The organism is Haliscomenobacter sp. (assembly GCF_041740695.1).
Taxonomy (GTDB): domain Bacteria; phylum Bacteroidota; class Bacteroidia; order Chitinophagales; family Saprospiraceae; genus Haliscomenobacter.
This window is the reverse complement of sequence record NZ_JBGSLK010000102.1, coordinates 1-51,529: the sequence shown is the minus strand read 5'-3', so window position 1 is coordinate 51,529 and position 51,529 is coordinate 1. Positions and strand designations below refer to the sequence as shown.

The 51,529-nt window shown below is 48.2% G+C and carries 41 protein-coding genes; 26 read left to right on the top strand and 15 right to left on the bottom strand.

Features of this window, described 5'->3' with window-relative positions; translation table 11 throughout:
* Positions 1 to 77 precede the first annotated feature (77 nt).
* The 13 genes from ACEW9O_RS20450 to ACEW9O_RS20390 all read right to left on the bottom strand — a co-directional run bounded on the left by ACEW9O_RS20450 (position 78) and on the right by ACEW9O_RS20390 (position 13,440).
* Entirely contained in the window at positions 78 to 665 is a 588-nt protein-coding gene (locus ACEW9O_RS20450) for a protocatechuate 3,4-dioxygenase subunit alpha (protein ID WP_373552058.1), read from the bottom strand.
* 2 nt (positions 666 to 667) lie between these two features.
* Positions 668 to 1,363 (bottom strand): protocatechuate 3,4-dioxygenase subunit beta, encoded by a 696-nt coding sequence (gene pcaH, locus ACEW9O_RS20445; RefSeq protein ID WP_373552057.1) that lies wholly within the window; start codon positions 1,361 to 1,363, stop codon positions 668 to 670.
* A 6-nt stretch (positions 1,364 to 1,369) separates the two neighbouring features.
* Positions 1,370 to 2,539, bottom strand: coding sequence for a 3-oxoadipate enol-lactonase (pcaD, locus tag ACEW9O_RS20440; protein ID WP_373552056.1), 1,170 nt, complete (start codon positions 2,537 to 2,539; stop codon positions 1,370 to 1,372).
* 165 nt (positions 2,540 to 2,704) lie between these two features.
* Positions 2,705 to 3,883, bottom strand: a complete 1,179-nt coding sequence (locus ACEW9O_RS20435; protein WP_373552055.1) for a 4-hydroxybenzoate 3-monooxygenase — start codon at positions 3,881 to 3,883, stop codon at positions 2,705 to 2,707.
* A gap of 229 nt (positions 3,884 to 4,112) precedes the next feature.
* Positions 4,113 to 4,676, bottom strand: a complete 564-nt coding sequence (locus ACEW9O_RS20430) for a hypothetical protein (RefSeq protein ID WP_373552054.1) — start codon at positions 4,674 to 4,676, stop codon at positions 4,113 to 4,115.
* 252 nt (positions 4,677 to 4,928) lie between these two features.
* On the bottom strand, positions 4,929 to 5,606 hold the full coding sequence (locus ACEW9O_RS20425) for a hypothetical protein (RefSeq protein WP_373552053.1): 678 nt from the start codon (positions 5,604 to 5,606) through the stop codon (positions 4,929 to 4,931).
* 489 nt (positions 5,607 to 6,095) lie between these two features.
* Positions 6,096 to 6,224, bottom strand: coding sequence for a hypothetical protein (locus ACEW9O_RS20420; protein WP_373552052.1), 129 nt, complete (start codon positions 6,222 to 6,224; stop codon positions 6,096 to 6,098).
* Between the two features lie 80 nt (positions 6,225 to 6,304).
* Positions 6,305 to 6,706, bottom strand: a complete 402-nt coding sequence (locus ACEW9O_RS20415) for a hypothetical protein (RefSeq protein WP_373552051.1) — start codon at positions 6,704 to 6,706, stop codon at positions 6,305 to 6,307.
* A complete protein-coding gene (locus ACEW9O_RS20410; protein ID WP_373552050.1) occupies positions 6,703 to 9,087 on the bottom strand; it encodes a SpvB/TcaC N-terminal domain-containing protein in 2,385 nt (794 codons plus the stop codon). The genes ACEW9O_RS20415 and ACEW9O_RS20410 overlap by 4 nt, the downstream gene beginning before the upstream one ends.
* Before the next feature lie 126 nt (positions 9,088 to 9,213).
* Positions 9,214 to 9,987: a DUF4279 domain-containing protein gene (locus tag ACEW9O_RS20405; RefSeq protein WP_373552049.1), complete on the bottom strand. Its 774-nt coding sequence runs from the start codon at positions 9,985 to 9,987 to the stop codon at positions 9,214 to 9,216.
* A 371-nt stretch (positions 9,988 to 10,358) separates the two neighbouring features.
* A complete protein-coding gene (locus ACEW9O_RS20400) occupies positions 10,359 to 11,312 on the bottom strand; it encodes a hypothetical protein (RefSeq protein ID WP_373552048.1) in 954 nt (317 codons plus the stop codon).
* A 158-nt stretch (positions 11,313 to 11,470) separates the two neighbouring features.
* Positions 11,471 to 12,232, bottom strand: coding sequence for a hypothetical protein (locus tag ACEW9O_RS20395; RefSeq protein WP_373552047.1), 762 nt, complete (start codon positions 12,230 to 12,232; stop codon positions 11,471 to 11,473).
* A gap of 149 nt (positions 12,233 to 12,381) precedes the next feature.
* Positions 12,382 to 13,440 (bottom strand): hypothetical protein, encoded by a 1,059-nt coding sequence (locus ACEW9O_RS20390; RefSeq protein WP_373552046.1) that lies wholly within the window; start codon positions 13,438 to 13,440, stop codon positions 12,382 to 12,384.
* Between the two features lie 157 nt (positions 13,441 to 13,597).
* On the opposite strand from ACEW9O_RS20390, the gene ACEW9O_RS20385 reads away from it, so the two are divergent.
* From ACEW9O_RS20385 to ACEW9O_RS20325, 13 genes are all read left to right on the top strand, one after another.
* Positions 13,598 to 14,638 (top strand): NAD(P)H-dependent glycerol-3-phosphate dehydrogenase, encoded by a 1,041-nt coding sequence (locus ACEW9O_RS20385; protein WP_373552045.1) that lies wholly within the window; start codon positions 13,598 to 13,600, stop codon positions 14,636 to 14,638.
* 34 nt (positions 14,639 to 14,672) lie between these two features.
* Positions 14,673 to 17,225, top strand: coding sequence for a YfhO family protein (locus tag ACEW9O_RS20380; protein WP_373552044.1), 2,553 nt, complete (start codon positions 14,673 to 14,675; stop codon positions 17,223 to 17,225).
* 148 nt (positions 17,226 to 17,373) lie between these two features.
* Positions 17,374 to 19,404 (top strand): BatA domain-containing protein, encoded by a 2,031-nt coding sequence (locus ACEW9O_RS20375; protein ID WP_373552043.1) that lies wholly within the window; start codon positions 17,374 to 17,376, stop codon positions 19,402 to 19,404.
* Between the two features lie 166 nt (positions 19,405 to 19,570).
* Positions 19,571 to 20,842, top strand: a complete 1,272-nt coding sequence (locus ACEW9O_RS20370) for a dihydroorotase family protein (protein ID WP_373552042.1) — start codon at positions 19,571 to 19,573, stop codon at positions 20,840 to 20,842.
* A gap of 76 nt (positions 20,843 to 20,918) precedes the next feature.
* The gene (locus tag ACEW9O_RS20365) at positions 20,919 to 21,485 is read left to right on the top strand and encodes a DUF4199 domain-containing protein (RefSeq protein ID WP_373552041.1); all 567 of its coding nucleotides are present in this window, start codon (positions 20,919 to 20,921) and stop codon (positions 21,483 to 21,485) included.
* Between the two features lie 186 nt (positions 21,486 to 21,671).
* Entirely contained in the window at positions 21,672 to 22,196 is a 525-nt protein-coding gene (locus ACEW9O_RS20360; RefSeq protein WP_373552040.1) for a DUF4199 domain-containing protein, read from the top strand.
* Positions 22,197 to 22,211: 15 nt separating this feature from the next.
* The gene (locus ACEW9O_RS20355) at positions 22,212 to 23,183 is read left to right on the top strand and encodes a glycosyltransferase family 2 protein (RefSeq protein WP_373552039.1); all 972 of its coding nucleotides are present in this window, start codon (positions 22,212 to 22,214) and stop codon (positions 23,181 to 23,183) included.
* On the top strand, positions 23,183 to 24,220 hold the full coding sequence (locus ACEW9O_RS20350; RefSeq protein WP_373552038.1) for an NAD-dependent epimerase/dehydratase family protein: 1,038 nt from the start codon (positions 23,183 to 23,185) through the stop codon (positions 24,218 to 24,220). The genes ACEW9O_RS20355 and ACEW9O_RS20350 overlap by 1 nt, the downstream gene beginning before the upstream one ends.
* Positions 24,221 to 24,245: 25 nt before the next feature.
* A complete protein-coding gene (locus tag ACEW9O_RS20345; protein ID WP_373552037.1) occupies positions 24,246 to 25,514 on the top strand; it encodes a glycosyltransferase in 1,269 nt (422 codons plus the stop codon).
* Positions 25,515 to 25,638: 124 nt separating this feature from the next.
* On the top strand, positions 25,639 to 26,232 hold the full coding sequence (locus ACEW9O_RS20340; RefSeq protein WP_373552036.1) for an SIS domain-containing protein: 594 nt from the start codon (positions 25,639 to 25,641) through the stop codon (positions 26,230 to 26,232).
* Between the two features lie 2 nt (positions 26,233 to 26,234).
* On the top strand, positions 26,235 to 27,596 hold the full coding sequence (locus ACEW9O_RS20335; RefSeq protein WP_373552035.1) for an RNA methyltransferase: 1,362 nt from the start codon (positions 26,235 to 26,237) through the stop codon (positions 27,594 to 27,596).
* 226 nt (positions 27,597 to 27,822) lie between these two features.
* Positions 27,823 to 28,932 carry a 5-methyltetrahydropteroyltriglutamate--homocysteine S-methyltransferase gene (locus tag ACEW9O_RS20330; protein ID WP_373552034.1) on the top strand — a complete coding sequence of 370 codons (1,110 nt, stop codon included), beginning with the start codon at positions 27,823 to 27,825 and terminating at the stop codon, positions 28,930 to 28,932.
* 21 nt (positions 28,933 to 28,953) lie between these two features.
* Positions 28,954 to 30,078 carry an alpha/beta hydrolase family protein gene (locus ACEW9O_RS20325; RefSeq protein ID WP_373552033.1) on the top strand — a complete coding sequence of 375 codons (1,125 nt, stop codon included), beginning with the start codon at positions 28,954 to 28,956 and terminating at the stop codon, positions 30,076 to 30,078.
* A gap of 290 nt (positions 30,079 to 30,368) precedes the next feature.
* Here the strand turns inward: ACEW9O_RS20325 and ACEW9O_RS20320 are convergent, their stop codons facing one another.
* The gene (locus ACEW9O_RS20320) at positions 30,369 to 30,818 is read right to left on the bottom strand and encodes a MarR family winged helix-turn-helix transcriptional regulator (RefSeq protein WP_373552032.1); all 450 of its coding nucleotides are present in this window, start codon (positions 30,816 to 30,818) and stop codon (positions 30,369 to 30,371) included.
* Between the two features lie 164 nt (positions 30,819 to 30,982).
* Here ACEW9O_RS20320 and ACEW9O_RS20315 point away from each other — a divergent pair, with 164 nt between their 5' ends.
* The 13 genes from ACEW9O_RS20315 (at position 30,983) to ACEW9O_RS20255 (ending at position 48,957) form a co-directional block, all read left to right on the top strand.
* The gene (locus tag ACEW9O_RS20315) at positions 30,983 to 32,800 is read left to right on the top strand and encodes an acyl-CoA dehydrogenase (RefSeq protein WP_373552031.1); all 1,818 of its coding nucleotides are present in this window, start codon (positions 30,983 to 30,985) and stop codon (positions 32,798 to 32,800) included.
* Between the two features lie 39 nt (positions 32,801 to 32,839).
* Positions 32,840 to 33,820 (top strand): sugar phosphate isomerase/epimerase family protein, encoded by a 981-nt coding sequence (locus ACEW9O_RS20310; protein ID WP_373552030.1) that lies wholly within the window; start codon positions 32,840 to 32,842, stop codon positions 33,818 to 33,820.
* 435 nt (positions 33,821 to 34,255) lie between these two features.
* Positions 34,256 to 35,572: a spinster family MFS transporter gene (locus ACEW9O_RS20305; RefSeq protein ID WP_373552029.1), complete on the top strand. Its 1,317-nt coding sequence runs from the start codon at positions 34,256 to 34,258 to the stop codon at positions 35,570 to 35,572.
* A 13-nt stretch (positions 35,573 to 35,585) separates the two neighbouring features.
* Positions 35,586 to 36,353 (top strand): 3-hydroxyacyl-CoA dehydrogenase, encoded by a 768-nt coding sequence (locus tag ACEW9O_RS20300; protein ID WP_373552028.1) that lies wholly within the window; start codon positions 35,586 to 35,588, stop codon positions 36,351 to 36,353.
* Positions 36,354 to 36,359: 6 nt separating this feature from the next.
* Complete coding sequence (locus ACEW9O_RS20295; RefSeq protein ID WP_373552027.1) at positions 36,360 to 37,130, top strand: crotonase/enoyl-CoA hydratase family protein; 771 nt, start codon at positions 36,360 to 36,362, stop codon at positions 37,128 to 37,130.
* Entirely contained in the window at positions 37,127 to 38,944 is a 1,818-nt protein-coding gene (locus ACEW9O_RS20290) for a feruloyl-CoA synthase (RefSeq protein WP_373552026.1), read from the top strand. The genes ACEW9O_RS20295 and ACEW9O_RS20290 overlap by 4 nt, the downstream gene beginning before the upstream one ends.
* 82 nt (positions 38,945 to 39,026) lie before the next feature.
* Complete coding sequence (locus ACEW9O_RS20285; protein ID WP_373552025.1) at positions 39,027 to 39,896, top strand: amidohydrolase family protein; 870 nt, start codon at positions 39,027 to 39,029, stop codon at positions 39,894 to 39,896.
* A gap of 438 nt (positions 39,897 to 40,334) precedes the next feature.
* Entirely contained in the window at positions 40,335 to 41,804 is a 1,470-nt protein-coding gene (locus ACEW9O_RS20280) for an acetyl/propionyl/methylcrotonyl-CoA carboxylase subunit alpha (RefSeq protein WP_373552024.1), read from the top strand.
* 159 nt (positions 41,805 to 41,963) lie between these two features.
* A complete protein-coding gene (gene guaA / locus ACEW9O_RS20275) occupies positions 41,964 to 43,502 on the top strand; it encodes a glutamine-hydrolyzing GMP synthase (RefSeq protein WP_373552023.1) in 1,539 nt (512 codons plus the stop codon).
* Positions 43,459 to 45,060: an ABC transporter substrate-binding protein gene (locus ACEW9O_RS20270; protein WP_373552022.1), complete on the top strand. Its 1,602-nt coding sequence runs from the start codon at positions 43,459 to 43,461 to the stop codon at positions 45,058 to 45,060. The genes guaA and ACEW9O_RS20270 overlap by 44 nt, the downstream gene beginning before the upstream one ends.
* Positions 45,061 to 45,227: 167 nt before the next feature.
* Complete coding sequence (locus tag ACEW9O_RS20265; RefSeq protein ID WP_373552021.1) at positions 45,228 to 45,857, top strand: TrmH family RNA methyltransferase; 630 nt, start codon at positions 45,228 to 45,230, stop codon at positions 45,855 to 45,857.
* A gap of 59 nt (positions 45,858 to 45,916) precedes the next feature.
* Positions 45,917 to 46,534, top strand: coding sequence for an L-threonylcarbamoyladenylate synthase (locus tag ACEW9O_RS20260; RefSeq protein WP_373552020.1), 618 nt, complete (start codon positions 45,917 to 45,919; stop codon positions 46,532 to 46,534).
* Between the two features lie 104 nt (positions 46,535 to 46,638).
* Complete coding sequence (locus ACEW9O_RS20255) at positions 46,639 to 48,957, top strand: carboxypeptidase regulatory-like domain-containing protein (protein WP_373552019.1); 2,319 nt, start codon at positions 46,639 to 46,641, stop codon at positions 48,955 to 48,957.
* A gap of 119 nt (positions 48,958 to 49,076) precedes the next feature.
* Here the strand turns inward: ACEW9O_RS20255 and ACEW9O_RS20250 are convergent, their stop codons facing one another.
* Positions 49,077 to 51,452 carry a T9SS type B sorting domain-containing protein gene (locus tag ACEW9O_RS20250; protein WP_373552018.1) on the bottom strand — a complete coding sequence of 792 codons (2,376 nt, stop codon included), beginning with the start codon at positions 51,450 to 51,452 and terminating at the stop codon, positions 49,077 to 49,079.
* Positions 51,453 to 51,529 lie beyond the last annotated feature (77 nt).

Sequence of the window (51,529 nt, the reverse complement as noted above, 5' to 3'; positions counted from 1 at the left end):
CTTAGACATTGACATCGTCAAAATCGCTGCGGCAGCCTCAACCTTCATCAACCTTCTCAACCTCCCTCAACCATTTTCTATACATCAAAAAATACGGTTTCCAATTCGCCTTGCATGTGTACATCAAAATGGTATTCAGTGCGCCCGTTGACGATTTGCTTTTGCGCAATGAGTGTATCTCGGCGTTCCGCAGGCACGCTATTCAACACAACATCCTCAGCATTTGCTGCCGCTTCGTCAGAGAAATAAATGCGGGTATAGGCATGCACCAATAAGCCACGCATGAGGACGATCACTGCCAAATGTGGTGCCTGGCCCTCCACACTCTGAGGTTTTACCGTTTCAAAGTGGAAGCGATTTTTGGGATCAGTTCCGGTTCCAATTCGGCCAAAGGCTTTGATATCGGGTTGCCATACTTCGATCATAGCATCAGGGATGACCTCATTTTTTCCATCAAATACTCGTCCTAGAAGGTGAATTCGGTCGCCTGGTACATCATCAGCGACCAGCACATCATTGGCAATCTGGTCAAAATCATATCCGTACTGCACTGCAGTCAGGCCATAAGCAAAAAAAGGCCCTACGGTTTGAGAAGGTGTTTGTAGGGGCACCCCTTTATGGTTGCCCTCTTTCCCGGTATTTTGAAGAGACGTTGGTAAAGCCATTTTTATTTGTTTTCAAAGGGTGTTTCATTGTGCCCGCGCAGCACGATGTCGAATTGGTAACCAAGGGCAAAATCGGGCTCGGTCAAATCCAGGGTAAACTTGGAAATCATCAGCTCCCGACTCTTCTCCGGCACCCCGAGGTAAATCGGATCGTATTGCAAAAGTGGATCACCAGGGAAATACATTTGGGTAACCAGGCGATTCGTGATGTTGCGCCCAAAAAGTGAAAAGTGGATGTGATTGGGTCGCCAGGCATTGGGGTGATTGCCCCAGGGGTAAGCGCCGGGTTTGATGGTGTAAAACTTGTAGTAGCCTTCGTCATCGGTCAAACAACGGCCGCCGCCCAGAAAATTGGGGTCAATGGGGGCCGCGTGTTGGTCTACCTTGTGGATGTAACGCCCGGCGGCATTGGCCTGCCAGACCTCAACGAGGGTGTTGCGCACGGGTTGCCCCCGTTCATCGATGACCCGTCCGGCTACCACGATGCGTTCGCCGAGTGGTTCAGCGTTTTTGATTCCGTTTTTGGTGAGGTCGTTGTCCAGGACCCCGATGCTGTCAATGCCAAATACAGGGCCACTCCGTTCTGAAAGGGTGTGTTTGATCGGAATCAAGGGTTTGATCGGTGCCCGCAGCACCGTCGATTTGTAACCCGGAGATAAATACGGCGGATGTACGCTCCAATCTCGTTTGTTTTCCATATAAGGTTATGATTTTTGGGTGATTTGGTCTCCAAAAACACCTTTGGCGATTCGGATGGCGGTATTGCTGACTGGCACGCCAGCATACACAGCGATATGCAACAACGTTTCTTTGATGTCTTCCAAAGTAGCTCCAGTATTAGCAGTTGCCCGAAAATGCATAGCCAGTTCTTCTTCTTGCCCCAGGGTTGCCAGCACGGCGATGGTGAGCATGCTGCGCTCCCGTTTGCTCAATCCCGGACGCGACCAGATGGCACCCCAGGCGTTGTTGGTGATGTATTCCTGAAAGTCGCGGTCAAAGGCCGTTTTATTGGCTTCGGCCCGATCCACGTGGGCATCTCCAAGGACAGCACGACGGGTCAGCATACCTTTTTCATACAAAGATTTGGCTTCGCTGTAGACCACAAAATCCAGGATTATGGTAGCCATGCGTTGCGGGGATTCTACACAGGGGATATGTCCAGCTTCAGGGATGAGTACAAATTCGGCTCCAGGAATGGCCTGAGCCATACTCTCTACCAAGGCTGGTGGGGTTGAACCATCTGCGCCGCCACCTATGCAGAGACAAGGAAGTTCAATATTGGGGATATCCTGAGTCAGGTCATTGTCGCGGATCGCTTTACAGGCCATCAGATATCCTTCCAGGGGGGAATGGGACAGCATGCTGCGGCAGCCGTACAATTCCGCTGGTCGTTCCTGGTGAAAGGCTTCCGAAAACCAGACTTTCATCACCATGTCAGCAATGCTGACAATGCCTTCTTGTTGCACTTTTTCGATGCGGGTATTCCAGGTTTCCTGGGTGCCTATTTTGGGCGCGGTATTGCTCAGGATCAGTTTTTCAAAACGTTCAGGGTGGTGGACGCCCAGGTACTGGCCGATGACACCGCCAATGGATAAGCCGATGTAGATGGCTCGTTGGATTTGTAAGGCATCCATTAGCGCCAGGGTAAGCTCGGCGTAATCTTTGATTTGGAAATCGCGATCCGGCAGGCCGGAAAGCCCGTGCCCCGGTTTGTCAAAACGCAGGATGTTGCCGTAAGTTTTGAGTTCTTCCACCACTCTGTCCCAAATGCGGAAATCAGTGCCCAGGGAGTTGACAAACACAAAGGTGCGAGCCTGCTGCTGATCCTGGTACGCGTAGTGAATGGGGATGTTATTCAGGGTGATCAACTGCATAAGTTAGATGTCTTTTAAGCGCATGTTTAATTTTTTTGTTTTAAGCGAAAATGAGTCCAATTTTGCCTGCATGAGGCACGAAAAGCGGAGTTTAGCAGCGCTAAATGAGCATTTTCGGAACGAAATGCAGGCAAAATTGGGCCATTTGAAGCAAAACAAAAAAAATTAAACATGCGCTATGCCTACATAATTTTCGGCAATCGTGGTGGCTTGCGCCTTCGAGATGCCGATGTAGTCAAATTTAGCCTTTTGTAGCAGGTTTTCAAAAGAACCATGTTCAACTTCTTTGTGGAACAGCCGTGTCATAAAGTTGGAAAAATCCTGGGCGCGCCAAATGCGGCGCAGACAATTGGTTGAATATTGTTCCAGCAGGTCGGTTTGTTGGGTTGTATAAAAGTGGACTAAAGCCTGCGCCAACCAACGAATATCCGCCACGGCTAGGTTCAAACCTTTCCCGCCAGTGGGAGGCACGATGTGCGCAGCGTCACCCGCCAGAAAGAGCCGACCGTGTTGCATATTGTCGATCATAAAGCTGCGCATGGGGGTGATGGATTTTTCAAAAATCGGGCCGCGTTCCAGCGTCCAACCCTCGGTACTTAAGCGAATCGACAGTTCTTCCCAAATGCGCTCATCCGACCATGCTTCAATTTTGTCATCATTGTCAACCTGAATGTACAAGCGGCTTACAGCATTGGATCGCAAGCTGTGTAGGGCAAAGCCTCGCTCGTGATAGGCATAAATCAACTCGTCCGATGAGGGGGCTACATTGGCCAGGATGCCCAACCAACTGAAAGGATATTCATGACGAAATTCGCGGTAGGAACCAGCGGGCATGGTTTTGCGGGAGAGGCCGTGGAAACCATCACAGCCCGCTACAAAATCGCAAGACAAGGTATATTCAGATCCGTTTTGGGCAAAATGAATCAGGGGTTGATCACTTTCAATACCTTCAATCAACGTCGCGTCGGCTTCAAAAAAAATTTCGATGCCTCGGTCAAGTGCCGTGGCGATCAAGTCTTTGAGCACTTCTTGCTGGCCATAAATGGTAATCCCCCGGCCTCCGGTCAATTCATCAAAAGGCACCCGGATGCGTTGACCGTTAAAAGACAGAATGACGCCGTGGTGTTCCAAACCTTCCACATCCAGTCGATTGGCAGCACCCAATTCACGCAGGAGGTCTACCGTATTTTGTTCCAACAAACCAGCTCGCACACGACTTTCCACATATTCACGACTCCGGTTTTCCAAAATGACAGAAGGGATGCCGCTGCGTTGCAGCAAGAGGGCAAGGGTAAGGCCAGCTGGCCCGGCGCCAATGATGCCGATTCGGGTGTGGTGATGCATGTGGAAGGTGTTAACAAACAAATTAGCTTGGGCGAAGATAGTGAAGATAACGGAGTACAGGATTTCGGAGATTGCGTATTCGCTGAATTATAAGGATCCGGTGTATTTTTAGTGGGTGTTTAAGGGAATAATGGGGAAATCGCCGAAGGAGTTTCGGAGGGGGGAAAGGTCAGGATAATTGCAAAATCATTTTCAATCACTTGCAATCTATCCTAACCTTTATTTGTGGTTATTTGAGTTCTATCTTTACTGAAAGTTTGCGAATACCGTGCGCACGAAGATAGATCACATTACTTTTTGGCAACAAATCCTGCTGGCGGGAGGTTTTTTTCAAATACTTCTTTGCAGGGCTCTGGCTTTTCAAAATGTAACTTTTGTTGTTGGTGCCTATGGCCAGTGCTTTTTGTAGCAAACGCACATTGCCGCTGCTCAGGAGCTCAGTGGATAGCCATTCAGCGAAGGATATATAGCTATTCGTGAATAAAAACTCCACCTCCCATGCTTCAACATGTTGACCAATTGCTTTCTCATGCATCATAAGAGGGTAATTCGCGATGATGAGCGTTGATTGGGGTGGTAGGCAAAAACCCAGGAAGGAATTATTAGGTGAATCTTGTCCATAAAAACTAAAATCCACTACCCGGAGCCTCGATTTTTCAAATGGGTATTTGCGAAGATCAACATTGCGTTCGCCATTTATGGTATAAAACATACCGGTGCTCGGCAGGCTGTCCCCTAGTATTAGTGGGAACAAATACCACCTGGGGCTATCAAAATCATTATTAAGGGTCAATTGGGTAAGGTTTGAGCCCATGCCAGCAATGGGTCGGCCTTTTGCCAGTAGCTTTATGGCTATTGGTGGACTACCGCGCTCCTTTTTTATGCGTTGGAAAGAGCGATTCAGGTACAGGTTATACCCCGCCCAGCCGCAAATTACCAGCAGGAGTACTGCTCCAATGGTTTGGTAGGTGAGTTTGCTAATTTTGAACACAAGAGGTGGCTGTTTTTCCACTGATTCAGGTTTATTGGTGTTGGTAGAAAGTGCTTATTTCGGTGGCATTTGGGTATATTCCCAGTATTTCCAGGCTGCGAAGGCGATCAATACCATTGCGCTGCACCCAAACATCACATTGAACTTGAAGGGGTCTTCCTGGTAATCCGGGGACTGCGCAGTCAAAAACCAAATCCCTATAGCCACCAGGGTCACCACACCCGTGCTGACAATTTCCAACCATTTGAAGTGTTTGTCCCCCAGTTCTAGCAATGCCTCATCGCGGTGTACGCCACGGGTAAAGGTTCCCTTGATGATGGCCCAATTGTGGTAATGGGGTAAATAAAGGACGATGACTTGGCCGTCTTTTAAACCGAGATAAAGGTATTCAAATTGATTGTTCTTGTCGTCGTAAGAAAGGGTGGTGGTATAAGCCCGGATCTGGTCGATGGAAAAGATATAACTCCGGGAAAATCCACGTATGGACACATTCCCATTGCGGATGCGGATGCGGTGATAGCCGCGCCAAATGACCAGGAAAAAGAGGATAGATACCGCTACAAATACCAGTCCGATCAGTTTTATCCCTGGTGCCTCATCTTTGGGAATGTCAATGAACTGCACTGCCAATCCAGCGGCCGGGAATAGGCTCAAAAAACAAGCAAAAAGAATGAGTTCCGGCCTTGCTTCGGAACGGAGATTGTAAGATGAGTTGGCGGAATGGTGCTGCATTGGGTTGTTTGTTTTTTGATCGAAAAAAGGGTTGAAAGGTGTGTTTGGTGTAGGTTTCTGCTTGAGTTTTCGAATTTCCTCAATGGGCGATTGGCTGAATTTTTACGCGTGCTGCAAGCCCCCTTGGGGGCGCAATATGGGTAGCAAATGGTGATTCCCGAAGGTTCCCGAGTCCCGTAGGGACGTGATGTGGGTATCTGGAGGGGTTCAATACCCACATCACGTCCCTACGGGACTCGGGAAAATATCGGGGTGCTTATTTGCTCACGCCCCTAGCGGGGCTCCCGTTGCGCGAAAAAACCGAACCCATCGACCCAGCCTCACCGGGGTCATGGGTTTTTAATTTTATCAAAAAATACTGCATTGCACTGAAATTTAGTTTTTTATAAAAATAACCACCAAACGCTGTGCTATCAATTACCCGACTCGAACTCATTTTCAATACTTCTTTTGTGCATGCTTTTTTAAGGTTTTCGCGTTGCTCGTGCGTCAGAGACGCGGAAATAATGTGGTCAAGTCAGAGACTTGAACCAGCGGGGTCAAAAGCCAGGTGAGGCGGCGGTTGATGAGGTCATGCTCGAAGGCGAGGTCTGATTTGTGCTTTTCGTATTCGGTCATGATGATGATTTTTATGATTTAGAAATTCTATTCGAATACAATGATTGTCGTTGTAGCAGTCATAAGTCTGCAACAACAAGTTAATCGAATATATCGTACAGTAGCAACCCACCTGAAACTGCCCATCCAATCGGGGTGCTTTTCGTTGCCACATGAAATGCTCCTCTAGTTATCAGCCATTTGGCTGCAGATTTAGCCACAGGTTTGGCTACTACTGCTGCCGCTACTACTACCGTTTCCACTCCAAATTTTTCTCCACTTTCTGCGGATGTTCGAGGTGGAATGACATGATATTGTCGAGGAACAGGTGCTACTCTCGGCACAGGCGCAGGAACTGGTACCGGTACCGGAACAGGGACCGGAACAGGAACAGGGAAACTTCGCCGTTGTATTCCCCATTTATATACAATGACCCCTTTCATTGGACTTCGATAATCAAGAGTTAAATTATATGTTATACTCCATGGAATTACAATTTTCATTGCTGGCAATTGCCTTCCAAGTCTAACGCTGCTATGCGTTTGTCCTGCAGGTAATAAAAGGTGGAGCTTTGGTATTCCACTTCGGTTTTTTTGCCCAGCCCGTTTTCGTGGCAGCACATTATGTGCGGCTTTTTGCCCCCCATCAAATCGATGTAGCGCATGGGTGCAGCGCTGTACGCGGGCATGGCCGAAGACCAAACGATGCAGGCAGTGCCATTGCCGAGCAAGTCGGTTATGCTGACTTGGTTGGGTTGTTCGCTGGGGAAAAATGGGTTGATTTCCGTAGCCGGACTCCAGGCGTTGCCGCTACAATTGAGGTAGGCTTTGAATTTGTTTTTGCCCAAATAAATGAGGTCGGTCGCTCCGGTACCACTGACATCGGCCAGTTGGATGTAGCCAGGATTGTACAATTCGGGCTGGTCAAAAACGGGAGCATTGCTCATGGTTACTTTTGCGCCAAAACGGCCATAGCCCAGATTGGGCCAATAACAAACCTCGCCATTGCGGATGCGCACGATATCGGTCAGGCCATCGCCCGACATGTCGGCCAGAAAGATGCGTTGTTCCAGGTCGGAAAAAACCATGGTTGGGCCTCGTTCTTCATCGTAGGCTTTGGTAACCAATTCGGGTGCATCGTAACCAATTTTCCCCGCATTCTCCCAGTACCAAAAGGCGCCGTGGTCGGATAAAACGATCTCTGGTTTGCCATCCCCGTTTACGTCAAACATACGCACATTGGGATCATTGAAATCCAGGTTAAGGGTTTTTAAAAAGGATTTGAAGGGCTGCCATTCCCCCTCGTCCGACAACTCGAAATACCCTTGTAGCCCGGGGGCGTTGACCACCACTTGCCTTTCGCCATTGGCCTCCAAGTCCTGCAATTGTAAGAGCCCAGTGGATAAACCAAGGAAAGAGGGTTTGGGAAAAACAGCCCGAGCTGGGGAGAAATGGAGTTCACCATTTTCGTCGCTTCCCAAATTGGATTTGTAAAACCAAGCATTGGCCTGTTCCGTTAAAATGCCATTGATGCCTTCGTTGTACAAGTCGGTCCTCTGGTAATTGCCGGAAAGCCCGACGGGGGCGTGCACCAAATTTTCGCGAGATACTTCCCTGACCTGGGTATTCCACTGCAAACATTGGTAGTCGAAACTCAGGCGGGGCAAGGCTTTGGAGCTATAGCCGTTGTTTTGGCGTACATAACCTTTTTGCAGCAAACCCGTCAGGTAAGTTACCTCGCAGGGGCGCTCGTTTTGTTCAATTTGTGCATTGGAAAGCTGGTAATCAAAATCCAGGGAACGCACCAAAGTGGGCATACCGCCATTCAAATTGGGAAAAGTGTGGAACATCAACACCCGCTGACAAAGGCGATAGCTGCGCATTTCAAAACCCGCCCGGTACTGGGAGAAGGGGTCTTTGCGGGAGCGCCAGGTACCGGTGTCATTGGGTTTTGGATCCTGCGCATGGTGTTCGCCGTAGTCAAAAACCAATTCAAAAAAACAGGCCGGATTTACTGGCGTTTGTACTTGATAAGGCCTGGTTTCATCAATGTAATAAGCGGCTTGATTGCCGTAGCGGATACGTTTGAGGTGTTTGTTGCTGAAGGAGGCGTTGCCATTGAAGCGGTTTTTTTCATGCACTTCGTTGCTGACGCCGGCTAAATCCTCGGCTTTGTAGTCATACTGTACCCAGGAACCTTTGTCGTCAAAGGAAAACTCGGGCAACCACTGAAATATTTTTGTTTTGTCTTTAGTGTCGGCAATGCGGCAGGCTTCACTGAAGCCGTAAAAAGTGGTGACGTTCCCATTGGACGTAACCCGCCAATAATAACCGTGTTCGGGGTGGTGGATGCGTTCGATGCGCGAAAATCCACCTTCGATGCGGGGGCGGTATTGGCGAATGGTAAAGGCAGCGGATTGGATTTGGCGGGTTTCCCAGTGGTCTTGTTTCCAATCCAGATAGGGCACCAGTTCTTCCACACCCGAAAACATAAAGCTGTCTTCTTTGGCAATGCCTTCTATCGCGTTGGAGTCGCGGTAGCGGGGCAGTTTCTTATCGGTCTGGCGTTGGATAGCGGGGATACCTACATCCCAGCCAATGCCGAAAAGACTGTTCCCAACGCCGGATTTGTAAGATAGGCCCAACTGCGGGGTGAACCCATTGCGATTGGGTGACAAGGGCAAGGGTATCGAAAAAGAGCAGGTTCCGTTGGCGGCATTGACTTCAAATTTTTCATCGATGCCTTTGATGGCACCACCACCTTTGGGCAATTCGATTTGAGGAATTTGGATGCTGTTGGATTGGGTGGCACGTTCCTGAGAGAGGGCTGCACTGCCTGTAGTTTCTTTGTTTGAAGAGGACTTGGGGTTTAGGGTTTGATTCATTTTATTTTTTTATTGGGTGTTTTAGCCAAAATAAAAAATAATTGTACGGTGTTTACCGATGAATGTAGCATACAATTCGCAAAATTCAAAATTTAACGCGTGTTAATTTTAGGTTTAGACAAAATCTTAAATAGTGAACATTATACTGCGAAAATGTACCCCGATTTCACCAAGGAACAATAGTGTTTCATTGTCCAAATGGACTTGCAAATCCAGGGGATTGCTCCAAAGTATCGCGTCCAGCTCACAGAACAAATCGGGATCGGCTTGTTTTATGGCAATCAAGCGGTCTTTAATGGGGATTAGGCGGTTCACGATGCTTCGAACCTGGTTGGCTGAAACGGAATTTTGAGTCATCGGGGTGCGGATTCTCCAAATGGTAGTTTTTGTGCCGTCGAATTTGTCGGTATTATCGGTACCGCCGAATTCGTCGGGTTCCAGTCCAAGCCAATGCATAAAATCCGCTTCCCTTAGGATGCTTGAACAGAGTTTGAAACGAGCATAACCGGTACTCCTGATTGGTTCTTGTTTGCTGGTCAGCAAGAATTTTTGCTCATAATAGCTGAGTATCCGGTCAACGATGGCGTCAAAATCCGCAGTATCGTAATGTTTGATCGAAAGTTCAATCATCTCGGTTATAGCCGCTCCGGCTTCGTTTCGCCAGGACCAATAAGTGGAAAAATGTATGATATTGATGATCCTTCCATTCACAAAGGTGAATGGGTCACCAAAGTAGTCCTTAAATTCCTGGATGCATTTAACAATATCTTGGCCATTGTCGGTCGGCCAGTCTATCAGGGCACTTCCAAAAAGAAGCGCAATGTCTTTGAGTGGATGATCACTTTCGTCTTGATTGACGAGGAGCATTAATGAGTTGTAAGAGTTGATTTTACGGGTCATGGCTAGCTGATTTTTTGAGTTTGTTTCAAGTTTATTATATCTTGATGAAGTGATTATCGTTGGTTTGACTCCGGAAACGGTACCCAATCCAACATGTACAGGGTGTCAGAAATTTTTTTTGCAAATCTAGGATCAGTGGTCTCAAAGTGATAAAAAGGCTGTCAATGGCGGTTTTTAGTGCTGGTGTCATTTTTACTTTGATGCATTTGTGGTGCATATAGACTTCCTCCAACTGAATTGTTACCTGTTTGGTTCCATTGTCTCATTTTTTGGGTTTGCTTCAAGTTTTGTAAGTACCCTAAGATACCTTTGTAGATAATGCGCATTGTTAACCAGAAGCGACAACCGATACCACCATCCCTCTCGTCCAACTAAATATTTGCATTGTTCTTATTCGCAAAAAGCAATAAAAAAGCCTTACCGATCAACCAATACCCTAACACCAACACAGGATAAATCAACCACACTAAAAACGTATACCCATGAAAACGACTAGCTTCCTGGCCAATTAGTTGATCAATTAATTCAAACGAATATAGGTAGCTTAGGATTCCAAGGAAAGGCACCATAATACTTCCCAGCAGTAGAGGCTTATTCATACTCTTTTCTGGGTTCGCTTTTTTATAGCGGATCAACCAAAAGAAGTGCAGAATCATTAACAACAAACCCAAAAACAGACCCAAACATTCTGGACCAAACTGAATCAATGTTTTGGCCAAAGCACTGATTTCTGGAGTATATGAAACCTGCAAAAAATCTAGGGGTATTTCGTCAAATGACCAATACGCGATGGCATCCATCTTTCCACGCTGGGGCTTGCCAAGATTGCTCTGCAATGATTTTGAAAAATCAGAAGCATCTAGCGTTATGGTTAATGTCCCAAATGAATTCCAATATTTCGCAGGCATAAGCGCATAAGGCAAGCTATATACTTTTACCCAATCGGAGCGGTCGACCCAGGTGCTGGCAATGTATTCAACCTGAATTTGGTGAACACCTTCCTCAAGCGATGTTTCAAAATATTTTAAATCGCGGAGTTGATAGAGTGATCTATCCTGTTTACTCCAATGAATAGTGGTTGTTGCGGCTTCACCTTGGGAAATGCGGTCAGGAAAAGACCTACTAAACTGAAAAAATGGCGATCCTTCACTAAAATCATATTGCGCAGGCACATCCTGCACATTTACCTCATGCCCATCTACTCGTACTTTAAAAGCCCCACTGTATTGCTGCGCCAAAAAAAGGAGCGGAATTTGCCGCCCATCTGCTTTGCATTGAATCCGGTAGTCAACTTTAAAACTGGCTGTTTTGAAATCAGGGTTCACCTTAATGTGGATGTTTTCAGACAAAATATCAATGTCCCGGCTCGAAAAAGCACTGCCGCTACTGGTGCCTTTAGTAATCGGCGAGGCCATGTTGGCAAAGCATACCTGAGCGCTTAAGAATAATAAGGTCAAGATTATTTGACGTACCATACTAGTTTCTATTTCTTCTCCACCTCCTCAAAATACTTACCATTAAACCGATACGCTGTAAATACTTCCGTCACTGCCCCATTCTCTGCAATCACCGGCACGGAAATTGTCTTCTTTTTTTCATCGTATTTAATCAACTTCAGTGGCCGTTCAGGGCGACCCACTACGCTGAAAAAATCAAATTCAAAGGAAATGCTTGTGCTCATTTTTCCTTTGGTTTTAAACAACTCCACCGATCGAAGCTCATCTTGCTCAATGGTGTATGCTTGGAGGGATTGCCCGGAATCAGCCGTGGAAAAAATGCCATGGCTAACGGCAAGGTAGTATGTCTTTTGTCGTGTTTTGACTGTAAATACTTCCGAAAAAAAGCCCATGCCGCCAATTTTACCCAAAAAGGTACTTCCTCCAGACTGAAATTGAGCAATGCTACTGAAATCGTGCGCGGTTCCGCCCAACCAGGTATCCCAACTGTACACGCGGAGCAAACCATCTGCGGACGTAGTGATGAAGCATTCCTTTTTAAGCTGAGTAAAAGGATGTTTGAAGGTGGTCGGATACTTTTTAAGATAAGCCGCTATTTTTTGATCGAATTGCTCTGAATAGTAGGGCAAAGAATCGGAATCTACTCGGTAAAAGGAAGAAATACGGGCATAAGTTTCGACCAGGTCTTTTTCAATGGCGGCTAAATTCTGGGAGAAAGCGGGAATGGTGAGTGAAACAAAGGCCAGAGTCTTGGCAACTGACCAAAAAAGGAGGAATAGATTTTTCATTATATTTCCATTAGATTTTAGGTGCAAAGCTTCTGAAGTGTTTCTTTAGTGTCTAAGGTTTCCAAGGTGGTTCAAATAAAAACGCTTGCGCGCAAGCGCGAAAAAGATATTTTCACCACCTTAGAAACCTGAGGCACTTAAGGGCCACCCTAGGGCAACCACACCTCCAACTCCTTAATCTTCTTCCCATCCGCCCAGGCACCCAAGGATTTTTGCTGAACCGTATTCCCGAACACAAATTCACAATTCTCCCCCGCCCGTACACAATCGATCAAGGCATCGCCCCATTTCCAATAGCCGTAATAATCCACTGCATTGGTTTGCCCAACGAGGTAGCTGCGGTAAATGGTAGGATTGCGGATTCCATTGTCGAACGATACATCCAGGCTATAGCAGGCATTGTGGTGCGCCTTCACTCCTGGAGTCCCGTATTCATCAGCGTATAGTTTTAAAAAGTTGCGGTTAGGCGTGTTGACAGCCGTATTAAAAATGGTGCGTTGAAAACTTTCCTTCACCACCTGATCATCATTGCTGTTGACAATGAGCAGTTTGGTATCTGCTGGCATGTTGCGGTAATCGTCTAATTTGGCACCATTCATTGGGCCGGTACCGGGCGCACAAAGCAAGAGCCCTTTGGGTTGGGGAATACCGTATTGTTTGTATTTCACGGCCAGATAGGCGGCAGTAGCGGCGCCATACGAGTGCCCTATCATAATCAGGGGCCCATCGATGGGACGGACGTGATCGCCAGTTTTGAGCGCTTTCAGCGCATCGCGGATTCCTTTGGCAGCATTGGCCGGGAATTGTTCTGTAGGAGTTAACCACATGTCACGCTGGAAACGAGGATAAATGACGATGTTGCCCTTGCGCACCAGGTGTTTGATCCAGCCACCGTAAGCCATTGGGTTCAGAGCACCGTAGCCGTGCATGAACACGATGACATGGGCGGAATCGGGCTTGGGACTAGCTGGCTCAAACAACCAATAACCATCCGTTTCGCTGGCCGAATCGCGCATGGTGACCTCGGCGTGCAGGTAGTTGGCACCGCCAGGGCCATCCGCAGGTTGACTGGGAGCAGCGGGTCCATTGGTTTTGCGGGTAGATATGCCAAATAGGCCTACTACCAGCACACTACTCAACATCAAGCGTTGTGTCCAGGGGCCCATTTTGGGCATTTCAAATTTATTTATGCTTAATCTCCAATTCATTTACCCTTGTTTTCTCTTAGTCTGCAACGTTTGGGATTGAATTTTGTTTTTTTTACGCTATCATAAACTTTTTTCCCCCTCTCCCCAAACTCCCCCACTCTTTTTTGCATCAATACCACCAATACACTTACTTTTACGCCAAATTGAAAAAGAGCGAATGCCAGATTTTCAGCAGACAGTTGGGGTAATTGGAGCGGGTACCTTTGGAACGGCCATTGCCAACCTATTATCGCGTCGAGTAGATGTATTGTTGTTCAGTCGAAATCCTGAAACAGTCGAACGCATCAACCATGAGCGTTCGAATTTTGGCCTCAAGCTATCGCCACGCATCAGCGCCATCAATAATGTGCAAGAGCTGGCCGAAAAATGTACCCTGATTTTCCCTGTCGTACCTTCTGATGGGTTTCGCAGCACCATGCAACGCCTCGGGCCACATTTGCGCCCCTACCATATCCTCATCCACGGAACCAAAGGTTTTGATATGCAAGGCATTACCTCGGAGCAAATGGACGAAGGGCTCCTGGAACCGCAGCACGTGAGCACCATGAGTCAGGTGATTACTCAGGAAACGGTGGTGCGCCGAGTAGGTTGTCTTTCAGGGCCCAACCTCGCCACCGAAATTCTGGAGGGTCAGCCCACCGCAACTGTAATCGGAAGTGTGTATGAAGAGGTCATTGAGCTGGGTAAAAAAGTGCTTTCTTCCGATGCTTTCCACGTTTTTGGCAACAATGACATCCTTGGTGCGGAACTGGCAGGAGCTTTGAAAAACGTGATCGCCATTGGCTCAGGTATCTTGCGCGGGCGAGGTTTGGGCAAAAACATACAAGCCATGCTCATCACCCGGGGCCTGATGGAAATGGTGCGTTTTGGCCAGGCCATGGGCACGACCAACTCCGCGTTTTTCGGTACGGCGGGTATTGGCGATCTTGTGGCTACGGCCACCAGCAAAAGCAGTCGGAACTATACCTTTGGTTTTCGCCTGGGTCAGGGTGAAAAAATACAGGATATTCAGGCCACCATGCCCGAATTGGCCGAAGGGGTTCGTACCCTCAAAATTACCTGGCATTTGGCAAATTATTATAAATTGCGCCTGCCTATTACCCACATGTTGTACAACATCGTTTTTGAAGGGTACAACATCGACAAAGCAATCAAGTATTTGATCACCTATCCATACGACGTTGATGTGGATTTTTAGGCCAAGTTATTAGCGGTTTTAAATTAACACTTTCATGAACCACCTGATTAAACAACTCATTCCTCACCTGATCGCCGTCGCCATTTTAGTAGGTGTATCGGCCTTTTATTTCGCGCCGCAGCTCTCCGGCAAAGTCATGAGTCAAAGTGACATCGTGCAGGTTACGGCCATGATGAAGGAAATGAACGACTACAATGCCAAAGAAGGTCGGATGCCGCTGTGGACCAACAACATGTTTGGCGGGATGCCCACTTACCAAATCGCCAGTGTGCGTGCCGGCAACCAAACCGGGCTTTTCGACAACCTCATGCAACTGTACATTCCCCGACCAATTGGTCGTTTCATCTCGGCCATGTTGGCCTTTTACATCTTGATGGTGGTTTTGGGGGTCAACCGTTGGGTGGGAGTCATTGGGGCCATTTCCTTTGGTTTGGCGACCAACAATCTGGTGCTTTTTGAAGCCGGACACACCTCCAAATTGGGTGCCATTGCCTACATGCCGCTGCTGGCCGCAGGTTTGTTGCTGGCTTTTAGGGATAAAAAATACCTGGCCGGAGCTTTGCTCTTTGGCATCGGCTCGGCCTTACAGCTCTGGGTCAACCACGTGCAGATGACCTATTACCTGATTCTGACCATGCTGGCCTTTGGGATAGCACAATTGGTAGATTCCATTCGTAAGGGTGAAATCGTCCACTTTGCCAAGGCCGCTATCTTCATCATTGTATCGGGTTTGATCGGTGTAGGTACAGGGGCTTCCAACCTCCTGACTACCCTGGAATACAAGGAGTCCACCATGCGGGGCAAAAAAATTCAGATTCCGGCCCCAGGTACGGCTGAAGCCAAAAATCCAGCACCAAAAGAAGGGCTGGGATTTGAATACGCTACTCAATGGAGCAATACTGGTATTGACTTGCTATCCACCCTCATCCCCAGGGCTGCGGGGGGCAGTAATGCCGAGCCCATTGGAGCTGATTCCAAAACGATGACTTCCTTAGTGGCCCGGGGTTACCAAGGTCCAACCGATATAGAATTGCCGATGTACTGGGGCGGTTTACCCTTTACCAGTGGCCCTGGTTATTTGGGCGCAGTTGCTTTGTTCCTGTTTGTTTTTGGTTTGTTCACCGTCAAAGGGCCGGTAAAATGGTGGCTGGGCTTTGGGGTCATTTTTACCATGATTCTTTCCTTGGGTAAAAATGACGGCGGGCTCAATAAATTTTTATTTGACAACTTGCCCTTGTTCAATTCATTTCGGGCGCCGAGTTCCGTTTTGAGTGTGACCGCCTTTTTGGTGCCTATGCTGGGCTTTTTAGCCTTAGGACAGGTTTTCAAAACCGATGAAGATCCGAAAAAATTGCTAACCAAATTGTGGATTTCCGCAGGTTTAACGGGAGGTTTGTCCTTGTTTTTTGCCCTGCTGGGGGGTAGTTTTTTTAGTTTTAGTGGTGCCAATGATGCCCAGTTGGCCAGCAGTGGTTTGGTAGCAGCAGACATAGTAGCCGACCGCAAAGCCTTATTCAGTGGCGATGCCTGGCGCAGTTTCTTCCTGATCGCACTTTGTGCTGGACTGATTTGGGCTTTGGTGACCAAAAAAATCAGCAGTACCATTGCCATCGCGGGGATCGGTTTATTGACCATTTTTGACGTTTGGGGGGTTGGCCGTCGTTATGTGAGTCCAAAAAGTTTTGTGACCAAAACGGATTACCAAAACAACTTCCAGGCTCGCCCAGTCGACTTGGAAATCATCAACAAGGAGAAAGACCTGTACTACCGCGTACATGAAGTCAAACCCGATGCATTCCAATGGGCGATGACCTCTTATTTCCACAAAACCATCGGTGGCTACAACCCCGCCAAGATGCAACGCTACAACGATGTGATCGAACGCTTCCTGGCACAGGGGGATAAGAAGGTATTGGACATGCTCAATACCAAATATTACATCTTCACTCCAGAGGGGCAGCAACAACCCATGTCGCAGATCAACCCCGGAGCATTGGGTAATGCCTGGTTTGTGGACACGCTTCTGATTGCCGAATCCGACAACATTGAGTTGGCCGCATTGAGTGCCTTTTCACCGGATTCTCAAGCGATTGTACACCAGGAATTCAATGCCTACATCAAGAATTTTGATCCCAAGGCAGAAGGTAGCATTAAGTTGACGAGTTACCATCCTGAAAAACTCAAATACCAGAGTGATAGTCCTAGCGAGCAGTTCGCAGTGTTTTCCGAGATCTGGTACGGCCCCAACAAGGGCTGGAATGCCTACATCGATGGCAAACCCGCTGAACACATCCGGGTCAATTACTTGCTGCGGGGTATGCGCATCCCGGCGGGTAAACACGAAGTGGAGTTCCGTTTTGAACCGGCTTCATTTGCCAAGGGTAAGGCCATTTCTACCGCTTCCTCGCTTACGCTCATCGTAGGAGTTTTGGGGATTGTGGGAACTGGTTTGTGGAAATTCCTGAAAAACCCACCCGCTGAAGAACCCAAGCCGCAACCCAAACCGCAGCAACCGAAGCCAAGTGCACCAGCTGCGCCCCGAACAACGGCGAGTGATAGAAGAGACCCGAAGAAACGGAAGCGGTAGAGACGCACGGATGTGCGTCTCCATTACGTGAGACACCAAGAGTAGAGACGCACATCCCCAAAAGTAGAGACGCACGGCCGTGCGTCTCTACAGTCCCCACACAACCTTCCATCCAACACCAACGTTAATTGGTAAATCGATCCTGACCATGCAGTTTTTATACCCGACATTTTTATGGGCACTTGCCACCCTCGCCATCCCGGTCATTCTGCACCTGTTTTATTTTCGGCGTTTCAAAAAAGTGTACTTCACCAATGTGCGCTTTTTGAAAGAAGTAAAGGATGAAACCAGCATGCGGTCCAAACTGCGCAACTTTCTGGTCTTGGCGGCTCGTTTGTTGGCCTTGTTGTTTTTGGTGTTTGCTTTTGCCCAACCCTTTATTCCTCAAAAAACGGCGGTAAAAAAAGGCATCAAAGCGGTCAGTGTCTACATCGATAATTCTTTTAGTATGAGTGCCTCCAGCCAGGATGTGCCCTTGTTGGAAAAAGCAAAACAACGCGCCAGAGAGATCGTCACTGCGCATGGACCAGAGGATCGTTTTCAAATCTTGAGCAATGAGTTCAGTGGTCGGCAACAGCGCCTTGTAAACAAGGAAGATGCCCTGGCGATGATTGATGAAATTGCCCTAGGCCCGGAGGTACAGGTGATGTCCAGGGTATTGGCCAGACAAAAACAAGCCTTGTCAATGGCTCAAAGTGACAATGAGGTTTCTTACCTCATTTCTGATTTTCAGCGCAGTGTGATGGATTTAACCACCTATCAGGACACCCTTTTACCGCTTACTTTGATTCCATTACAATCGGTTCAGGAAAAAAACCTGAGCATCGACAGTGTCTGGTTTGAAGCTCCGGTGCGCATGGCCAATCAAACCACCCCATTGTTTGTCAAAATCCACAACCACAGCACCACCCCGGTAGAAAATGCCCGGGTCTCGCTCAAATATGCCAATGAGATCAAACCCCTGGGTTCGCTCAGCATCGGCCCAGGTGGCGATCGGGTAGACACCGTTAACATTACCATTTCCGGTACGGGTTGGCAACGGGCAGAGGTGACCCTCACCGATTATCCAATTCAGTTTGATGACCAGTATTTTTTCAGCTTTTTTGTAGCGAGTGAAATCAAGGTATTGGCCATCAACGAGGCGACACCCAATCGATACCTGCAAGCAGCCATCAATGGATTGCCCTACTTCAAACTCAGCGACATGAACAATCAAAACCTGGATTATTCCAAGTTTGTCGATTATCAACTGATCGTGTTGAATGACCTGAGCAACATTTCTTCCGGGATGGGTGCCGAGTTGAAAACGTACATCGAAAATGGGGGCAATGTGCTGGTTTTTCCCGGGCGCAATGCCAATCTAGGTACTTACTCCGCCTTTTTGCAAAGTTTCCCTGCCAATACCCCCCAAAGTTTTGAACAAGTCAACAAAAGTGTAGGGGAAGTCAACCAAGGGGAATTCATTTTTAAAGACGTATTCCTCAACCGCAGCGCGAACCTACGCCTACCGGCAACCCAGGGCAATTTTACCTTTGGTCGTTTCAATTCCCGTGCCGAAGAGCAGCTCCTCTCCTACCGGGATGGCAGCCCTTATTTGTCGAAATACAAACAAGGCAAAGGAAACTTGTACCTATGTGCAGCCCCTCTGGCTCAGGAGTTCAACAACCTGGTCAACAGCGGCGAGGTGTTTATCCCGATGTTGTACAAAATGGCCATTTCCGCCGGTACCGACCCGCGGATTGCCTACATCATTGGCCGCGACGAACTGCTCGAAGCCGACCACCAGGCCAATAGTGCCGAAATAGTCTACAAAATGAAAGGGGAAGGTGGCGAGTTTATCCCCCAACAACGGGCGGTAGGTGCCAAGGTCTTTTTGACGATGAACCATCAAATCAAAAAGTCCGGCTTTTATGACCTTTTTCTCAATCCTGGCCAGGTCAACCACAGTTACGCATTCAATTACAACCGCCGCGAGTCGGCCTTGCAATATTTTAGCCCCGAAGAACTCAGCTCCAAAGTTGGCGAAAATGTCAATGTGATTTCCGCACTCGATACCGCAGTATTGACCGCCCAAATCGAGGAAAACAACCAGGGCACCGTTTTATGGCGCTGGTGCATCATTTTGACTTTGCTTTTTTTGGCGATTGAGATACTTTTGCTGAGATTTTGGAAAGTATAAAACGAGGAAGGAAGGGAAATAAAATAAAGTAAACGCTTGACGGGCTCTTTATTGATTTCGCTGCGTTACTCCTCAGTTGCGTAGTTTACTATGCGCCTTCCTCGTGCCTTGCCAAATCAAAAAATAGCCAAGTCAACCCATTTACTTTATTTCATTTCCCTTCCTAATGAATTTTTTAATCCGCAAAGCCACCGTCATCGACAGCAACTCCCCTTATCACGGTAAGGTAGTTGATCTATTTATTGAGGGAGATAAAATCACTTCCATTGGCAGCGACCTCAAACGCAATGCCGATCAGGTCATTCAAATGGAAGGAGCTCAGGTGTCACCCGGATGGGTGGACATCGGGGTACAAGTTGGCGACCCAGGTTACGAACACAGGGAAGACCTGCGTTCAGTGAGCGCCGCCGCTGCTGCTGGAGGGTTCACCACCATTGGTGCGCAACCCAATACTTCTCCAGCCGTAGATGGGAAAACCGAAGTTACCTACCTCAAACAGTTCAGTCGGGGCAAACTTGTGGATATTCTTCCCATCGGTGCCATTACCAGCAAATGCCAGGGCAAAGACATCACCGAGATGATCGATATGCACTACGCAGGGGCTATTGCCTTTTCGGATGGCAATCACGCCATTGCCGACAACGGCATGATTTTGCGGGCGCTGGAATACGTCAAAGCCTTTAACGGCATCGTCATCAACCAGCCGCTGGATCGTACCCTGGCTTTTGAAGGGCAAATGCACGAAGGGGTAGTGAGCACTTCGCTGGGCATGAAAGGCATCCCTAATCTGGCCGAAGACCTGATGGTACAGCGCGACATCTACCTGGCGCAATACGCCGATTCCCGGCTGCACCTCGCCAATCTGTCCTCCCAATTTGCAGTAGACCTAGTCCGTCAAGCCAAGGCCAAGGGCCTAAAGGTCAGTTGCTCCGTAGCCGCCCTAAATCTGGCCTTCGATGACCGTTCCTTGGTTGAATTTGACAGCGCATTTAAAGTGCTTCCGCCGCTGCGCAGCAGCGAAGATATTGAAGCCCTCAAGCAAGGGCTCAAAGATGGAACCATCGATCTGATCGGTTCCAACCACGTTCCCCTCGAAGAAGAAGCCAAAAAACTGGAGTTTCCCTATGCCGATTTTGGGGCCATTGGCCTCGAAACCACTTATGCCTTAATCAATACACATTTGGAAGGTGTCCTTTCACAAACTGAGTTGGTCGAAAAACTAGCTACCAATCCCCGCAGAATCTTCAATTTAGAGGAAGTTATCGTGCGTGAGGGTGCCAAAGCCAACTTAACCGTGTTTCATCCCCATGAAAAATGGACCGTTCAGGCGAAAGATATTCGCTCCAAGTCTATGAATTGTCCACTCATCGGCCACACTTTAAAAGGTCGGGTAATTGGGGTCGTCAACAATGGGCAGTGTTTTTTGAGTTGGTTGTGATCAGAATGAAAGCGCGATAGTACCATCATCGTATTTCGCACATTTTTTATTTCATAACCAAAAATTTCAATCTATTATGAGCACCATTGATAATCCTTTTAACGAGACACCAAATGTATCCAATACTCAGGTTGCCCTGCGTTTTGGGGTGATTACCACTGTCATTTTGATCGTTTATGGTTTGATTGGTTACGTCTCTGGAATGACCGACCCAGGTAAAATGAGCACTGCGGTTTCCTGGATCAATTCCTTGATTACTTACGCGGTCATGATTGGGGGGATAGTAATGGCCGTACGCCATCACCGTGATGAGAACCAAAAAGGGTTCATCTCTTTTGGCAAAGCATTTGGAACTGGGTTCAAAACCACCTTGGTTATTTGTATCACCCAGGCCATTTGGTTGTATGTATTCATGGCCCTCATCGCGCCAGACATGATGGACCAAATTTTACAAGCTTCAATTGACAAGGCGGCTGAGCAAGGCCAAGATCCAGAACAAGTTGAAGCAGGTATGAAAATGGTGAGTTGGATGTTTACCCCTCCCATGATGGCCGTGATGGCCTTCATTACTTTAACATTCATGGGTACCATTTTTTCATTGATCGTAGCAGCGGTGATGAAAAAAGACGCTGAGAAGTTTTAAGGAAAAATTTTCAGGGGTGATAAAAAAAATAAGTGTTCATTTTGCCAGAGGGTTAGATAAGTAAACGTTTCATTTCAAGTGTCTTATCTAATCCTCTGGCTCAAAAAAATGAACACTTATTTTTGCCCCACTACTCAAAGCAGATTCTAGGTCTTATGTTTGAGGGTCAAAATCAAAGCTGATCCAATGCAAAATTCTAGAATCATAAAAATGGGTAGTTTAGCAGGAGTCGCCATTGTGCTGTGGCTCCTGCTATTTTATTTTGTGGATAAAAAATTGTATTTCCATCCCGGAGTTCAGTGGGGGGTTTTGCCCTTTTATGCCCTAGCTATGTATCTGGCTTGTCGCGGCGAAGCACGCCAAAACACAGAATTGTATGCCTGGCAACCCGCCTTGCGCACTGCTTTTGGCACTTTTGTCGTTACCCACCTAATTGCCCACGTATTTTACTTCGTACTTTTGAAGTTTATTGATCCTGGAATGATAAATTTGCAGGCTGAAGTCTTCAGTGAAGGACTCGAACGCAGCAAAAACCTGCTGGGTGAAGAAAATGCCTGGAAAATGAAAGACCAGTACCAAGCCGAAGATTTTATCCCCACTTTCCAAAAGTCCGCTTTTGCCTTTACTTTTGGTTTGATCGGTGGATTTGTAATGTCCCTGGCTGTAGCCTGGTCAACTTACGGTAAATCGGGATTCAGTCAAGGCAAATAACACTTAAGCATCGTCATGAACATTTCTCTAGTTATCCCTTTGCTCAACGAAGAAGAATCATTGCCGGAACTGGAAGCCTGGATTCGTCGGGTGATGGATACCAATGGCTACAGTTACGAAGTCATCCTGGTCGACGATGGCAGCACCGATGCGTCTTGGAAAGTCATTGAGCAACTGCGTATCCAAAACCCCAACATCAAAGGCATCAAATTTCGGCGCAATTACGGCAAATCTGCGGGGTTGCACTCCGGTTTCCAGGCAGCCAATGGCGACGTAGTCATCACCATGGATGCCGATTTGCAAGATAGCCCCGATGAAATTCCCGAGTTGTACCACCTAATCACCAATGAGGGTTATGACCTGATTTCCGGTTGGAAAAAAAAGCGCCACGACCCCATTTCCAAAACCATCCCCTCCAAGTTTTACAACTGGGTCGTACGCAAGGTGAGCAAAATCAACCTGCATGACTTCAACTGCGGGCTCAAGGCTTATAAAAACGAAGTGGTCAAAAATGTGGAAGTATACGGGGACATGCACCGCTTTATTCCACTATTGGCCAAGTGGGCAGGGTTCAAAAAAATTGGAGAAAAGGTAGTGGAGCACCGCGCCCGCAAGTACGGGTATTCCAAATTTGGCTGGACGCGTTTGTTTACCGGTTTTCTCGATTTACTTTCTGTGGTCTTTGTGGGCCGTTATGGCAAAAAGCCGATGCAGTTCTTTGGTACGTCTGGCTTGGTCGTTTTTATGGCGGGCTTTGTATCGGTTGCTTTCATCGGTTTTTCCAAATTGTATGACGTCATCAACAACGTCAAACGTTCGCCGCTCATCGCAGAAAACCCCTGGTTTTTCTTCGCTCTCACTTGTATGATCATTGGCACCCAGCTTTTTTTGGCAGGTTTCGTGGCCGAACTGGTGAGTCGCAGTGCCCCCCATCGCAATAACTACATCGTTGAAAAAGTGCTCGGAGAGCTCGAAATCGAAGAATAATGCAAAAAGTACATTTGGTAAGTGGCGGCTGTGGATTTGTAGGCCGCAACATGGTCAAAAGACTCTTCAACAAAACCCAGGATAAAGTCATTTTTATCGACGACTTGTCGGTAGGTACCCACCCCTCCACCTGGTTGGCTGCTCCACAAGGACGTAGCATAGGCAACGCTACTTTTTTCGGAGCAGATGAGCGTTTGCTGTTCATCCAGGATGATTTTCGCAATGTCCTGCGTGGGTTGCACGATGCACCCAGTTATTTTGCGCCCTTCGGCTGGCAAGTAGAAAAACTCAGCGATGTCTTCCATTTTGCCGCCATTGTAGGTGGTCGCGCCAAAATAGACGGGGATCCGATGATGGTGGCCCTGGATTTGTCCATCGATGCCGAGTTCTTCTACTGGATTTGTCGCCACAAACCCGAGCGGGTCTTGTACCCCAGCTCCAGTGCCGCTTACCCGGTTGACTTGCAAACTGAAAGTGACGCCATTGCCTTAAGCGAAAAAGACATCAACTTCGACCGCATGGGCAAACCGGATATGACCTACGGCTGGAGCAAGTTGACGGGTGAATACCTGGCTCAAATCACGGCCCAATATTATGGAGTGAAAGTGACCTGCATCCGTCCTTTCAGCGGTTACGGTGAAGACCAAGACCTCACTTACCCCATTCCAGCCATTGCTGCTCGTGCGGCGCGTAAGGAAGACCCTTTCGAAGTGTGGGGCAGTGGCAATCAAGGCCGCGATTTTGTACACATCGACGATGTGTTGGATTGTGTAGAGGTGGCCATGGGTAAAATTCACGACGGCACAGCGATCAACATTGGCATGGGCCGTTTGAGTAGTTTCCGGGAAATCATTGAGATTTTTTGCAGTTTCGCGGGGTATCAGCCGACCATCAAACCACTATTGGATAAACCAGTCGGGGTTCATTCCCGTTATTGCAATATGGACTTTGTGAAAGAAACCCTAGGCTGGGAAGCCAAAATCAGCTTGGAAGCAGGTTTGCGGCGAGTGTATGATGAGGCAATCAAAAAATTGTAGGCAGCTTTGCAATAAGTTTACAAGCATGAAAATAGTCTGTTTCGGCCCTGGTCCAAAATTCAAAGGGGGTATCTCCAATTACAACACCTCCCTGGCCCGTGCCCTGGATAAAATCCCAGGCACAGAAGTCCACATCGTGTCCTGGACCCAGCAATACCCCGCCATCATCCCCCGCGAATTTGTAGACAAGTCCAGTCAAATGGATTTGCTGGAAGGCAGCAAAATCAAAGTCAAATACATCACCAACTACAACAACCCACTGAGCTGGTACGATACCTATCGCTACATCCTAAGTTTAAAACCCGACAAAGTCGTATTTCAGTGGGCCATTGCCATACAAGGGTTGCCCATTGGGCGCATTGTGAGTTGGTTGCGGCAGCATACCGAGATAGAAGTGATCCTCGATCTGCACTTTGTCATCCAAAAGGAGAACAGCAGCGTCGACAAATATTTTACCAAAATGGGGATTGGCAAAGCCAAAACCTACATTGTCCATGCGCTCAAAACCTTTAACGAACTCAAAACCCTCTACCCCAATCGGCAATTTGAGTTGAGTTACGAGGGCCAACGCAGTACTGATAAAACGGTACAAACCGTCCTCAAACTCTACCATCCCATCTACGACCTGTTTCAACCCAAAGCAGATTTTGATGTGGAAGCGTTCAAAAAAGAACATGGTTTGCGCAAGCACGTATTCCTCTTTTTTGGCTTTATTCGCAAATACAAGGGTTTGCACCATGCGATTCCGGCTTTTCAAAAAGTGGCCGCCCAGCGCGATGATGTATCCCTGCTCATTTGTGGAGAATCCTTTTGGCAAACCTTGGATAACAGCAAGTGGAGCACCAAAATCAAAAATGCCTTGTTTGGTTTGGCTAAAAAAATAGTCCTCCGCCAAAGCGACGATGAACGGCAGTATAACCCACTGGCCTTAATCGACGAGTTGAACCTGCGCGACCGTGTAGCGGTGTTCAATACCTTTATCCCCAACGAAGACGTCCACAAATACTTCCAGGTAGCCGATTGTGCAGTGTTGTTTTACGAATACGCGACTCCTTCCGGGATCGAATCTTTGAGTTATAACTTTGCCTTGCCACTGGTTGCCACCAAGGTTGGCCATTTTCCGGAAACCATCCAGGAAGGCTTCAGTGGTTATTTGGCCGAAGCGGGTGATGTAGATTCGATGGCCGCTCAAATGCTGCGCTTCCTGGATGAACCGATACCAAGGGAAAACATCCGGGAGAAGACCAAAGAGTTGAGTTGGGAAAATTACGCCAAAGTAGTGGGGCAAAAATAAGTGTTCATTTTTCCTGAGTCAAAGGATTAGATAAGACACTTAAAATGAACCGTTTACTTATCTAATCCTTTGACAAAATGAACCACTTATTTTTTATCGCCCTAAAGTAATAATGCACGCATAAATGAACATTCATCCTCTGATCCAGACCCGCATTGCTTCCCACCTGTACACCGTCACCATGCTGCACGAGCAAGAAGACCTTCTGGAGCGTGCCCATCATATGGCAAACACTTTTTTGGAAGCCTTTAAAACCGGTCATAAAGTGCTGTTTTGTGGCAATGGCGGCAGTGCTGCGGATGCTCAGCACCTCGCCGCGGAGCTTTCTGGGCGGTATTATTTCGACCGCCCCCCCTTGTTCGCCGAAGCCTTGCACGTCAATACTTCTTATTTGACTGCTGTAGCCAATGACTACGGGTACGATGAGGTTTACGCTCGGATGTTGCGGGCCATGGGCAGTAAAGGAGATATTTTGGTGGCCATGTCCACCTCTGGGAACTCTCCCAACGTACTTAAAGCCATTGAAGCTGCCCGTGAACAGTCCATGACAGTCATCGGGATGACCGGAATGGAGGGCGGAAAAATGGCCAATTTGTGCGACATCCTCATCAATATTCCATCCAAAGACACGCCCCGCATCCAGGAATGCCACATGCTGATCGGGCATATTGTGTGTGAGATCGTGGAGAAAGAATTATTTGCCAATCCAAATCGCTAGTCATGCCAAGCCCGGTCCTACCCACCGCTTTTTCTAATCAAATGTTACAGCAATTGGGTGAGACCGATTACCAGGCATTCCTACAAGCACTCGCCGCTCCCACCCCGGTCAGCATTCGGCGTAATTCTTTGAAATTAAAAAATTGGTCGGAAAATTTTGACGGAGTAAAATGGAACAACGAAGGAGTTTACCTTCCTGAGCGACCGGTTTTCACTCTCGACCCACGTTTGCATGGTGGAGCTTACTATGTGCAGGAAGCTTCCTCAATGTTGTTGTCTGCGGTTTTGCCCCAAGTGATCGATTTAAATCAGCCTTTAAAAGTCTTGGATCTGGCGGCTGCACCAGGGGGAAAAAGCACCTTATTGGCCGCTGCCTTATCTGAAGACAGTTTACTGATCAGCAATGAAGTCATCAAATCCCGTTATCAAATCCTACGGGAAAACCTCTGCAAATGGGGCTATCCCAATGTGTTGTGCTCCAACCAGGACAGCCGGGAATTCGCGCCCCTGCAAGGCCAATTTGACCTCGTTTTGCTGGACGCACCCTGCTCCGGTGAAGGTTTGTTCCGCAAAGACCCCAATGCCGTCAACGAATGGTCGCCCGAACACGTACAACATTGCTCGGCCCGTCAAAGGCGCATTTTGGCCGAAACCAGTCCGCTGCTTAAGCCCGGTGGCATCCTCATTTATTGTACCTGCACGTACAACGAGTTTGAAAATGCCCTGAATATAGCCTGGTCTCAAAACAACCTGGAACTGACCCCCATTCCCCTGTCTTTCCCTGCCGAATGGGGTGTACAAGCCCGCGACTTTGGCTACCAATGTTATCCCCATCAGGTGCGTGGCGAAGGCTTTTTCATCGCGGCCATGCGTCAGGAGCAACATCATCCTGTACTTAGATCGGCGCCAACGAAAGGTTTTTGGAGAAATGCGCCCCGCAAAAACGCGACTTTTTTGCATAAATGGGTCAAACCTGGCGTTGAGCTCCAACTATTGGAAAGTCCACATGGAGAATTGGCCGCCATTCCACAAGTTTGTTTTGAATTTTTTCAAGAACTCAGTCCCTACCTCAGGCGTTGGGATCCAGTCCTTGAATTGGGCGCTTTAAAACACACGGATTTTATACCTGCTCCAGCTTTGGCTTTGAGCACCATCGTTCATCCAGATTTACCCAACACGCCACTCGACCTTCTCACTGCCTTGAAATACTTGCGCAGAGAACCACTCGAACTCCCTACCGCCCCAGAAGGTTGGGGCCTGGTCAATTTCGAAGGTATCAACCTGGGCTGGATCAAAAACATCAAAGGCCGCATCAATAATTATTTCCCGAAGGAGTGGCGCATAAGAATGGGTGGGAGTGTGTAGTGTGATAGTGTGGGTGTGTCGGCCTTCCATTCCCGCGTGATACTCCGCCAACCCACGGATAAATCCGTGGGAGGCTACCCACTGCCCCACCCCACGAATTTATTCGTGGGAACTTTCCTCAAATAAATTGGACATTAAAAAATTTCCCCGTAAATTAGCAGGCAACCTGATATTAAAACACCCATCAGGTCACCCAAAATCGCATCACCTACAAAAATCGCTCATCATGTCAACGCCTCCATTCCGTGCGGATCACGTGGGAAGTTTATTGAGAACCAGTGCCGTAAAAGAAAATCGCCTGCGCTGGAAAAAAGGAGAAATCTCCGCCGCTGAATTGCGCGCCATCGAAGACGCCGCCATTGCGGAAACAGTTAAAAGGTTAGAAGCGACCGGCATCCAATCCATCACCGACGGCGAATTTCGACGCGATTATTTTCACCTCGACTTCCTCAAAGAGCTGGATGGTGTAACTGTCACCGGGGGCATTGAAAGCAATCCCAACGCCAAAGCGGCTGAAGATGGTTTCAAACCACCCGTGGTGAGCGTAAGCGGCAAACTCCGGCACCAGCACGACATCCAGGTAGCGGATTTTAAATACCTGCAATCCGTCGTTACGCGCACGCCCAAGGTGACCATTCCTTCCCCTACTATGGTGCATTTCCGGGGTGGTCGCCAGTCTATTGACATCAATTCTTACCCCGACATGGAGTTGTTTTTCCATGACCTGGCCGCCGCTTATCGGGAGGAAATTGACCATCTCTACTCAGCAGGTTTGCGTTATCTCCAACTCGACGATACCAACCTGGCCTACCTCTGCGATCCTAAAATGCGCGCCGCGGCCGCTGAGCGGGGTGAAGACCCCAATGAACTGCCGAAAACTTACGCGGCCTTGATCAATGCCGTGATTGACAATCGACCTACTGACCTGCGGGTGGGTATCCATCTTTGTCGAGGCAATTACCGCAGCACCTGGTTTGCCGAAGGTGGTTATGAGCCGGTGGCCGAAGTTTTGTTCAACGAAATCAATGTGGATGGCTACTTCCTGGAGTACGACGATGAGCGCTCCGGCGATTTTGCGCCGCTGCGTTTTGTCCCCAAAAATAAAATGGTGGTCTTGGGCATTGTATCCTCTAAAGTTGCCCAGTTGGAAAATATGGATGACCTCTGCAAGCGCATTGATGAAGCAGCTCAATACGCTCCACTGGAAAACTTGTGCGTCAGTCCCCAATGTGGTTTTTCTTCTACCCACCACGGCAATCAAATGACCCACGACGACCAGTGGCGCAAGTTGGAATTGGTGGTGAACACAGCCATCAAAGTTTGGGGAAACCCATAAACCACCTAAATATCCTCAATCATGAAAAATCTACTCTGCTTCTTCTTGCTGTTCGGTTCCATTGGTCTTTTTGCCCAAAACGGCGTCGCCAAAATCGACACGGGGAGCATCAAAGGGGCCAAATACCGCATCCTTTTTCCTGAAAATTGGAAAGGGAAACTGGTCATGTACGCGCATGGCTACGAGTTTATGGGTGCAGCACCCCGCCAAAGCCAAAATCCGGGTTTTATCTCCAACATGAAACCTTTTCTCGAACGTGGCTTTGCCGTAGCCGCTTCGGATTATTCCAAACAAGGTTATGCCATTCCTGAGGGCATCGAAGACACGGAAGCATTGCGCAGCTACTTCGTCAAAACTTATGGAAAACCCGACTCAACCTTCATGGTCGGGCATTCCATGGGCGGTGGCATTACCCTGGGCATCCTGGAAAATTTTAGCCAAAGTTATTTGGGTGGATTGCCCCTTTGCCCACTTTCCAGCCGTCCTTATTTGCAGGTGCGCAAAGAGTTTGACTTGTACGCTACCTTCAATGGCCTGTTTCCTGGAATCATTTCAAAACTTTCCGACATTTTTGATTTGAACAAACCCGTGGCAGCAATGTCCTTTCGCGAAATGATGCCCAAAGTCAACGCGATTCGCAAAGCCATTGTGGCCAAAGATTCGCTATTGGGTCTGGCCGTGGCCAAACGTTTTGACCTCAAGTTTGACGACTTGCCCTTCACCTTGATGTTTAGTGAAAACGTTTTGCGGGATGTGGCTCAAAAAGCCAAAGGCAATCCTTTTGACAATACCAATACGGTGTACAGCGGCTTTCCAAATGACAAAGAAGTGAACCTGAAAGCCGAACGACTCGCCGCTACACCCGGTGCAGACCAATTGTTTGTGGCCTATGACCGCACCGGGAACGTGGACAAACCGATCGTTTTGATGCATACCTTGTACGACCAGTTGATCCCACCCAATTATGCGGTGACCAACTACGAAAACATGCTTCAGGGACGTGGAAAAAGCCAGTTTTTGACCGTGTTGTACACCAATGGGCAAGCGCATTGCCAGTTTACGCCACAACAGACCGGCGTGGCGTTTGATGCGTTGCGGACTTGGGTGAAGACGGGGAAGAAGGCGCAGGCGCGGTTTTTGGAGTGAGATCTACACTAAAAAATTTCGTCCCAAATTTCTTAAACACAATCTACTTATATTATTTAAGCACAAAGGTAAAAATGAGGACGCAAAGAACACAAAGTTAGACGTTGACAAGGGTTTAAAATATCAACAAAAGCTCCGTCAACGTCTAACTTTGTGTCCACTGTGCCCCTTTGTGCTTTCTTTGTGATAAAAGTGTCGCTTTGGTAGTTTTTAGAAATACTGCACTACTTTCCTGGGTGTATTTGCCCAAATCACCTTCCATGTATAGCAGCTATCGGGTCCTCGTTTGATCATTTTGTAGCCTTTGGCTTTTCTTCTCCCTCCTCTTTAAGGTTCTCCAAAATTTTCCCTATCGACCCACGAAAAACCTCCCGTTCCTTGGCTTTGAGTTTTTTCAGCAATTTGTCTTCAAACACATCCATCGCGACATTGCAAATTTCCAGCACCTCTTTTCCTTTATCAGTGAGGGTGATGCGCAGGATACGTTTATGATTAGGATCGGTATTCCGTTCCAGCAAATCCTTGCGCTGTAAGGTAGTTACCACCTCATTCATCGACTGAGGAGTCATCAAAAAGCGCCGCGACAATTGAGCTGAGGACAAATCAGTTTCGTTGTCCCCTACAAAGTTGAGGATGATGAACTGGGATGGAGTAATTTCGTACGCGCCTAAAATTTTGATCATGTTGGCCGTAACTTCCGTTTCCAGGCGTTTGATTAAATAGATTGTTCTAGCAGGCATACCAATGGGTTATGGGCTTTTTTTTTGCTACAAGCTACAAAAATAGAAAAATAGCCCACAGCGTAAACAAAGTACGGAAAGCATTTTTAATTTTGTTAATTTTGTAAGGCTACCTTAAACTTACCCTTACAATTTTCTACATCACCATCAATCGCCGAAAAAGCATGGCCGAAAAAACCTTCTCGCGCCGCAATCTGGACTTCATCCTGTTTGAAACCTTACAGGTAGAAAAGCTCCAACAATTCGATTATTTCAAGGCTCACGACCGGGAAACATACGGATTCACACTGGACATTGCCAGTGACCTCGCCAAACAAATCATGCAGCCCGCCTACCAGGAATCCGATCGGCAGCAACCCGAATTGGTCGATGGGCAGGTCAAAGTCCATTCCAGTGTGCACAGCTTCATCAAAGCCTTCAGCGAAGCGGGCCTGATGGCCGCGCCCTTCTCCGAAACCTGGGGGGGCATGCAACTCCCCAAGATCATTGCCGCCGCCGCCGAGTTCATCATGGGCAGCGCCCACAATAGTTTGGTGATGTACACCGACCTGAGCAAAGGAGCAGCCAATCTCATTTACACCTTTGGGAATGAAGCGCTTAAAAGTTTTTTTTTACCCAAAATGTTATCCGGTGAATGGATGGGCACCATGTGCCTTACTGAGCCACAAGCAGGTAGTTCCTTGTCTGACGTGGCTAGTTCGGCCAGTCCACAACCCGATGGTACTTATTTGATCAAAGGGCAAAAAATCTTTATTTCAGCCGGAGATCAGGATGTGACCGACAATATTGTGCACCTCGTGCTGGCCCGTGTTGATGGTGCGCCCAAGGGTACCAAAGGAATTTCACTGTTCGTTGTACCTAAAAAGCGCCTCAATTCCGCAGGAGTGTTGGAAGACAACGATGTCGTTTCCATTGGGGTCTACCACAAAATGGGGCAAAAGGCCACCCCGGCCATGCACCTGGAATTTGGAGCACAAAACGATTGTGTAGGATATCTGATAGGTGAAATGAATCGGGGTTTACCGCACATGTTTTTGATGATGAACGGCGCGCGACTCGGCGTCGGCATGGGTGGTATCCACATCGCTTCCGCTGCCTATTACGCTTCCTTGCAATACGCCCAGGAGCGCCCCCAAGGGCGGCGTTTGAATAAAAAAGAGGCAGTGGTTGAACCCGCAGTATCGATCATCCAACACCCGGATGTGCGGCGGATGTTGTTTTTGCAAAAAGCGATTGTAGAAGGTGGACTCAGTCTGGTACTGCAATGTTACCTATATCTGGATTTGGAAAAAGTGCACGCCGAAGACCCCGAGCTCAAAAAGCACTATAATCAACTGCTGGAATTGCTCACGCCCGTGGCCAAAACCTATGGGGCTGAGATGGGCTTTGTAGCCGTCAATCAAGGCTTACAAGTGCTGGGAGGATATGGTTACACCGAGGATTTCCCCTTGGAGCAATTGGCCCGCGATGTGCGCATCATGAGTTTGTACGAAGGGACTACTGGCATCCAGTCACAAGCCTTACTGGGGCGGCAAGTAGTTGGCAATCAAGGCAAAACCCTGGTGATCTGGTACAACGAAGTAGGCAAAACCATCCACCCCGCTGAGCATGACCCCACCTTGAGTCCTTACTGGGAGGCACTAATGGCCTCTCTGCGCCAGTTCCAAAAAGTCACCGCTCATCAATTCAAATTGGCCACCGAAGGCGACATGGAAGTACTGCTGGCTGATGCCAATTTGTACATGGAAGCCTTTGGCATTTTGAATGTGGCCTGGCAATGGCTGCTCCAGGGCATCGTGGCGGTTGAAACGCTTAAAAAGGGCGGGATTCAAGGTGAAGAGCTTACTTTTTATCAATCCAAAATCGAAACCCTGCGCTTTTATTTCCACTATGAACTACCTCGTTTGCAAGGATTGTTCAGCAGGCTACAGGAGGACATTCACCTGACTCTTTTTGACGAAGACAGCGAGTTTTTAATTTGATCCTTAACACACAACAACATGAAACAAATGAACTACATCATGAGACGCAATTTTTTAAGCATTGCCCTCATTGTTGGTGCGGGTTTAATGGCCAGCAATTATTGGGATGCGCTGGCACCGAAGCCCAATTCCAAGTTTGCAGGCATACAAGTTGGAACGATTACTTATTCCTTTCGGAGTATGCCCCACGACGTGGATCAACTGATCCAGTTTTTGACAGAAGCCAACGTTAGTGCCATCGAATTAATGGGGGATCCTGCCGAAACTTATGCGGGCAAACCCGCTTCGCCCGTACGTATGGGCCCTCCCCCTGCAGGCGGCCAACGCCCCCAAATGACTGATGAGCAAAGAGCCCAAATCGCAGACTACAATAAAAAAGTAGCAGAATGGCGGACTACGGTTTCGATGGATAAATTCACGGAAATCCGCAAAAAATTCAAAAAAGCCGGGATCACCATTTATGCCTTCAAACCCAATACTTTTGGGCCAAACAACAGCGACGCGGAAGTAGAATACGGCATGCGGGCCGCCAAGGCACTTGGAGCAAAATCTGTAACGTTGGAATTGCCTACAGACCCCAAGCAATCCCAACGTTTGGGCGATCTGGGTGCCAAGCACAAAATCTATGTCGGCTACCACAACCACACCCAGGCTACCGATGTACTTTGGAATGAAGCATTAAATCAATCTCCTTACAACAGCATCAACCTGGACGTAGGTCACTACATCGCGGCGGGTGGTAAAAATACGGTTCCATCCCTGCTTGCCTTCATCGAAGCCAAACACGACCGCATCACCAGCATGCACGTCAAAGACCGCCAAACACCTACCAATGGTGCTGGCAACCTGGAATGGGGTAAGGGTGACACGCCGCTGAAGGAAATATTGACGATGATGCGCGATAAAAAATACAAATTCCCGGCTTCCGTGGAGTTGGAATACACCGTTCCTGAAGGTTCGAATGCCGTGAAGGAAGTGGCCAAGTGTGTGGCGTATGCGAAAAAGTTGTTGATGGGATAAAAAAAGGAGCCGGTACTCTACCGGCTCCTCATTAAACACTAATAATGTATAAACCAATCTTAAATTCCAAATGGAGAATGCACAATAGTAAAATGTACATTTATTTTATAATTGTCAAACTTACAATTATCTGCCGAAACAATCCAGCCTTCACTTATTTTTTTTTCAGGTTTAACTTTGGTTTAACACTTAGGGGCGATAAAAAAATAAGTGCTCATTTTGCCAAAGGATTAGATGAGTAAACGCTTTATTTAAGTGTCTTATCTAATCCTTTGGCTCAAAAAAAAATGAGCACTTGTTTTTGCCCCACTACTAGGTGCTGAATCCTTTGCGAAGATTTTTCTCAACTGTGGATAAAAAAGCGATCTAAAGCTAGGCATCAGAATCAGGTTTCCTTATATTTGTCAATGTCCTACATCACCAATCGCCTACACCATGTCTGACCCTCAACCTGCAAAGCTGCGCTATGCCTGGTACGTTGTAATCGTGCTCATGCTGGCCAATGTTTCCTCGTTTATCGACCGGCAGATTTTAGCCCTACTGGTTGGTCCGATCAAGCGGGATTTACATTTATCCGACACCGAAATGAGTTTGCTCATGGGTTTTAGCTTTGCCTTGTTTTATACCCTTTTTGGCATCTTTATCGGGCATTTTGCGGATAAGTTCAACCGACGAAACATCATCATTGCCGGGGTGACTATGTGGAGTTTGATGACGGCATTATGTGGTGGAATCAAAAATTACACCCAATTCTTCTTTGCACGCATGGGCGTGGGTGTAGGCGAGGCTACTTTATCTCCTTCCGCCTATTCACTTATTTCGGATTACTTTCCGCCCAGTAAATTGTCTCGTGCCTTGAGCACTTATTCAATGGGGGTGTTTTTGGGGATGGGATTAGCTATAGTGGTTGGCGCAGGATTGATCAGTGCCTTGCCTACCGAAGGGATGGTACAAATCCCCATTTTCGGATCCATTTACCCCTGGCAGTTGATGTTTTTTTACATTGGTTTGCCGGGATTGTTGATCGCTTTCTTAGTGATGAGCATCAAAGAGCCGGACCGCAAAGAAACCCTGGAACAGCAAAAAATAGCCAAGCCAAGCCTAAGCGAAGCACTAAAAATTATCTGGCAAAACCGCAGTGCCTACTCCGCCATTGTATTGGGCACTTCTTTTACGGCCTTTGCCAACTACGGTACTTCCGCCTGGGTCCCGACTTATTTCAACCGCACTTTTGATTGGGCCATGCCCGTCATCGGCTTGAAATTTGGTTTGATTGTGACCATTTTTTCTGGATTGGGGGTATTAGTGGGCGGATGGTTAGCCGATCGCTATGTCCGCAATGGGGCCAAAGCAGGGCGCGTGTATGTGGGGATTATTTCTGGGGTGGGCATTCTGGTTTCAGCGGGCAATTTTTTGCTGGGAAACCCCGACTTGATTTTGCTGAGCCTGGCAATCCCAGCCTTTTTTATGGCTTTTCCGCTAGGTGCAGCAGCAGCAGCGGTGCAAGAATTGATGCCCAACCGGGTCAGGGCACTTGCATCCTCCATCTTTTTGTTTTTCATCAATATGGTGGGCATGGGTGGTGGTCCGTATGTAGTAGCTTTTTTTACCGACTCCGTTTTTCACGATGAAGGCATGATTCGTTATTCCTTGGTAGCGTTATACTTGATTGGGGGAGTCGCTACCATACTTTGTTTTTGGCTGGGTTTAAAACCTTATCAGCGAATTTTAGCTGCAAGGGCCGTAGTTTAATAAATTTTAAAACATGACCATATCAAACCATACTTTTTTCATTACTGGTGCTGCATCGGGCCTCGGCCTGGCTACTGCTCAAATGGTCATCGAGGAGGGCGGGCAAGTCTTATTGGCGGACATCAATGCGGATACAGGTGCCATGGCCGAGAAACTGCTAGGCCCTAAAGCAAAATTTGTAGCCACCGACGTCAGTGAGGAAGCCAGTGTAAAAAATGCCCTGGCGGAAGGATTGAAACACTTTGGACGCTTCGACACTCTCGTGAATTGTGCCGGAATTGGCCCTGCCGAACGGGTTTTAGGTCGCAATGGAGTACATTCCCTGGCCTCTTTTTCCAAAGTCATCCAGGTCAATTTGTTGGGGGCCTTCAACGTGATTCGGCTGCTGGCCGAACACATGCAAAACAACCCCGAAGGTGACAGTGGCGAACGTGGGGTCATCATCAATACTGCCTCCGTGGCCGCCTTCGAGGGGCAAATTGGACAAACCGCCTACGCCGCTTCCAAGGGCGGAATCGTGGCCATGACCTTACCCTTGGCCCGGGAATTTGCCCGAGTGGGCATTCGGGTCATGACCATTGCGCCGGGGATATTTGAAACCCCACTTTTAGCCAATTTGCCCGAAGAAGCCCGGGTTTCCCTGGGCCAACAAGTGCCCTTTCCCTCCCGGCTGGGACAAGCTTCCGAATTCGCCGCACTCGTCCAACACATTATTGAAAACCAAATGCTGAATGGCACCGTTATCCGCCTGGATGGTGCCATTCGTATGGCTGCAAAATAACTTCGAATGTACAGCGACACTTTAAAAATTGAGCTCCAGGATCAAATCCTGCTGATTGGCCTCAATCGGCCCGAAAAACGCAATGCGCTGAACGACGAAGCCATTTTAGCGCTTGAGCAAGTTTTTGACCAAATGCCTCCCGGCATCAAATGTGCAATCATTTATGGCGAAGGCAAACATTTTAGTTCAGGATTAGACTTGTCCTCCATCAAAGAGCGCAACGCAGCTCAAGGCGTTTACCATTCTCGGATGTGGCACCGAGTGATGGACAAGGTGCAGTTTGGGCCAGTGCCAGTGATTGCCGCGATCCACGGAGCTTGTGTAGGTGGTGGATTGGAATTGGCCAGTGCCTGTCACATCCGGGTAGCCGATGCCTCTACTTTTTATGCCTTACCTGAAGGGCAAAGGGGTATTTTTGTAGGTGGAGGCGCTGCGGTTCGGGTCCCCAAGTTGATTGGAATGGCCCGGATGACCGATATGATGCTGACCGGGCGGGTTTATCCCGCGGAGGAGGGCTATCAAATTGGATTGTCGCAATACCTCGTTGATGAAGGAATGGGCTTAGACAAATCCATGGAATTGGCGCAGAAAATATGCAGCAATGTGGGCATGACGAATTTTGCCCTGGTGCAAGTCTTGCCTCGCATCGTTGAGGCTGGTCACGACAATGGTTTGATGATGGAGGCGCTGATGGCTTCCATCGCCCAGGATGCCCCGGAAGCCAAGCAACGCCTGGTCGATTTTTTGGAAGGCCGGGCTAAAAAAGTGGGCGAATGAACCTGAAAGCAACACCCTTTTTGGAGATTCCATTGGTTGAGGTAGATATCCAACGTGAAGATGCTATAGATGGTTCTATTCGGCTTCGTTCGCGAGTTGAACTGGAACCAGGCCCTTTTCGCCTCACTGAGCGACTGCGGTATTGGGCTGAACAAACGCCTGAACGCACTTTTATTGCCCAAAGGAATCAACAAGGGGAATGGGAGGAACTGAATTATCGCGATACCTACATCCAAGTTTGCCGGCTGGCTTCATTTTTACAAAATACGGCCGTCTCAGTAGAGCAACCACTGGCTATTTTATCCGAAAACAGCATTGAACATGGCTTAATGGCCCTGGCTGCCTTACACATTGGTTTGCCTTATTCGGTGGTTACTGCGGCATATGCTTTGCGCTCTACGGATTATGCCAAATTCCGGCACGTTATCGAGACCTTGACTCCTGGCCTGGTTTTTGTACAAAACGGGCGGGCGTTTGCACAAGCAATTGCGGCGGTTTGCCCCACTGTACAAGTCGTTGCCGTGAATGAGCCAGAGTCGGGGCACCTCCTATTTTCGGAGGTTTTACAAACGCCCATCAACCCCGCAATTGAGGAAGCTTACGCCCAAATCAAACCAGAAACCATCGCCAAAATTCTCTTTACCTCAGGATCCACCTCTGCACCCAAAGGGGTCATCAATACCCACGGCAACATCAGCAGCAATTGGCGGCAGATCACTCAAACTTTTCCTTTTTTCAAAAATGGTGGCCTGACCCTGATCGACTGGCTACCCTGGAACCATACTTTTGGGGGCAATCACAATTTTGGGTTGACCCTATACAACGGAGGTACCTTATACATCGATGCGGGTAATCCTACTCCTGCCGGGCTACAACTCACCCTCCAAAACCTGCGAGAAATAGCGCCCACCGTGTATTTTAACGTACCCAAAGGCTTTGAAGAACTGGTGCATTACTTGCAGGCTGATTCAGAACTTTGTCGTTTCTTTTTCAGTCGTTTACGATTGCTGTTTTACGCCGGAGCAGGAATGGCTCAACATGTGTGGGATGCCCTGGAGCAGTTGGCTTACCAAACCACAGGAAAACGTTTGTTGATCTCTACTGGCTTGGGCATGACCGAAGCTAGTCCTTCTTGTATGTTCAACATCCATTACGGCAGTTTTTCAGGGATGCTGGGCACTCCGGTGCCAGGTTTGGAGATGAAACTAATTCCCAATGCCGGAAAAACCGAAGTGCGTTTCAGTGGCCCAAATCTTACGCCCGGCTATTGGCGCAATCCAGAGGCAACGGCCAAAGCTTTTGATGAAGCAGGGTTTTATTGTACGGGCGACGCTTTGAAGTTTGTGGATGAAAATGATCCGAATGCCGGGTTCATCTTTGATGGACGAATTTCGGAAGATTTCAAACTGGATACGGGTACCTGGGTGAGTGTGGGTGTACTTCGCGCCAAATTCATCACCGAGGCGCAAGGCTTGATTCAGGATGTGGTCATCACCGGGCATGACCGGCCTTTTGTGGGGGCGATTGTTTTTCCAGAACTGAATTTTTGTCGGCGTTTGGCAGGTTTGAAAATGGGGACAAGATTAGAGCACATCGTCAACAATCCGGTGGTGCTAGCGGCATTGGAGGATTTGTTGGAACGTTTTGGAAAACAGAGTACTGGGAGTTCTACCTTGATCAAACGGGCCGTTTTTGCTGATTTCCAATTGTCGATGGATAAGGGAGAAATTACGGATAAGGGTTCGATCAATCAGCGGCAGGTATTGGCAAATCACCCGGATTTGGTTGAGAAGATTTATACAAATTCACATTGAAACTGCCGAGTGCAGTAAGCTCATAATTCTGAGGTGACGCCTTAGGTGTCTTAAGTTTCTTAGGTGGTAAAAAAACAACCATATGTCTATCAATCTTTCCGAGATCATCGCCATCGACGTCCATACCCACGCCGAAGTATCCTGTCGCCAGCCCCACGACGACTACCGCCCGGAGTTTGACGAGGCATTTGCCAAGTATTTCAAATCCAGTCATCGACCGACCATCCAGGAAACGGCAAACTACTACCGCTCCATCAAGATGGCCTTTGTGATGTTCACCATTGATGCTGAATACGAACTTGGGCGTCGCCGCATCCCCAACGAAGAAATCGCCGAAGCTGCCCAGGAAAACGCCGATGTCCTGATTCCTTTTGCCAGCATCGACCCACATAAGGGACGGATGGGTGCGCGTGAGGCCCGGCGTTTGATTGAAGAATTTGGGGTGAAGGGTTTCAAATTTCACCCCACCGTGCAGGGCTTTCACCCCAACGACCGCATGGCTTATCACTTGTACGAAGAAATTGCGGGGGCGGGCTTGCCGATGTTGTTCCACAGCGGGCACTCGGGCTTTGGCACAGGAGTGCGAGCTGGTGGAAAACTGCGCCTGGAATACTCCAATCCCATCCACCTCGACGACGTAGCCATCGACTTCCCGGATGCCCCCATCATCATTGCCCATCCTTCCTGGCCCTGGCAAGATGAAGCCTTGTCGGTGTGTTTGCATAAGCCCAATGTGTACATCGACTTATCAGGCTGGTCACCGAAATACTTTCCCCCACAACTGATCCAATACGCGAATACACAGCTAAAAAACAAGATGTTGTTTGGTACCGATTTTCCACTGATTACGCCAGAGCGGTGGTTGAAAGATTTTGAGGTGGCGGGATTTAAAGAGGAGGTAAAGCCGCTAATTTTGAAGGAAAATGCAATAAGGATGCTAAAGTTGGTATAAGGTTAGACAAATTATGAAAGTATGAAAGCAGGAATACAAGTAGGAATTATCCAGAATTTGTAGCCAGTTGATAATTGATTGAGAAGTATGAGCGAGTTAAGGCTTGAGTTTAAGAAATGACCTTAAAAAGAAAAAGCTGCCCTCAAACGGACAGCTCCCAATAGAACACTGTAAAATACTGTAGCACAAAAATAGGATAAGGATTTTAAAATGTCAATAGGAAAAATGCAAGTTTGTGTATTTTTTACACTTTGAGCGCATTCCTATTACTGAAAATAGAATTAAACCACCTGACAATCAATTTTTTATCAAATTTATCTTATTTAATTTTTTTTAAAAATTCTTAAAAACTTCTCTCATTGCCCGTAATGACAAGTGTCATTTGGCCAGAAAAAAGAATTTACTTAGTTTACACCCGATCAAACGAAGCACCAACACATGAAAAAAATACTCATCGCCAACCGTGGCGAAATCGCGTTACGGGTGATGCGTAGTGCCAAAAAGATGGGCATCAAAACCGTAGCGGTTTATTCTGAAGTCGATCGCAATGCCCCTCATGTCCGCTTTGCCGATGAGGCGGTACTACTGGGTCCAGCCCCCTCCAATCAATCCTACCTCAAAGGAGATAAAATCATTGAGGTCGCCAAAAAACTGGGCGTAGATGGCATCCACCCTGGTTATGGTTTTTTGAGTGAAAATGCCACCTTTGCCCAAGCCGTGACCGATGCTGGAATGACTTTCATCGGGCCCACCCCCCACGCCATTGAGGTAATGGGCAGTAAATTGGCGGCTAAAGAAACCGTAAAAGCGTACAATATCCCCATGGTACCTGGAGTGGATCACTCCATCAGCGACGTGGCGGAGGCCAAAGCCATTGCCCAAACGGTGGGTTACCCCATCCTGATCAAAGCTTCGGCAGGGGGCGGTGGGAAGGGAATGCGGGTGGTAGAAAACGAAGCCGAACTAGCCGAACAAATGACCCGCGCCATCAGCGAAGCCACTTCTGCCTTTGGCGACGGCTCGGTATTTATCGAAAAATACGTCCTCGAACCCCGGCACATCGAAATCCAGGTTTTGGCGGATGCACACGGGAATGTCGTGTACTTGTTTGAACGGGAATGTAGTGTGCAGCGTCGGCACCAAAAGGTGGTAGAAGAAGCACCCTCCGCGGTATTGACTCCAGAAATCCGCAAAGCCATGGGAGAAGCTGCCGTGAATGTGGCGCGCTCCTGCCAATACCTGGGCGCGGGAACCGTGGAGTTTTTGGTCGATGCTGGGCTAAATTTTTACTTCCTCGAAATGAATACTCGTCTCCAGGTAGAACACCCCGTGACCGAATTCATTACTGGGCTGGACCTGGTGGAGCAGCAAATTCGGATCGCCCGGGGCGAAACGCTTGCTTTTACCCAGGATGACTTGTGCATTCATGGTCACGCCATCGAATTGCGGGTTTGTGCTGAAGATCCCCTCAACAACTTCTTGCCTAGTGTAGGCACATTGCATCGTTATCGCCGCCCACAGGGTGAACACATTCGGGTTGACGATGGCATAGAGGAAGGTATGGAAGTGCCCATTTATTACGATCCACTGTTGGCCAAACTGGTGGTGTGGGGCATCAACCGCGATGCCGCTATTCAGCGCATGTTAGAGGCGATTAGTTTGTACCAAATTGAAGGGGTGGCCACTACCCTACCCTTCGGGCGCTTTGTGTGCCAACACGAGGCGTTTATCAGCGGCAAATTTGATACTGGTTTTGTCAAAAAATACTATTCACCGGAAGGCATTATGGCCCAACAAAAAACGGAGGCGGAAGTGGCTGCCAAGTTGGCGCTGGAGGTGTTGTTCCGACACAAGCGGCAATTGATCGTGCCTGATCCGGGTGGAGTGGAATGGTATACGAAAAGGTAAGTGAAAAGTGAAAAGTGAAAAGTGAAAAAAATGCACTTCCTCCGTGCATCCAAACTTTATGCTCAGAAAAATGACTCCAAACAGTTGAAAAACGAATGGTGTACCTGCTTTTCACTTTTCACTTTTCGCTTTTCACTTTTCCTTTCTTACTTTTGCGGCATGGAAAAGATCCTCATTCTCGACTTTGGCTCACAATACACCCAATTGATCGCCCGCCGCATCCGGGAATTGAATGTGTATAGCGAAATTGTGCCTTACAACAAGGTGCCTACTCTCGACGACTCTTACAAAGCGGTTATCCTTTCCGGGAGCCCTTTTTCGGTTAGTGATGAAAATGCACTTAAAATAGACTTAGGGCCTATTGTGGGCAAAAAGCCTGTACTAGGTGTTTGTTATGGCGCGCAATACATCGCCCAATACTACGGCGGGCAAGTACAGCGCTCCGAAAAACGGGAATATGGCAAGGCCAAATTGCACCAGCTGTTTAAATCCGACCCTTTTTTAAAGGATGTCCCTCTCGATTCCCAAGTCTGGATGTCGCATGGGGATACCATTATGGCGATCCCAGAGGAATTTGAGTTGCTGGCCGGTACAGAAAGTGTCGATGTAGCGGCTTTCAAGGCCAAAGAGGGAGTTTTTGATGCTCCGGTTTATTGCATCCAGTTTCACCCGGAAGTAACGCATACGCTGGATGGTGCCACTTTGTTGCGCAACTTTGTCGTCGATATCGCTGGCTGTCATGGTGAATGGACGCCCAAATCTTTTGTGGACCACACGGTAGCTGAGCTCAAGGAAAAAATTGGCACTGATAAAGTGTTGATGGCCCTGTCCGGTGGCGTGGATTCCACCGTTGCAGCCACCTTGCTGGATCACGCCATTGGTAGCAACCTGATCTGTTTTTTTGTAGACAATGGTTTGCTGCGCAAAGGAGAATACGAGCAGGTATTGGAGGATTACAAACACCTGGGATTGAACATCCATGGTGTTGACGCCAAAACCCTGTTTTATGAAGAATTGAAAGGGGTTACCAATCCCGAAGCCAAACGTAAAGTCATCGGTCGATTGTTCATTGAAGTATTTGAAGCCGAAGCGGCCAAACATCCGGGTGTGACCTGGTTGGGGCAAGGCACCATTTACCCCGACGTGATTGAATCGGTATCGGTCCATGGGCCCTCGGTGACCATCAAATCGCACCACAACGTTGGAGGTTTGCCCGCCAAGATGGGGCTCAAAATTGTGGAGCCACTGCGCATGTTGTTCAAAGATGAAGTGCGTCGGGTTGGTAAAGAAGTGAGCATCCCGGAAAACATCCTGAAACGCCATCCTTTCCCGGGGCCAGGTCTGGGCATTCGCATCTTAGGCGAAGTCAGCGCCGAAAAAGTTAAACTCTTACAGGAAGCAGATGCAATTTATATCGATAACCTGCGTAAATTTGGTCTGTACGACCAAGTTTGGCAAGCCGGAACAATATTGTTGCCCGTCCAATCCGTTGGTGTAATGGGCGACGAAAGAACTTACGAGCAAGCCGTTGCCCTACGCGCTGTAAACTCAGTAGACGGAATGACCGCCGAATGGAGTCATTTGCCCTACGAGTTTTTAGCCAAAGTGTCGAGTGAAATCATCAACAATGTTAAAGGCATCAATCGGGTTGTTTATGACATCAGTACCAAACCACCAGCTACCATCGAGTGGGAGTAAGCTTCGATTCTGGGGCCAGCACAGTGCCGTTCGGCGCAGTGCGTTGTTTACGTTGTTGGGACTCAGTACAGCTTTTTCGCTGTTGAGTTGCAGTTTTTTCAAACCAGCTAGTTCCAGCAGCACGGGATCAGCACCTAAAGACGTGCCAAAGGAATACGGGGCCAATCCCAATCAAAATAAGCCCAGCACGGCTGGCAATGTCAGTGTGTACGACCCAGTCAAAGGTTGGGTAACGGTACAAACCAAACCACAGGAACGCATCGATACGATCCGTTGGAAAGATACGGCTGGCCCCACGGGTCCCATTACTTCCGATGCGGTACGATTGCCCAATACCAATACTGATCGGGGAGCAGTGCCCGTCATTCCCGGCGTGCCATCTACCAATCCCGATCCAAGTTCTCCGGTCAATCGGCCTGGGCAATACAAGAATCCCGTGGCCTACAATGTAGCGGTTCTATTGCCCTTTATGAGTGGTCTAGCCAATACCACCATAGGCAATAATTCGGTCAGTGAATGGGCTTTACAGTACTACGGTGGCCTTAAAATGGCGCTCAGCGTGTTGGATCAGGAGGGCATCCGCCTGAATGTAAGTGTACTGGACACCAAAGCGGATACCCTGGAAATGTATCGTTTGTTGCGCCAGACAGAAATTCAAAACGCCCAATTGTTGATCGGCCCCTATCGCCGGGATGACATTCGGATTGTGGCAGAGTACGCCAAACACAACAACAAGCCCATGGTGTCACCCTATAGCGCGGTAGGCACCTTGACCCAGAACAACCCGAATTACATCCAGATGAATCCCAGTTTGGAGTCCCACTGCCGGGCTTTATTGAATCATGCCCTGAGTGAATTCCGGCCCGAGGAAATTGTGATCGTCACGCGCAATGTGGTGGGGGAACAAAACTGCCTGGAGTACCTGCGCAAAGCTTACGAACCCAAACGCGCGATGGGCAATGCGCCAGTCCAAGAATACTTTCTCCCCACCGAGGCTTATAACAATCTCAATCTAAAGCCATACATCCAAAATAAAGCTCAAGCGGCCATCATCGCGCCCTCATGGGCGGATGAAACCTACATTTTTTACCTGTTGCGCGCCGTCAAAGCTGCCAAAGCTGCCGGGCAAAAAGTAGTGGTGTACGGTATGCCCCAATGGGTGGATTTTGAACACATGGAATTTGACTTGTACGAGCAATGTCAAGTGCGGGTCAGCCAGGTGGCTTACGTCGACGAGCAGTCGCCAGAAGTGGTGAATTTTAAAAAAGAGTTCTTCAATCAGTATGCCGCCATCCCCAATTCTGAAGCTTACGCGGGGTATGATCAAATGATCTACTTCGGTCGTTTGTTGGCCAATTTTGGGCCCAAAGTAAGTGACAATCTGGAGCGCAATCAGGGGATTGGGCTACATACGGGTTTCAATTTTAGCCGAATTGTCAACAATGCACCTTTTGGTGCGGAGCAATATGCGCCAACGCAGCGGTATGAAAATCGGTTTGTGCATATTTTGGAATTTGCAGGGTATCAGTTTAAACCTTTGCCGATGGTACCACGATGATCACAAAGGTTATTACCAAAGCGGCATTTTTTTTCACAAAGGACTCAAAGGCAGCACCAAAGGGCACAAAGTTAGACGTTGACGACGCTTTGTGTTTCTTGGTGTTTTTTTTGTGAAAAATAATGTCGCTTTAGTACGATTCTTCTCTCCACTAAATTCCAAAGTGCATGGAGCCATCCCGCGAGCAAAAAATCCGCAACCTTGTCCAAAATCGCCAATTTGACCTCACCGTAATTTTGGAAAACGTAGACGATCCGCACAACATCGGTGCGGTGCTGCGCTCTTGTGATTCGGTAGGAATCCGAGAGATTTTTGTGTTGTACACCAAGCCAGGTTTACAAAACCACAAACTGGAATTGGGCAAACGCAGCTCGGCGGGTTCCCGCAAGTGGATCGACGTATACCTCTACCGCGAGGTGGAGGCATGTATGGAGCATGTGCGCCGCAATTATGCCCAAATCTACGCTACTCACCTGGCGCACAATGCCAAGTCCTTGTATGAACTAGATTTGGCGCAGTCCGTAGCTTTGCTATTTGGAAATGAAGCGGAGGGCATTTCCGAACTCGCCCTGAGCCACGCCGATGGCAATTTTATCATTCCACAAGTGGGGATGGCGCAGAGTTTAAATGTATCAGTAGCTTGCGCGGTGTCATTGTATGAAGCTTATCGGCAAAGGATGGTGGCGGGGAAATATGAAGCAGGGAATCCGGCTTCTCCAGAGCAGCAAAGTTTATTATTAGAAGAATATATTCGGCGGCAAGAAGATGCTGATGAGGCTTGGAAAATGGCTAAATAAGTAAAAGTCCCTAGTGTTTCTTATCTGGAAAAACATTATATTGGGCAAAAAGAACAATTATGCTGTTACGCATCAATTCCGATAACCCCGAAGGTCGCAAGATCAGCCAGGTGGTAGAAAAACTCAACGAGGGTGGCATCATCATCTACCCAACCGACACTGTATATGGTTTGGGTTGTGACATCAATAACCAGGCAGCGGTAGAAAAAATCTGTCGCTTGCGCCGATTGGATCCCAAAGATGCCATGTTGGCCATCATTTGTAAAGACATCAGCCAGGTACAGGAATACACCCAACAGATTGACAATCCTACCTTTAAATTGCTCAAACGCAACCTGCCCGGCGCTTTTACTTTTATTTTGCCGGCTGCGGGGAATGTACCCAAGATGTTTCGTAACCGCAAAAAAACCATCGGCATCCGGGTTCCCGATCACAACATTCCCTTGCAATTGGTGGAAGCTTTGGGGCGTCCAATTTTGACTACCTCGCTTAAATCTGACGACGAGATTCTGGAATATTTCACTGACCCCGAACTCATTTACGAAGATTTTCAAAAACTGGTTGACATCGTCATCGATAGTGGAAATGGGGGAAATACACCTTCGACTGTAGTTGATTGTACCCAGGAAAAGCCGGTGGTGTTGCGTCTTGGAGCAGGGATGTTGGAGTTTTCATAATCACCTCTCAACAGATTCTCTTGTAATTTGCCGACAAAATCGGGCATGGCAAGCATTTGGCAAAGGCAGAAAGTTTAACTTCGCTGCTTTAAATGTAAGCTGTCATGAAGAAATTTCTATTGCCCCTCCTATTCCTGGTCAATACCTGGCTTGTCGCGCAAAATGCAACCCTGCGGGGCAATGTGTACGACGAAGAAACGGGCAATCCTATTGCGTATGCTGTGATCAGTATTGCCAACAATCCAGCTCAGGGTGCCATCACCGACCCCAGTGGGTTTTTTAGCATTGCTAACCTGATCCCGGGCAAATACCAAATCAACATCTCTTATTTGGGTTATGAAAGTGCTGCATTTGACCGCGAGCTCAGCGCAGGCACCATCACCTACCAGCGGTTTTTGCTCAAACCAGTAACCATTCAATTGGAAGGGATAGACATTTCGGGCCGGAGCTCCCAGGCACGTTCTCAAATTCAAATTTCTAAATTGAGTGTGTCTCCCAAAGAAATCCGCAGCCTCCCCTCTACGGGTGGCGAGGCTGATGTGGCGCAATACCTGACTGTTCTGCCAGGTGTAGTCAGTTCCGGTGATCAGGGCGGGCAATTGTACATTCGGGGTGGCTCCCCTGTACAAAACAAGATGCTGCTCGACGGCATGATCATTTACAATCCTTTCCATTCTATCGGTTTGTTCTCCGTTTTTGAAACCGAAATCATCCGCAATATGGATGTATACACTGGGGGCTACAATGCCGAATATGGGGGTAGAATTTCGGCGGTGGTCGACATCAAAACGCGCGAAGGCAACCGCAAACGTTTGAGTGGACTGGTTTCTGCCAGCCCCTTTCAAGCCAAGGCACTTATTGAAGGCCCCATCAAACCCTTAAAAAATGACAATGGCAACAGCATTTCCTTTTTGTTTACCGGAAAACACTCCCTGATCGATCAAACTTCCCGCTCCTTATACAGCTACGCGGTAGACAGCAATTATTATTCTTTTGCCCAAAAAGACACCAGTTTGAGCGTGGCCAAAAGCCTACCCTTCCGTTATACTGACCTATATGGCAAGTTGTCTTTTAATGCCGAAAATGGGAGTAAATTGGATCTGTTTGGTTTCAATTTTAGAGATCAGTTCAACTTTGCTGGTCTCGCCAAACTGGATTGGAATTCTACCGGTGGCGGAGGCAATTTCACCCTGATCCCCAACAATTCCAATGTGGTGCTCAATGGCACTGTTGGGTTTAGCAATTACAACATTTCCTTGTTGGAAAAAGACGGTGCCCCCCGCCAAAGTGGCATCAGCACTTACAATGCCAACCTGAATTTCACCTACTACGGCAACCGCAATCAAATCAATTACGGCTTTGAATTTGTAGGTTTCAACACCGATTTCCGCTTTCGGAATCTGGTAGGCTTGAGTTTTGCTCAGGAAGACTTCACCAGCGAATTGGCTGGCTATGTGAAGTATCGGCAGGAGTTGAAAAATCTGGTACTGGAACCGGGTTTTAGGGTGCATTATTACGCTTCTCAGTCCAAGATGTCGCTGGAGCCACGCCTGGGTTTAAAGTACAATGCCACCGATTTTCTGCGCTTTAAAGCTGCCGGTGGGGTGTACGCTCAAAACCTCGTAAGCACGGTAAACGATCTGGATGTGGTCAATTTCTTTGTAGGTTTTCTGGCCGGGCCTGAAGAAAGTTTGTTCAAACCCAATTCGCGCACCCCCGTTGACCACCGCTTGCAAAAGGCCTGGCACACCGTGGTCGGGATGGAAATTGACCTGGGGCAATACCTGGAGTTCAACGTGGAACCTTACTGGAAACAATTCACCCAACTGATCAACATCAACCGCAATAAGCTCAACGCGCAAGATCCCAACTACATTACGGAAACGGGTGAGGCGTATGGCATCGATTTTACACTACGCTACAGCCGGGGCAACTGGTACCACTGGGGCACTTACTCCTACGCCAAGGTGAACCGCAACGATGGCATTCAGGAATATGCCCCCGTTTTTGACCGTCGGCACAACATCAACTTATTGAGTACGTATCGCTTTGGTGGGCAAAAGCAATGGGAAGCGAGTGCGCGTTGGAACATCGGCTCGGGCTTTCCTTTTACCCAAACCCGTGGTTTTTATCAGGACAATCCTTACAGCAATTTGCTGCAAACCAATATTTTGACAGGTAATTTCCCCCTTGGGGTTTTGCTCTCTGGTGAAATCAACGGCGGGCGTTTATCCTGGTTTCACCGCCTGGATGCTTCGCTGCGGTATACGGCCAAGTTCTCACGTTTTGCTGCACTGGAAATCACCGCCAGTGTAACGAATGTATACAACCGCGAGAATGTGTTTTATGTGGATCGGGTGACCAATCGGCGGGTGAATCAGTTGCCGTTTTTGCCGAGTTTGGCGGCGGCGGTTAGATTCTAAGGTGATTCTATAGTGCCTTCGGTTCCTTAGGTGGTGAAAAGTAGAACACCCTGCGAAGCAGGATAATTTTTCACCACCTAAGGAACCGAAGGCACCTCAGGAATCACCTTAGCATTATCTTAGCGCAACAAGGCAACATCCCCACTGCGCACTTCTTTCCTTCCTCCAGGGAACTCAAAGACCATATTGTACACATAGGTATCTACAGGTGCAGGTTTTCCACCCACGTTGCCATCCCAACCATTGATGTTGTTGCCGCTGTACATCAGTTTTCCCCAACGGCTGTACACCTTCATTTCGGTGAGGCGGATGTTTTTGTTGGAGGTGATCGGGCGGAAACGATCATTGGTACCATCGCCATTCGGGCTGAAGGCATTGGGGATCGTCACCCGTGCAGGTTCTACCGAGATGGTAATTTCGTCACTGACTGTGCAGGAATTGGGACCAGTCACCACCACTCGGAAGGTCATCTCCGTAGGAGTAGCTACCGCTGTAATGGTCGGATTGGTATTGTTTCCAGGATTGGCTCCATTGATGGTCCAGTTATAGGTGACTGCTGTTGGTGGCTGGGTTTGAATAAGGCGGATCCCAACAAGTAAGGGATCACCTTCTTGTGCACCACGGCTGGCTACTGAATCAGGGGTGAAAAAAATGCCATTTTCAGTAGGCATCTGAATGATTTTGACAGTAGCAGTATCGCTCAAACGGCCACAAGTTGCGCCGCCGACTACTCCATAAGTATAAGTAACACTGACCAAAGCAGTTTGGGCCAGGTTGTTGATGTTTAAGGTAGTTCCCGAAGATGCTGTTACGCCACTTATTTGCCAGTTGTAGGTTTCAAACAAAGCCGGAACAGTTCCCGGCGATTGATTCAGGCGAATGCTCAGCGGGGTGCGGTTGCGATCGGTGGCACACACCGTTACACCATTGATGTCGACGGAGTTAACCGTTGGCACGACGTTGATGGTGATGTCGCCCGAATTTTTACAATTGCGATTGCTGGTTGCTTCCAGGCGATAGGTGGTGGTACTGGTCGGATTTACGACAAAGAGTGGATTGGTAGAAATATTGTTTCCCCCCTGGGTCCATTGGTACGTCACACCCTGCTGGTTCGCCCCATTGAGTTGGATGTTGCCCCCGACACAAATGGTGCGCAAGTTGGGAAACAAGATGGCCGGAGCAGGCAATACGGTGACCGTTTTACTGGCATTGCTGGGGCAATCTTTTTCTTCCACCATGATGCTATAGGTAGTGGTTTGATTACCAGGCGAAGCCACAGGGTTTTTACAATCGGTACAAGAAAGACCTGTTGCTGGCGTCCAAGTGATTTTATCAAAATTGCCTTCAAATTGAGCATTTAATCGTACAGTTCCTCCAGGGCACACCTCGGCTGGTTCGGGCGTAATGACAATATTTTTGGGTTTAATGACGGGCACAAAAATCGCTGCACTATCCACACAGCCATTGTTGCGGGTATCCCGAATGAGCACCACACTATCAATGGTATTTAAGACCATGTTCCAAAGGGTATCGGGAGTTTCGAAATCGTAGCCGGGAGTAGAACCATCAGCGCGCAAGCGGGGTCTCCACATGTGCTTGATGTCGGGATATGCCCCCGTTTCATAGATATCTGACTTGAGCGTGATGATTTCACCAAAGCAGTATGCGTCTTTTTTAGGATCGATGGTGATGGTCAAGGTGGGCAGAGAATCCACTTTGACTACAACTGAATCGATGATGGTGCAGGGTGTAGCCACTAGCGTAGCGTAATAAGTGGTGGTAACTTTGGGTTCAACCTGAAGGCTGAGCACATTCGTTCGGGTGATACTTTTGTCTTTAGCTGTCCAGGTAACACCAGTAGCTAATCCGGTGTTTGTGGTAGCTCCCAAGGTCACCCGATTGGAGCCTTTGCACACTTTGACGGTATCGCCATTGGTGATGTCAATTTTTTGCGGAGCGATATTGACGGTGATGGTGGCGTCGGCCTTACACCCGGTGACATTTAGTTCAGCACGATAGGTGGTGGTGTTTTCGGGCAGGGCGATTACATTGGCAGCATTCGGGTTGTTGAGTCCCTCAATGGGATCCCAGGTCACTCCTTGGCCATTGGTATTGGTCACTGCCCGGAGCAGCACAGGGGTGCCCCGACAAACCGAAGTATTGGTCAAGGCTATCAACTGTATTTGGGGGCGTACCACAATGAGCGTGATGGTGTCCCGGCGCAACTGGCCATTGACAAAACCTTCTACAAAAATGCGGGTGTTCGCGGTAGGTTTGGCGATGACGATGTTCCCGTTGCTACGGTTCAGGATATTGGCGGGGCTCCAACTGTAATTGAACCCACCCCTGACTTCCAGCGTAATGCTGCTATCAGGGCAAACGTATGTTGTGTCTACATCGGGCTGGATTTTAATCCGACCAATCTGGGCGTTGAGCTGACCTAATGTAAGGGCAAAAAAGCAAAAGCAAAGAAGTGTAATCAACCAATTCTTCATAAATAATGGTTTGGAGAGAGTCGTTTCATCAGGGCCCAGCTCCGGCCAGCCCCGGCCCTTCGACTTCGCTCAGGGAA

Bases quoted from the DNA above. Each gene is read 5' to 3' on its own strand.
- ACEW9O_RS20450 (WP_373552058.1), bottom strand. From the start codon at position 665: ATGGCTTTACCAACGTCTCTTCAAAATACCGGGAAAGAGGGCAACCAT.
- pcaH (WP_373552057.1), bottom strand. From the start codon at position 1,363: ATGGAAAACAAACGAGATTGGAGCGTACATCCGCCGTATTTATCTCCG.
- pcaD (WP_373552056.1), bottom strand. From the start codon at position 2,539: ATGCAGTTGATCACCCTGAATAACATCCCCATTCACTACGCGTACCAG.
- ACEW9O_RS20435 (WP_373552055.1), bottom strand. From the start codon at position 3,883: ATGCATCACCACACCCGAATCGGCATCATTGGCGCCGGGCCAGCTGGC.
- ACEW9O_RS20425 (WP_373552053.1), bottom strand. From the start codon at position 5,606: ATGCAGCACCATTCCGCCAACTCATCTTACAATCTCCGTTCCGAAGCA.
- ACEW9O_RS20420 (WP_373552052.1), bottom strand. From the start codon at position 6,224: ATGACCGAATACGAAAAGCACAAATCAGACCTCGCCTTCGAGCATGAC.
- ACEW9O_RS20415 (WP_373552051.1), bottom strand. From the start codon at position 6,706: ATGAAAATTGTAATTCCATGGAGTATAACATATAATTTAACTCTTGAT.
- ACEW9O_RS20410 (WP_373552050.1), bottom strand. From the start codon at position 9,087: ATGAATCAAACCCTAAACCCCAAGTCCTCTTCAAACAAAGAAACTACA.
- ACEW9O_RS20405 (WP_373552049.1), bottom strand. From the start codon at position 9,987: ATGACCCGTAAAATCAACTCTTACAACTCATTAATGCTCCTCGTCAAT.
- ACEW9O_RS20395 (WP_373552047.1), bottom strand. From the start codon at position 12,232: ATGAAAAATCTATTCCTCCTTTTTTGGTCAGTTGCCAAGACTCTGGCC.
- ACEW9O_RS20390 (WP_373552046.1), bottom strand. From the start codon at position 13,440: ATGAATTGGAGATTAAGCATAAATAAATTTGAAATGCCCAAAATGGGC.
- ACEW9O_RS20385 (WP_373552045.1), top strand. From the start codon at position 13,598: ATGCCAGATTTTCAGCAGACAGTTGGGGTAATTGGAGCGGGTACCTTT.
- ACEW9O_RS20380 (WP_373552044.1), top strand. From the start codon at position 14,673: ATGAACCACCTGATTAAACAACTCATTCCTCACCTGATCGCCGTCGCC.
- ACEW9O_RS20375 (WP_373552043.1), top strand. From the start codon at position 17,374: ATGCAGTTTTTATACCCGACATTTTTATGGGCACTTGCCACCCTCGCC.
- ACEW9O_RS20370 (WP_373552042.1), top strand. From the start codon at position 19,571: ATGAATTTTTTAATCCGCAAAGCCACCGTCATCGACAGCAACTCCCCT.
- ACEW9O_RS20365 (WP_373552041.1), top strand. From the start codon at position 20,919: ATGAGCACCATTGATAATCCTTTTAACGAGACACCAAATGTATCCAAT.
- ACEW9O_RS20360 (WP_373552040.1), top strand. From the start codon at position 21,672: ATGCAAAATTCTAGAATCATAAAAATGGGTAGTTTAGCAGGAGTCGCC.
- ACEW9O_RS20355 (WP_373552039.1), top strand. From the start codon at position 22,212: ATGAACATTTCTCTAGTTATCCCTTTGCTCAACGAAGAAGAATCATTG.
- ACEW9O_RS20350 (WP_373552038.1), top strand. From the start codon at position 23,183: ATGCAAAAAGTACATTTGGTAAGTGGCGGCTGTGGATTTGTAGGCCGC.
- ACEW9O_RS20345 (WP_373552037.1), top strand. From the start codon at position 24,246: ATGAAAATAGTCTGTTTCGGCCCTGGTCCAAAATTCAAAGGGGGTATC.
- ACEW9O_RS20340 (WP_373552036.1), top strand. From the start codon at position 25,639: ATGAACATTCATCCTCTGATCCAGACCCGCATTGCTTCCCACCTGTAC.
- ACEW9O_RS20335 (WP_373552035.1), top strand. From the start codon at position 26,235: ATGCCAAGCCCGGTCCTACCCACCGCTTTTTCTAATCAAATGTTACAG.
- ACEW9O_RS20330 (WP_373552034.1), top strand. From the start codon at position 27,823: ATGTCAACGCCTCCATTCCGTGCGGATCACGTGGGAAGTTTATTGAGA.
- ACEW9O_RS20325 (WP_373552033.1), top strand. From the start codon at position 28,954: ATGAAAAATCTACTCTGCTTCTTCTTGCTGTTCGGTTCCATTGGTCTT.
- ACEW9O_RS20320 (WP_373552032.1), bottom strand. From the start codon at position 30,818: ATGCCTGCTAGAACAATCTATTTAATCAAACGCCTGGAAACGGAAGTT.
- ACEW9O_RS20315 (WP_373552031.1), top strand. From the start codon at position 30,983: ATGGCCGAAAAAACCTTCTCGCGCCGCAATCTGGACTTCATCCTGTTT.
- ACEW9O_RS20310 (WP_373552030.1), top strand. From the start codon at position 32,840: ATGAGACGCAATTTTTTAAGCATTGCCCTCATTGTTGGTGCGGGTTTA.
- ACEW9O_RS20305 (WP_373552029.1), top strand. From the start codon at position 34,256: ATGTCTGACCCTCAACCTGCAAAGCTGCGCTATGCCTGGTACGTTGTA.
- ACEW9O_RS20300 (WP_373552028.1), top strand. From the start codon at position 35,586: ATGACCATATCAAACCATACTTTTTTCATTACTGGTGCTGCATCGGGC.
- ACEW9O_RS20295 (WP_373552027.1), top strand. From the start codon at position 36,360: ATGTACAGCGACACTTTAAAAATTGAGCTCCAGGATCAAATCCTGCTG.
- ACEW9O_RS20290 (WP_373552026.1), top strand. From the start codon at position 37,127: ATGAACCTGAAAGCAACACCCTTTTTGGAGATTCCATTGGTTGAGGTA.
- ACEW9O_RS20285 (WP_373552025.1), top strand. From the start codon at position 39,027: ATGTCTATCAATCTTTCCGAGATCATCGCCATCGACGTCCATACCCAC.
- ACEW9O_RS20280 (WP_373552024.1), top strand. From the start codon at position 40,335: ATGAAAAAAATACTCATCGCCAACCGTGGCGAAATCGCGTTACGGGTG.
- guaA (WP_373552023.1), top strand. From the start codon at position 41,964: ATGGAAAAGATCCTCATTCTCGACTTTGGCTCACAATACACCCAATTG.
- ACEW9O_RS20270 (WP_373552022.1), top strand. From the start codon at position 43,459: ATGACATCAGTACCAAACCACCAGCTACCATCGAGTGGGAGTAAGCTT.
- ACEW9O_RS20265 (WP_373552021.1), top strand. From the start codon at position 45,228: ATGGAGCCATCCCGCGAGCAAAAAATCCGCAACCTTGTCCAAAATCGC.
- ACEW9O_RS20260 (WP_373552020.1), top strand. From the start codon at position 45,917: ATGCTGTTACGCATCAATTCCGATAACCCCGAAGGTCGCAAGATCAGC.
- ACEW9O_RS20255 (WP_373552019.1), top strand. From the start codon at position 46,639: ATGAAGAAATTTCTATTGCCCCTCCTATTCCTGGTCAATACCTGGCTT.
- ACEW9O_RS20250 (WP_373552018.1), bottom strand. From the start codon at position 51,452: ATGAAGAATTGGTTGATTACACTTCTTTGCTTTTGCTTTTTTGCCCTT.